The organism is Acinetobacter sp. ANC 4204 (genome assembly GCF_002135205.1).
In the GTDB taxonomy this organism is placed as follows: Bacteria; Pseudomonadota; Gammaproteobacteria; order Pseudomonadales; family Moraxellaceae; genus Acinetobacter.
In genome coordinates this window covers 1-57,671 of the sequence record NZ_NEFZ01000001.1, presented here as the reverse complement: position 1 = coordinate 57,671, position 57,671 = coordinate 1, and the positions used below count along the sequence as shown (strand labels likewise).

At 40.3% G+C, this 57,671-nt stretch carries 54 protein-coding genes, 1 other RNA gene and 1 pseudogene (1 of these 56 running past the window's edge); 27 read left to right on the top strand and 29 right to left on the bottom strand.

Translation table 11 applies throughout. From position 1 onward, the window contains the following. On the bottom strand, positions 1 to 500 hold the 5' portion of the coding sequence (locus tag B9T36_RS00285) for a tetratricopeptide repeat protein (RefSeq protein WP_086207611.1). The gene continues 355 nt to the left of window position 1, outside the view; only the first 500 of its 855 coding nucleotides appear in the window; it begins with the start codon at positions 498 to 500; its stop codon lies beyond the left edge, outside the window. A gap of 274 nt (positions 501 to 774) precedes the next feature. On the opposite strand from B9T36_RS00285, the gene ffs reads away from it, so the two are divergent. Then, an RNA gene (ffs, locus tag B9T36_RS00280) (signal recognition particle sRNA small type) lies at positions 775 to 871 on the top strand. Positions 872 to 1,372: 501 nt separating this feature from the next. On the opposite strand, the gene B9T36_RS00275 is transcribed toward ffs, so the two are convergent. The 5 genes from B9T36_RS00275 to B9T36_RS00255 all read right to left on the bottom strand — a co-directional run bounded on the left by B9T36_RS00275 (position 1,373) and on the right by B9T36_RS00255 (position 5,898). Then, a complete protein-coding gene (locus B9T36_RS00275) occupies positions 1,373 to 1,978 on the bottom strand; it encodes a regulatory protein RecX (protein WP_086207610.1) in 606 nt (201 codons plus the stop codon). 108 nt (positions 1,979 to 2,086) lie between these two features. Then, positions 2,087 to 3,130, bottom strand: coding sequence for a recombinase RecA (gene recA, locus B9T36_RS00270; RefSeq protein ID WP_086207609.1), 1,044 nt, complete (start codon positions 3,128 to 3,130; stop codon positions 2,087 to 2,089). Between the two features lie 114 nt (positions 3,131 to 3,244). After that, positions 3,245 to 3,688 (bottom strand): RNA-binding S4 domain-containing protein, encoded by a 444-nt coding sequence (locus B9T36_RS00265; protein WP_086207608.1) that lies wholly within the window; start codon positions 3,686 to 3,688, stop codon positions 3,245 to 3,247. After that, positions 3,681 to 4,355 (bottom strand): HAD-IA family hydrolase, encoded by a 675-nt coding sequence (locus B9T36_RS00260; RefSeq protein ID WP_086207607.1) that lies wholly within the window; start codon positions 4,353 to 4,355, stop codon positions 3,681 to 3,683. The genes B9T36_RS00265 and B9T36_RS00260 overlap by 8 nt, the downstream gene beginning before the upstream one ends. 463 nt (positions 4,356 to 4,818) lie before the next feature. Further along, positions 4,819 to 5,898: an SDR family oxidoreductase gene (locus B9T36_RS00255; protein WP_086207606.1), complete on the bottom strand. Its 1,080-nt coding sequence runs from the start codon at positions 5,896 to 5,898 to the stop codon at positions 4,819 to 4,821. Between the two features lie 95 nt (positions 5,899 to 5,993). Between B9T36_RS00255 and B9T36_RS00250 the strand changes: the two genes are divergently transcribed. Then, positions 5,994 to 6,371, top strand: a complete 378-nt coding sequence (locus B9T36_RS00250) for a MerR family transcriptional regulator (protein ID WP_086207605.1) — start codon at positions 5,994 to 5,996, stop codon at positions 6,369 to 6,371. 203 nt (positions 6,372 to 6,574) lie between these two features. Here B9T36_RS00250 and B9T36_RS00245 read toward each other — a convergent pair whose 3' ends face one another. Together B9T36_RS00245 and B9T36_RS00240 are read right to left on the bottom strand one after the other, a co-directional pair. Beyond that, positions 6,575 to 7,117, bottom strand: a complete 543-nt coding sequence (locus B9T36_RS00245) for a GNAT family N-acetyltransferase (protein ID WP_171264382.1) — start codon at positions 7,115 to 7,117, stop codon at positions 6,575 to 6,577. 171 nt (positions 7,118 to 7,288) lie between these two features. Continuing rightward, positions 7,289 to 7,817 (bottom strand): annotated as a pseudogene (locus B9T36_RS00240) (GNAT family N-acetyltransferase). Positions 7,818 to 8,966: 1,149 nt separating this feature from the next. On the opposite strand from B9T36_RS00240, the gene B9T36_RS00230 reads away from it, so the two are divergent. From B9T36_RS00230 to B9T36_RS00210, 5 genes are all read left to right on the top strand, one after another. Further along, complete coding sequence (locus B9T36_RS00230; RefSeq protein ID WP_086207602.1) at positions 8,967 to 9,560, top strand: LysE family translocator; 594 nt, start codon at positions 8,967 to 8,969, stop codon at positions 9,558 to 9,560. Between the two features lie 225 nt (positions 9,561 to 9,785). Then, entirely contained in the window at positions 9,786 to 10,031 is a 246-nt protein-coding gene (locus B9T36_RS00225) for a hypothetical protein (protein WP_086207601.1), read from the top strand. Between the two features lie 309 nt (positions 10,032 to 10,340). Further along, positions 10,341 to 10,577 carry a hypothetical protein gene (locus tag B9T36_RS00220; protein ID WP_086207600.1) on the top strand — a complete coding sequence of 79 codons (237 nt, stop codon included), beginning with the start codon at positions 10,341 to 10,343 and terminating at the stop codon, positions 10,575 to 10,577. 416 nt (positions 10,578 to 10,993) lie between these two features. Continuing rightward, positions 10,994 to 11,848, top strand: a complete 855-nt coding sequence (locus tag B9T36_RS00215; protein WP_086207599.1) for a 3'(2'),5'-bisphosphate nucleotidase CysQ family protein — start codon at positions 10,994 to 10,996, stop codon at positions 11,846 to 11,848. 54 nt (positions 11,849 to 11,902) lie between these two features. After that, the gene (locus tag B9T36_RS00210; protein WP_086207598.1) at positions 11,903 to 12,634 is read left to right on the top strand and encodes a histidine phosphatase family protein; all 732 of its coding nucleotides are present in this window, start codon (positions 11,903 to 11,905) and stop codon (positions 12,632 to 12,634) included. A gap of 149 nt (positions 12,635 to 12,783) precedes the next feature. Here the strand turns inward: B9T36_RS00210 and B9T36_RS00205 are convergent, their stop codons facing one another. Continuing rightward, complete coding sequence (locus B9T36_RS00205; protein ID WP_086208226.1) at positions 12,784 to 13,224, bottom strand: hypothetical protein; 441 nt, start codon at positions 13,222 to 13,224, stop codon at positions 12,784 to 12,786. Between the two features lie 388 nt (positions 13,225 to 13,612). On the opposite strand from B9T36_RS00205, the gene B9T36_RS00200 reads away from it, so the two are divergent. Continuing rightward, a complete protein-coding gene (locus B9T36_RS00200) occupies positions 13,613 to 16,324 on the top strand; it encodes a M66 family metalloprotease (protein WP_171264396.1) in 2,712 nt (903 codons plus the stop codon). A 237-nt stretch (positions 16,325 to 16,561) separates the two neighbouring features. Here B9T36_RS00200 and rpsT read toward each other — a convergent pair whose 3' ends face one another. Further along, positions 16,562 to 16,828 (bottom strand): 30S ribosomal protein S20, encoded by a 267-nt coding sequence (gene rpsT, locus B9T36_RS00195; protein ID WP_086207597.1) that lies wholly within the window; start codon positions 16,826 to 16,828, stop codon positions 16,562 to 16,564. A 213-nt stretch (positions 16,829 to 17,041) separates the two neighbouring features. Between rpsT and B9T36_RS00190 the strand changes: the two genes are divergently transcribed. The 3 genes from B9T36_RS00190 to B9T36_RS00180 are packed head-to-tail and all read left to right on the top strand — an operon-like array spanning position 17,042 to position 19,052. Next, positions 17,042 to 17,707, top strand: coding sequence for a nucleoside-diphosphate sugar epimerase (locus tag B9T36_RS00190; RefSeq protein WP_086207596.1), 666 nt, complete (start codon positions 17,042 to 17,044; stop codon positions 17,705 to 17,707). A gap of 8 nt (positions 17,708 to 17,715) precedes the next feature. Beyond that, entirely contained in the window at positions 17,716 to 18,228 is a 513-nt protein-coding gene (rraA, locus tag B9T36_RS00185) for a ribonuclease E activity regulator RraA (RefSeq protein ID WP_086207595.1), read from the top strand. A gap of 44 nt (positions 18,229 to 18,272) precedes the next feature. Then, complete coding sequence (locus tag B9T36_RS00180; RefSeq protein ID WP_086207594.1) at positions 18,273 to 19,052, top strand: glutathione S-transferase N-terminal domain-containing protein; 780 nt, start codon at positions 18,273 to 18,275, stop codon at positions 19,050 to 19,052. Between the two features lie 151 nt (positions 19,053 to 19,203). Here B9T36_RS00180 and B9T36_RS00175 read toward each other — a convergent pair whose 3' ends face one another. Together B9T36_RS00175 and B9T36_RS00170 are read right to left on the bottom strand one after the other, a co-directional pair. Beyond that, positions 19,204 to 20,115 carry an alpha/beta fold hydrolase gene (locus B9T36_RS00175; RefSeq protein WP_086207593.1) on the bottom strand — a complete coding sequence of 304 codons (912 nt, stop codon included), beginning with the start codon at positions 20,113 to 20,115 and terminating at the stop codon, positions 19,204 to 19,206. A gap of 22 nt (positions 20,116 to 20,137) precedes the next feature. Next, entirely contained in the window at positions 20,138 to 20,677 is a 540-nt protein-coding gene (locus B9T36_RS00170) for a PadR family transcriptional regulator (RefSeq protein ID WP_086208224.1), read from the bottom strand. Positions 20,678 to 20,846: 169 nt separating this feature from the next. Here B9T36_RS00170 and B9T36_RS00165 point away from each other — a divergent pair, with 169 nt between their 5' ends. The 3 genes from B9T36_RS00165 to B9T36_RS00155 all read left to right on the top strand — a co-directional run bounded on the left by B9T36_RS00165 (position 20,847) and on the right by B9T36_RS00155 (position 24,639). Continuing rightward, positions 20,847 to 22,871, top strand: coding sequence for an NADPH-dependent 2,4-dienoyl-CoA reductase (locus B9T36_RS00165; RefSeq protein WP_086207592.1), 2,025 nt, complete (start codon positions 20,847 to 20,849; stop codon positions 22,869 to 22,871). A 177-nt stretch (positions 22,872 to 23,048) separates the two neighbouring features. Then, entirely contained in the window at positions 23,049 to 23,462 is a 414-nt protein-coding gene (locus tag B9T36_RS00160; protein ID WP_086207591.1) for a nuclear transport factor 2 family protein, read from the top strand. A 79-nt stretch (positions 23,463 to 23,541) separates the two neighbouring features. Next, positions 23,542 to 24,639, top strand: a complete 1,098-nt coding sequence (locus B9T36_RS00155) for a YheT family hydrolase (protein ID WP_086207590.1) — start codon at positions 23,542 to 23,544, stop codon at positions 24,637 to 24,639. 57 nt (positions 24,640 to 24,696) lie between these two features. Here the strand turns inward: B9T36_RS00155 and B9T36_RS00150 are convergent, their stop codons facing one another. Beyond that, positions 24,697 to 25,866 (bottom strand): MFS transporter, encoded by a 1,170-nt coding sequence (locus B9T36_RS00150; RefSeq protein ID WP_086207589.1) that lies wholly within the window; start codon positions 25,864 to 25,866, stop codon positions 24,697 to 24,699. 8 nt (positions 25,867 to 25,874) lie between these two features. Beyond that, the gene (gene dkgB, locus B9T36_RS00145) at positions 25,875 to 26,681 is read right to left on the bottom strand and encodes a 2,5-didehydrogluconate reductase DkgB (RefSeq protein WP_086207588.1); all 807 of its coding nucleotides are present in this window, start codon (positions 26,679 to 26,681) and stop codon (positions 25,875 to 25,877) included. 110 nt (positions 26,682 to 26,791) lie between these two features. Here dkgB and B9T36_RS00140 point away from each other — a divergent pair, with 110 nt between their 5' ends. Further along, complete coding sequence (locus tag B9T36_RS00140) at positions 26,792 to 27,682, top strand: LysR family transcriptional regulator (RefSeq protein WP_086207587.1); 891 nt, start codon at positions 26,792 to 26,794, stop codon at positions 27,680 to 27,682. A 69-nt stretch (positions 27,683 to 27,751) separates the two neighbouring features. Here the strand turns inward: B9T36_RS00140 and B9T36_RS00135 are convergent, their stop codons facing one another. Next, complete coding sequence (locus tag B9T36_RS00135) at positions 27,752 to 28,150, bottom strand: hypothetical protein (RefSeq protein ID WP_010326968.1); 399 nt, start codon at positions 28,148 to 28,150, stop codon at positions 27,752 to 27,754. Positions 28,151 to 28,376: 226 nt separating this feature from the next. Here B9T36_RS00135 and B9T36_RS00130 point away from each other — a divergent pair, with 226 nt between their 5' ends. From B9T36_RS00130 to rodA, 6 genes are all read left to right on the top strand, one after another. Beyond that, on the top strand, positions 28,377 to 30,017 hold the full coding sequence (locus B9T36_RS00130) for a CTP synthase (protein ID WP_086208223.1): 1,641 nt from the start codon (positions 28,377 to 28,379) through the stop codon (positions 30,015 to 30,017). 31 nt (positions 30,018 to 30,048) lie between these two features. Beyond that, complete coding sequence (gene kdsA / locus B9T36_RS00125; protein ID WP_086207586.1) at positions 30,049 to 30,906, top strand: 3-deoxy-8-phosphooctulonate synthase; 858 nt, start codon at positions 30,049 to 30,051, stop codon at positions 30,904 to 30,906. A 60-nt stretch (positions 30,907 to 30,966) separates the two neighbouring features. After that, a complete protein-coding gene (gene eno, locus B9T36_RS00120; protein ID WP_086207585.1) occupies positions 30,967 to 32,256 on the top strand; it encodes a phosphopyruvate hydratase in 1,290 nt (429 codons plus the stop codon). A gap of 7 nt (positions 32,257 to 32,263) precedes the next feature. Next, entirely contained in the window at positions 32,264 to 32,665 is a 402-nt protein-coding gene (locus B9T36_RS00115; protein ID WP_086207584.1) for a septum formation initiator family protein, read from the top strand. After that, positions 32,634 to 33,344, top strand: coding sequence for a 2-C-methyl-D-erythritol 4-phosphate cytidylyltransferase (gene ispD, locus B9T36_RS00110; protein WP_416202551.1), 711 nt, complete (start codon positions 32,634 to 32,636; stop codon positions 33,342 to 33,344). Before B9T36_RS00115 ends, ispD begins: the two co-directional genes overlap by 32 nt. A 114-nt stretch (positions 33,345 to 33,458) precedes the next feature. Further along, a complete protein-coding gene (gene rodA / locus B9T36_RS00105) occupies positions 33,459 to 34,595 on the top strand; it encodes a rod shape-determining protein RodA (protein ID WP_086207582.1) in 1,137 nt (378 codons plus the stop codon). Between the two features lie 91 nt (positions 34,596 to 34,686). On the opposite strand, the gene B9T36_RS00100 is transcribed toward rodA, so the two are convergent. The 6 genes from B9T36_RS00100 to betI all read right to left on the bottom strand — a co-directional run bounded on the left by B9T36_RS00100 (position 34,687) and on the right by betI (position 42,580). Continuing rightward, positions 34,687 to 35,172 carry a hypothetical protein gene (locus tag B9T36_RS00100; RefSeq protein ID WP_086207581.1) on the bottom strand — a complete coding sequence of 162 codons (486 nt, stop codon included), beginning with the start codon at positions 35,170 to 35,172 and terminating at the stop codon, positions 34,687 to 34,689. Positions 35,173 to 35,228: 56 nt separating this feature from the next. Continuing rightward, a complete protein-coding gene (locus B9T36_RS00095) occupies positions 35,229 to 36,503 on the bottom strand; it encodes an MFS transporter (RefSeq protein WP_086207580.1) in 1,275 nt (424 codons plus the stop codon). Positions 36,504 to 36,576: 73 nt separating this feature from the next. Then, complete coding sequence (gene mqo / locus B9T36_RS00090) at positions 36,577 to 38,211, bottom strand: malate dehydrogenase (quinone) (RefSeq protein WP_086207579.1); 1,635 nt, start codon at positions 38,209 to 38,211, stop codon at positions 36,577 to 36,579. 492 nt (positions 38,212 to 38,703) lie between these two features. Then, entirely contained in the window at positions 38,704 to 40,368 is a 1,665-nt protein-coding gene (betA, locus tag B9T36_RS00085) for a choline dehydrogenase (RefSeq protein ID WP_086207578.1), read from the bottom strand. Between the two features lie 120 nt (positions 40,369 to 40,488). Next, on the bottom strand, positions 40,489 to 41,961 hold the full coding sequence (gene betB / locus B9T36_RS00080) for a betaine-aldehyde dehydrogenase (RefSeq protein WP_086207577.1): 1,473 nt from the start codon (positions 41,959 to 41,961) through the stop codon (positions 40,489 to 40,491). After that, positions 41,954 to 42,580, bottom strand: coding sequence for a transcriptional regulator BetI (gene betI / locus B9T36_RS00075; RefSeq protein ID WP_086207576.1), 627 nt, complete (start codon positions 42,578 to 42,580; stop codon positions 41,954 to 41,956). The genes betB and betI overlap by 8 nt, the downstream gene beginning before the upstream one ends. A gap of 536 nt (positions 42,581 to 43,116) precedes the next feature. Between betI and B9T36_RS00070 the strand changes: the two genes are divergently transcribed. Beyond that, positions 43,117 to 45,177 (top strand): choline transporter, encoded by a 2,061-nt coding sequence (locus B9T36_RS00070; protein WP_086207575.1) that lies wholly within the window; start codon positions 43,117 to 43,119, stop codon positions 45,175 to 45,177. A gap of 12 nt (positions 45,178 to 45,189) precedes the next feature. Then, a complete protein-coding gene (locus B9T36_RS00065; RefSeq protein ID WP_086207574.1) occupies positions 45,190 to 45,804 on the top strand; it encodes a MarC family protein in 615 nt (204 codons plus the stop codon). A 48-nt stretch (positions 45,805 to 45,852) separates the two neighbouring features. Here B9T36_RS00065 and B9T36_RS00060 read toward each other — a convergent pair whose 3' ends face one another. The 8 genes from B9T36_RS00060 to B9T36_RS00025 all read right to left on the bottom strand — a co-directional run bounded on the left by B9T36_RS00060 (position 45,853) and on the right by B9T36_RS00025 (position 51,711). Next, the gene (locus tag B9T36_RS00060) at positions 45,853 to 46,155 is read right to left on the bottom strand and encodes a cyd operon YbgE family protein (protein WP_086207573.1); all 303 of its coding nucleotides are present in this window, start codon (positions 46,153 to 46,155) and stop codon (positions 45,853 to 45,855) included. Between the two features lie 3 nt (positions 46,156 to 46,158). Beyond that, complete coding sequence (cydX, locus tag B9T36_RS00055) at positions 46,159 to 46,260, bottom strand: cytochrome bd-I oxidase subunit CydX (protein ID WP_002120988.1); 102 nt, start codon at positions 46,258 to 46,260, stop codon at positions 46,159 to 46,161. Positions 46,261 to 46,284: 24 nt separating this feature from the next. Further along, positions 46,285 to 47,430: a cytochrome d ubiquinol oxidase subunit II gene (gene cydB, locus B9T36_RS00050; RefSeq protein ID WP_086207572.1), complete on the bottom strand. Its 1,146-nt coding sequence runs from the start codon at positions 47,428 to 47,430 to the stop codon at positions 46,285 to 46,287. After that, the gene (locus B9T36_RS00045; protein WP_086207571.1) at positions 47,427 to 49,007 is read right to left on the bottom strand and encodes a cytochrome ubiquinol oxidase subunit I; all 1,581 of its coding nucleotides are present in this window, start codon (positions 49,005 to 49,007) and stop codon (positions 47,427 to 47,429) included. Before B9T36_RS00045 ends, cydB begins: the two co-directional genes overlap by 4 nt. Next, positions 49,007 to 49,198 carry a cytochrome oxidase putative small subunit CydP gene (gene cydP, locus B9T36_RS00040; RefSeq protein ID WP_086207570.1) on the bottom strand — a complete coding sequence of 64 codons (192 nt, stop codon included), beginning with the start codon at positions 49,196 to 49,198 and terminating at the stop codon, positions 49,007 to 49,009. Before cydP ends, B9T36_RS00045 begins: the two co-directional genes overlap by 1 nt. Positions 49,199 to 49,744: 546 nt before the next feature. Beyond that, on the bottom strand, positions 49,745 to 50,362 hold the full coding sequence (locus tag B9T36_RS00035; RefSeq protein WP_086207569.1) for an OB-fold-containig protein: 618 nt from the start codon (positions 50,360 to 50,362) through the stop codon (positions 49,745 to 49,747). An 18-nt stretch (positions 50,363 to 50,380) separates the two neighbouring features. Next, positions 50,381 to 50,692 (bottom strand): Rieske (2Fe-2S) protein, encoded by a 312-nt coding sequence (locus B9T36_RS00030; RefSeq protein WP_171264395.1) that lies wholly within the window; start codon positions 50,690 to 50,692, stop codon positions 50,381 to 50,383. 14 nt (positions 50,693 to 50,706) lie between these two features. Then, positions 50,707 to 51,711, bottom strand: coding sequence for an adenosine kinase (locus tag B9T36_RS00025; RefSeq protein WP_086207567.1), 1,005 nt, complete (start codon positions 51,709 to 51,711; stop codon positions 50,707 to 50,709). 138 nt (positions 51,712 to 51,849) lie between these two features. Between B9T36_RS00025 and B9T36_RS00020 the strand changes: the two genes are divergently transcribed. The 4 genes from B9T36_RS00020 to B9T36_RS00005 all read left to right on the top strand — a co-directional run bounded on the left by B9T36_RS00020 (position 51,850) and on the right by B9T36_RS00005 (position 57,542). After that, positions 51,850 to 52,302, top strand: a complete 453-nt coding sequence (locus B9T36_RS00020; protein WP_086207566.1) for a GNAT family N-acetyltransferase — start codon at positions 51,850 to 51,852, stop codon at positions 52,300 to 52,302. A 178-nt stretch (positions 52,303 to 52,480) separates the two neighbouring features. After that, on the top strand, positions 52,481 to 53,272 hold the full coding sequence (locus tag B9T36_RS00015; protein WP_086207565.1) for a hypothetical protein: 792 nt from the start codon (positions 52,481 to 52,483) through the stop codon (positions 53,270 to 53,272). A 173-nt stretch (positions 53,273 to 53,445) separates the two neighbouring features. After that, complete coding sequence (locus tag B9T36_RS00010) at positions 53,446 to 56,385, top strand: insulinase family protein (RefSeq protein WP_086207564.1); 2,940 nt, start codon at positions 53,446 to 53,448, stop codon at positions 56,383 to 56,385. Between the two features lie 17 nt (positions 56,386 to 56,402). Continuing rightward, positions 56,403 to 57,542, top strand: a complete 1,140-nt coding sequence (locus B9T36_RS00005) for a phospholipase A (RefSeq protein ID WP_086207563.1) — start codon at positions 56,403 to 56,405, stop codon at positions 57,540 to 57,542. Positions 57,543 to 57,671: the final 129 nt, after the last annotated feature.

The window sequence follows — 57,671 nt, the reverse complement described above, 5'->3', positions numbered from 1 at the left end:
TTTTCTAGTTCCGATGGTTCAGACGTATTCTGTGTGTTGACAACCACAGGTGGCTTATTTGCTGGGTTTACTGGGGGGGCTGTGTTGTTCCCGGAGCTTGTGTTGGTTGTGTTGGTGCTGGGAGTAATATCCTGTTGATTATCCTCCGCTGTATTACTTGCTTCAGGGTCTAGTTTTTGTTGAAGTAATTCTAAACGCTGATCTAGGTCAGCGTAGCGGTTTTCTAATTCATGTTTAAGCTGAGCAATTTCATTATCTTGTTCTTCCATCTTGCCACGCAAGATACGCAAATCATTTTCTAGTTGCTGGTTTTTTTGCATGATTTGCCAATTGATATTGGTTGCAGTGGCTCCTGCACCCGTATCTACAGCTAAGCTAGTTGAGCTGACACTGTTATTGCTGGCTTGACTTAAGCCTAGTGATTCAATTGGAACGTTGGCGAAAACAGACGTTGTGCAAAGTAGGGTGAGGGCACATAGGCTATGCTTCTTTAGCATCATGAAATATCCGTGTTGTCATGCTTTTGATGTAGACACATCAAACAAAATTTATTTACCCCATTAAAAACGGCAATGTTCTGAAATGCAATAAGCTTTTACATTGTTGTCGTGTATTTAGGTAAAGGATTGTAGTACCGATGTTGTTCAAAATAGAATGTCTTTTTCTCAGTTTGTTTTATAAATAATCAATTGAATGAAATGCTTACTTAAAAAGCATTTATAGGCTTGCAACTTGGGAGAAAATCTCTATACTCTGTTCTTGCAATGGTAGCCCTGCCGGTTACTTCGCAATTGTACTCTACGAACCCCGCCAGGACCGGAAGGTAGCAACGGTAGTAGAAATATGATGTGCCGAAGGCTTGCTGGTAGGGTTGCCACCAGTTTTATAAATATAAAAGAATAAAAATGAAAGATTATTACGGCATTGATGCTAGTTTAGTTCTTACTATTGAATCCTCTAAAAAATTAAAAGTGTCTTACTTTTTATTTTCTTTTTTGTAATTACCATTATTTTTATCTATTTCTCGATTTTATATTTTATTTCAAATGGCTTTTTAAATTATATCTCCATAGGTATGGTTATATTTTATCTATGTGTATTATTTCGCATTATTATTTAGATGTTCGTATGCCTAATGGCGAGATCCAGAGGATCGAGGCTAGATCGGGTGACTACTATAATACAAGCATTGATGGTGCTTATAAGATGACACTACATAAAAGTAATTTAGGCATTACTGGGTCTAGTTATGAATTGCAGTAAGTTGAGGGTTTTATCTGTATTTAAAGTCCCAAAGACTTCTTCGTATGCTCAAGTTTTAGTGATGTATCTCAGCCTTAAATTCCTTATGATATGAGTGTTAAATGACGATTCAATCTTCCATTTTTCTCGAAATGGCTTTCATAATCGCATCCATTTCAAAGCCACGATACATTAAAAAACGGATTTGTTTGGCTTTGAGTTTTGGATCTGTTGCGACCTCAGTTCCATACTTTTTAATTTTGAGTTGATAGGCTTGTTCGACCCAATCTGTTTCTTTCAGTTCTTCTAAAATTAGGCCAGTGTCAATCTTTTTAGTTTTTAACGCCATTTTGATACGGTTAGGGCCTTTGCCCTTACGTTTTTGGCTCGATAGCATAATTTCGGCAACGCGTTGATCACTTTGGTAGTTTTGTGCGGAAAGCTCTTCAACCAGTGTAATCACTTCTTCACGGTATATTGCCCATGTGACTAATTTTTCAATCAATTCTGCTTTTGAATACTCTTTACGTGTCAGTACCGCAAATGCATAAGAACGTAGACGGGAACCTGTTAAACCTGTGGGTTTGGGCTGATTCTCTTCATCAAAATCTAGGGTATCAACCGTTTCTTGTGTTGCCTGCGTGTGGCTGTATTGAGTAGCAGGGGATTCTTCCTCACCAAATTTTTGTTTGAGAGCATCATAGTCAAGAAGTTTGGGGAATTTTGAATTAGGCATAATCGGCTATGAAATAGATCTGAATAAACAAAACGCCCCGTAGGGCGTTTCTTAGTGTAAGCCTAAATGTTGTGTAATCACATTTATTCTTTAGAAAGATGCTTTAAATTAAGCATCTAAAAAGTCTGGCTCTTCTTCATTCTCTTCTACGGGTGCAGCATTTGAAGTGGTAAGCAGTTGATCACGGATGATTTTCTCAATGGTTTCAGCCAACTGAGGATTTTCTTCAAGGTGACGAATCACGTTGTTTTTACCTTGACCGATTTTGTCGCCTTGGTATGAATACCAAGCGCCGGCTTTTTGTACGATTTCTTGCTGAACAGCCAAGTCTACAAGCTCACCTAAGTGGTTCACACCTTTACCATAGAGGATTTGGAAGAGTGCTTCGCGGAATGGCGGTGCCATTTTGTTTTTAACAACTTTGACTTTGGTCTCAGAACCAACAATTTCATCGCCTTCTTTGACCTGACCTACACGGCGGATGTCTAAACGAACAGAAGCATAGAACTTCAGCGCATTACCACCAGTTGTGGTTTCAGGGCTACCAAACATCACACCAATTTTCATACGAATTTGGTTAATGAAGATCACCATACAGTTTGAACGTTTTGCATTACCTGTAATTTTACGTAATGCTTGGCTCATCAAACGTGCTTGTAGGCCCATGTGAGAGTCGCCCATTTCACCTTCAATTTCTGCACGTGGTGTTAATGCAGCTACTGAGTCGACAACGATCAGGTCAATCGCTCCAGAGCGAACTAACATATCTGCAATTTCAAGAGCTTGTTCACCATTATCTGGTTGTGAAACCAGTAGGTTATCAATGTCTACACCTAGTTTGCGAGCATATTGAGGATCTAAAGCGTGTTCGGCGTCAATAAATGCACAAGTGCCACCTGCTTTTTGACATTCTGCAATCGCTTGCAAAGTCATCGTTGTTTTACCTGAAGATTCAGGACCATAAATTTCAACGATACGACCTTTGGGTAAGCCGCCAATACCAAGCGCAATATCAAGTGTTAAAGAACCCGTCGATACCGCTTCAACAGCTTGTACGGTGTTATCGCCAAGGCGCATTACTGTGTTTTTGCCAAACTGTTTTTCAATTTGACTTAGCGCAGCATTAAGCGCCTTGCTTTTATTATCATCCATCTTACAACCTCAAAACGATGTCACGGATAGTTACTGAATATGATCACTATAGTGACAGATTTAGTCCGTATCTTCTATAAAAGTCATATCGTGTACGACACAATATGACGCATGTCATTCATCATCATTATAAGACCAGTATTGGTCAAATTGTTGATCATTTTCTTGTCTAAACTTGCTGATATCTCGTCGATCTTTTTTACTCGGGCGATGATCAGGTCGAGCTAGATTATGCAACTTTCTTTGGGTTGCAATCAATTCCCGTCGTGTAATACTGACTTCAGTTTCTTCATAAAGCTTTTGTGCGACTGGTGCAGGACCGCGAACATCAGAGAGCTCTTTGATTACCACGGTTTTCTTATCAATACCTTGTTGAATCGTGAGTTCCATACCAATACGGACTTCACGTGATACTTTGACACGTTCGCCATTGTGGTGGACTTTACCCCCCTCGATGGCATTTTTGGCAATCGAGCGCGTTTTAAAAAAACGTGCTGCCCATAACCATTTATCAATACGCATGCCTACAGCACCTTCAGCTAAAGCGGATTTACGCATATTTTGTAGTGACCTCAGCTTGCTCTAAATAATGAATTAAATCGGTGAGTTGATTTAATATGGGATAAGAGCTCGATACTTTAGATTGTCCCAGTGATGAGGGCTGAGCAATGGTAAATAAGTTTTGAATTCCAAAACTTTCAGCACCTTTAAGCACTTTCTCTGTGTCGTCGATAAAATAGCAGTGTGATGGGTTAAAAGGATGGTGCTTATGAAGATGTTGCCAAAACTCGGTAAATTCTTTGGCATGACCAAGTGTTTCACTGCTGATGATGACATCAAAATATGAGGCCAGTTCAGTGTGTTCAAGCTTAAATTTTAAGCCTTCGCAATCCGCATTGGTTGCAAGCCAACAAGGATAACCATTGGTTTTCAAGTAGTCGAGAAGTTGAATACAACCTTCGCGGAGGCTGACTTTATGCTTAAACTCGTGCTGTAAAGCCAGTGTATCTACACCAACTTTTGCTGTCCAAAAGCGGGTTGAATACCAATTTAAAGTGTGATTATGGGTTTGATAGAACTGAAACAAAGCCTGTCGACTTTGCTCTAAAGAACACTGGTGCTGTTCCGCATAACGAATTGGAAGTTGATGATTCCAAATAAAATCATCGTAAGCAAGATCCAGTAATGTACCGTCCATATCAAAAATAATAAGCGGTTTTTCCATTTAAAAATCTCCAATGTTTTTTCAAGTTCAACAAAGTTTATAGAAAAACCTTTCAAGAAAAATGATGTACATATCTGTGTACATATTTTCTATCTGTACATAGCAACATTAGAGTATAAAACAACTAGCTTGAAAAAAACGAATGGCATTAAGTGATAGTTGGCTTAAATCTAACAACAGAAAACTTTGAGATAAGAAGTTGATGGCTACGGATCGGAAGGTTTTTTTATTAGGGTTTTACCTAAGGGTAAGATTATTTTCCAATTTTGTATTCTTTTACTCCCAATAACTCAATAGATGGATTTATGCACTTACCCATTACTTGGATTAACAACAGATGCTTGTTCACAAGTATGCAAATATAAATCAGAACTGAATAAGTGAATAAATCCATGACTGCTAAAACTTAGAGAGGAGGGTCCCCATCTTGAGTAACTCAATATTGCCCATGCTTAGTGTTGTTTTATTTTGATTGCTTAATCACCCATCCTGCAGTCTTTTCTATGGTTTCTAGTAGTACGGTCGGTGGAATTTCCCACTTTTGATTGAGTTGGTTGAATAAGCTTAGGTCAATCTGTTCAGTTCTAATAAAATTTAGCATTTCTCCAGACATATCTAATTTTTTTGCCAACCAATGCCATTTTAAAATCCATTTTAAAAAGTAGAGTGATACAAAATGATGTGGAGCTTTGACCTGTATAGCATTAGCAATAATGCTGACCAAAGTCTGTAAGGATAATTGTTCAGGGGTGGCTACTAAAATTTCTTGTTTTAGAGTTTGGGTATCTTTGCCTGCATGGAAAATAGCATTCACAAGCATTGTTACGGATACTAGAGGCAGTGAATGCTGAGGTGTCCCGGGCAGTGCCTTCATTTTTCTTTGTTTGAGCTGTTGAATTAGGGTGGCAATCGGCTGGTTTGCAGGAATTTCTCCACTCATTTCATCACCTATTACTGTGGCCGGGTGAATGACTGTCCATGGGATATTGAGAGTGTCAGCCTGCTTGATCCAGTTAAAATGCCCTTGGATCTTTGAGGCTTCATAAGCACCCAATCTGTCATAAATTTTGGGCCAATCCGTTTTTTCAATATTCTTTCTATAGATGCCTGCTGCCTGTAAATGCTTGTCTAGAGTTAGCATATAGCCAGACAAGTGTATTGCACGTTCTAAATGACAATGCTTGCATACACTATGTAACAGGTTGGTCAGCCCATCAACATTTACTGCTTTAGCTTGCTCCATGGAGAGATTCCATTTAAACAATGCACTCGTATTGTAGAGATAGTTAACTTCTTTTAATGTTTCCCAATCCTGAGGTGATAGACCTAAATGGGGAAGGGTAACATCACCTTGAATGAAACTAAGTTGGCGATAGTCAATTCCCTGTTGTGTTAGCCAAGATCTTAGTTTATGCGGTTGCTCATTTATATTACGGCAGAGAGCAAAGACCCGTGCATTATCACGGAGCAGACGAGCGACAAGGAATTTACCAATAAATCCAGTTGAGCCGACTATTAAGGCGGTTTGGGGTGATGTAAACATAGAACTAACTCCTATTCATTAGTCATTGCTTACGCTAAAGCATGGAGTATACTCCATGGTCAAGAGGGTTTTAAAAATATGCATGGAAATGAGATATGTTGATCGGTGAACTATCACAACAGATGAATTTGAGTCGAGATACCATCCGTTTTTATGAAAAAATGGAGTTAATTCAACCTTTAGTCCGTAATAATGGTTATAAGGATTATCCTGAACAGACGCTGCAACAATTGAAACTCATCCAGACGGCTAAAAATCTAGGTTTTACACTGGCTGAGATAAGGCAAATCACTCAATTAATCAATGAGAATGAAATTCCGGCTACACAATTTCGTTCGATTTTGTCGGAAAAACTAGGGGTGATACAGGAGAAAATATTTCAATTGCTACAGATGCAGAGCATGCTTGAAAACTTATTGGATGGTGAGCCTTGCCCTTTAAGGAGTGGGTGTGAAATAGGGGATATTGGGTAATCAATCCGCCCAACTAAATTAAAAATTTCACGTTGCTTTAAACGGTCTGTGTGAAATTGTTATTTGTAACGCAGACTCGCTTTCCAGAAACGCTCATATCACTGTCTGTCTTAAGAGTGTGAATTGAAAATCCTCTGGGTAGATGCGATTTTTTTAATTGGTTTGCAGACGAAAATTTAAACTGGAACTTTATTTGGTTAATATTAGGTGTCATTAATATAGCTGGTCAAAATATGATCTTTCCATACACCATTGAGTAAAAGATACTTTCTGGCATAGCCTTCTCGCTCAAATCCTAACTGACGAAGTAGTTTTCCACTACGAAGGTTTTCAGGAACGTAATTAGCCATTACACGATTTAGGTTGAGGTCTTTAATTATATAGCTTAAACAAAACTGTAAAGCTTTAGTCATTATGCCTTTTCCTTGATAATCTTGGTCTAACAAGTATCCAAGATAACAAGAACGAAAGGCACCATAGCAAATTTGATCAAATGTAATGGTTCCAATCACCTGCTCATGTTTGAGTAAAACAAATTTAATCGCACACTTTTCTTTAAATAATTGAGCATAATCAGCAATCTGCTCGTCCCAGTAGTGAGACTGATAAAAAGATTCATCTCTAAGGGGCATTGCATCGGCTAAATGAGTTTTATTTTTTATATAAAAATGAACTAAATTTTCCGACTTGCAATGTTGTAAACCTACAATCTGTATATCATCAATTTGAGACTCAGGGTGGTTCATTAACTTACTCTCTATACGCCTAATTTTATTTAGTAAAATAATACATTTCTCAAGTATTTGAAAAATCATATTCACTTTTTTGACTTTGTATAAGTCAGTCATTTTTGATGTTTTAAACATATAGACTTGTAGGGAAGTGCCCTGATATACCATTGAACCTACAAGTAAGCTTTATGCAAATTTGGGTATCACTCTGTCTAATTCGACACATTCCATTTTTTGATTTCTTGGGCGAGCATTTATAGATGAGTTTTCCCAGTCGGCTATACATGAAAAACCGTGCCTAGAGTAAAGATTTATTGCCCGAATATTATCTTGAGAAACACTCAGGGCTATTCTAAAATGCCCTTTAGAAATTGCTAATTTCTTTATAGCATTGATCAGCATATCTGCTATACCATTACCGCGAAACTCTGGATTGACCCACATGGCGATCAAGCCAAACTCTAGTTCAGTACTTTGTTTTCCACCAATTATACCAATAGCGCGTTGCCCATTTAGAGCTAAGATATAGTGATATTGAGTTTTATGTGCTGCCCGATCACGCCATTGCAATTCACTATACAGCTCAGTGGTAGAGTATGTTGCAAGAAAATGCATTAGGACTCTCTAAGAGAGATTCTAAGCGCACAGTTTTTAATATTTCCCAATCTTCTTCGGTGGTCGAACGAATACTTAACTTATCAATATGTATTCTCACTTTAAAGACACCTTATGATTTTGATAAATTTGCATAATACATAAACTAATATAAGCCTTCATCAAGCTCTTTCAATCAGCAATAGTTATCGGTGTAATTACTATGGTTGAACTTTTTTCTCAATTAGTAATGTCAGCCAATCAAGAAACGGGTTGCTATTCAAACTAACTCATATAAAACAAAATTGTAGAGCTGATGAGTAGAGCCAGAGCAATAATTGCGAGGACGCTTGCTTGTTTATTTAATTTGTCGCCGTCTATTTCACTACTGAAAAATTTTGAGAGAGGACGATTCTTAACTTGTAATTGACTCCATGGATACCAAAAGCATAGAAAACCTAAACTTCTCAGGATGCTTTGTAAACTCACAGATTCAAATAACGCTATTATGCTCATTACAACGCAGAACAATCCTAAAAGAAATCCAAACCACGATTTGATGGGGCGGTTATCGTTAAAATTTGTTGATGAATCATGCATATTATATTTTATAAAGTGTAATCAATAATCATTATTAATCATACCAGATCTGCATTGAAAATTAATGATGATGTAAAAGGCATGCGATGTATCAAGCTCTCAGCGCACATGCGTTTACTACAATATTTTGTGCGACTGTCTCTGCGTCCTGTATGAATTGGGGGTGTTATTTGAGATAGTGCGTATGTTGCTGTTTAGTGAAGATTGGTGAGTAGAAAAAACCATTTTTATCTTTAGCTACTGGTGAATATTGAAAGCAAACAGGTTGTTGCAGTTTTAGCAGCGTGAGTCTCGGTAAGTGTTTGATGACCTGTTTACCGCCACTAAAGCTAAACAGATCGACATGTGTATTCTGGAAAGTATATATTGGTTGATTACTATCTGACCGACCAAGAAAAGGAGTTGGCTTTAGACGTCTGAGTCAAGTATGACTTTTAAGAGTATGGCGCTGCATTTCAAATGTTAATCTAAATTATAAGAATTTTAGTGAACAAAAAAGGTCATTTTGAGTCAGTCAAGGTACATGCTGAAAGCAAGATGAATTGAATATTAAGTAATTACTTTTTTTAGTATTTATTTTTGTATTAAATTTTTTCTTACATTTAAAATGTCGACAAATAAAACGAAATATTGAAAGATTTGGCCAAATTTACAAGGAAAAGGATAGTGAATGTTTTCATGGCTTTTTATAAGTTTGGTCATTACCATCCTCTTAACACCTGGACCAACGAATACACTTTTAGCGTCTTCAGGTATTGAAACTGGTGTCAAAAAATCCCTTAAATTGATTCCTGCTGAAGTGATAGGCTACTTTATTGCAATCACCGTATGGGGCGTTTTAATTGACTCAATTGCTGAATCTCTCCCTATTTTACCGCCAGTACTGAAACTTTGCAGTGCAGCTTATATTATTTATTTAGCCTTTAAATTATGGAAAACTTCTACAGTTGATGCAGATTTAAACCAACCCTCAATTACAGCCAAGTCACTTTTCTGCGCGACAATGCTCAATCCGAAAGCTCTGTTGTTTGCTTCAGCCGTTTTTCCAATTGCCGCATGGTCAAGTCTTCAATCATATACGGTGCACATGGGATTATTTTTATGTCTAATTACTCCAATTGCGTTATTTTGGATATTTATTGGTTCTGTATTGGTTGCTAATAGAATTTCATGGCTAAATCAAAAAAACTTGCAGCGTACAGCTTCTTTAGTTTTGGTTAGTTTTTCAATTCCGCTGAGTTATTCTGCAGTTATGTCTATGTAATGTGATTTTCATCAGATTTTCATTTTGCATTGTTAAAATCAAAGTCACCTTTAAGGTGGCTTTTGTATATGTGTAGCAAAAGTAGATGAAAATTGGCTGACTTATACTAAGAAAATGATGTTGGTGATCTATCCGAATGATTAATAAATAAAGATGTTGCACTGGTTATTTAACTTAGAATCAGGTAAAACATGGATCGAATGACAATAAAATAGAGATGAATAAATGAGTGAACTCAGTTTAGATTTTTTAGATGAAACCCTAGATAAATATGAGGCAAAAGGAAAGAAAAAAGCAATTAAGAAGATTCGTATCGGTTATATGTTATATGCAAAATTTATGTCGAATCCGAAATTTGCAGATAACGTCATCAATTCTTCGCTAGACCCGAAAAAGCGGACCTATCGGAATACTAAGATTAAAATTACCCATGATGAATACGAGCTCACATTTTTAAGAAATGACGATTGAGTCGGCATGGTTTTATAAAAGCAATTTAGCTTCATCAATTTGAAATATTTAAGCTGTAGTATCTGTGTCATAAATATAAATGCTAAATGATTAAATGCGGTGTGTGTAGTTTAAGCCTGTTTATTTGGAGAGAGATAAACAGGCTTTTTGTTAAATAAAATAATTTTATGGTCTGATTTTTAGACAAAAGCCCTATCTATTTTTGTGGTGATCGGGCTTTATTTTTAATTTATATTTTTCAAAATATTGTTTTGACATCATTTCATCATATTGTTCATAGATACTCTTTTTTATTTTGAGTTGATTTATATGCCAATTGTTACTGCAAATGAACTAGACGACATTCTGAACGCATTAATTTCCAAAAATAAAAAACCCGAAAAAATTTTGATTGGATATAAAGCTTATAGTGAACTAATGAATGATCGGAAGTTCTTATCTGAAGTCGCGGGTTCTGCGATGGATCCGAATAAAAGAAAATATCAAAAAATTAAAATTAAAGTGACACAGGATGAGTATCAGCTTGAAGTAAAGTGCGCAGATTAATAGTAAATAACAGCGGTCTGTACAAAATGCATAAAAATGTGTCGGATTTTGCATTTTTAATTGATGTATTCAAAATATAGGTTTATACTGTGTCACGAAATTAAAGTGCTGTAGCTTTTCTCGTTTTATATCCCACGCTTCCATGCGTGGGATTTTTTTTGCTCAAAATTTTTGTCATCAGTGATCATGTAAACATTTGCCCATGAGATGTGCTTGATGAAATGATCATGTCATGTAGTGGCCCCAAGTAGAGATTGGTTTAGGCTGCACAATCGTTTTACATTTTTCTAGTATCATCAGCGTATAATGTTTTTTGAAAAGATACTCTAAGATCTAGAGCGTCTTTATGGGTATGTATCGGCATTTAAGTGTTGAAAATTTTTTGAGTTGCTTGATTCAATAAAAAAGGGTATCGCATGTTCAGAACAATCATTGCACCGCAAGATGCTTTAATTCAGCAACTTGTACCTATTGTGACTCAGGCATGTGAAATTTTGCGTGCAGAATACCAAGCGTATGTTGCAGGCGATGATTTTAGCATTGAAAAAAAGACAGATGATTCGCCTGTGACGCAAGCGGACTATCGTGTTAATCAATACATTACAGAGGCTTTAGAAAAAATATTCCCTCAAATGCCTATTTTGTCTGAAGAAGGGAAGCATACACATAGACAGCACTGGACGTCTTTTTGGATGCTTGATCCTTTAGACGGTACTAAAGAGTTCTTACATCAGCGTCCCGAATTTACTATCAATTTGAGTTTGATTGATGGAGCACACACAAGTTTTGCCGTGCTTGCAATTCCATGTGAGCAACAAATTTACTTCTGCCCAAAGCAAGGTCAGCCTTTAAAATACGCTATTGAAAAAGATGTATGGTCTGAATATTATTTATCGGAACAGCAACACACCGTACAAGTCGGTTTAAGCCAAAGTAGCCAGAGCAAGCCTCAATATCAACTTTATTTAGATCAATTAGAAAAGCTGACTGAAATTACAGAATACCGTGCAGGAAGCGCTTACAAGTTTTGTATGATGCTTGAAGATCGTGTAGACATTTATCCACGGTTCCACCCAACGTCTGAATGGGATACCAGTGCAGGTCAATGCTTGTTGGAGCGCATCGGTGGTGGCTTGATTGATTTTCAGGGACGGCCATTCGTATATAACCAAAGAGCGAGTTTATTAAATGGCGGTTTTATTGCTTATCGAAATAACGATATGAAAAAACTCGCATTACAAGCACTTGAACTAATGCCTTCATTGGCTTGAGCTAAAAATTAAGCGTGCTATAGTGTTTTTTGAATTATTGAGTTGTTGTTGATTATGGCCTTAGACTTGCTCCCGCCTAGTATGCTGAAAGCCATCGACTTATTGCCCGATGCAAAAACGCCAGTGACGTTATTTACACGTCATTCTATTCGCGAAGTTGTCACTGGTCAGGGTCTTGCAGGCTATGATTTACAATTGACCCATCAAGGGCGTGATTTGGCTGAAGCTTGGGGCTCATATTTAATTGATAATACTGACCGAGTTATTCAACACTGTATTTCTAGCCCAATTCAGCGTTGTATTGATACTGCTGCGTTAATGATTCAGGGGGCAGATGCGCAAACGCTTGAACCGAATACTCACCGCATAGAAATTATTGAGCAGGGTTTATTGGTTGAACCCGGAAGTTTTGTGTTAGACATTAAACAAGCAGGTCCTTATTTTCAGCGGCAAGGCGCATTGGGTTTTATTAATAGTTTTGTTAATAATGCCTTGCCAGGTATGAAGCATCCGATTCATGGTGTGGTTGATGTCTTGGAACTCATATATAACACTCATCCGAGCAACCCTTATGGTTTGAGCCTTGCTGTTAGCCACGATACGATCTTAGCTGCAATTTTGGCAGTGATTTCGGGGCGTACTATAGTAACCAAAGAAGATTGGCCAAAAATGATGGAAGGTCTATTTGTCTGGTTTGAGGGCGATGTGTTTTTGGAATCTAAATTAAAATGGATTTGGCGCGGTGAAATTCATGAGCTGAATATTCAAGAGTTTCAGCAGCTTTAAGTTTAGGGTTTAAAAATATAGATATTTTTGTTGTTTCTTCATGGCATCTCATTGATTTTATTGTTTTTAATAAATTTAATATTGAAAATAATCAACGAGATGGCAAGGTATTATGATGCTAATCAAAGCATGTACTGTCGTGTAAAAAACTAAATTTTTGCTTTCAGTCGGTTAGGGAAGTCATGTAAGTCGATACTTAGTCCTTCATCATTCAACGGCCATAAAGAAGTATTAACTGCCACAGTTTGCTGATGCATTCGACTGTATTTATCTGCAGCAATGAGTGTTGCAATTTCATGATTGGCAAGCGTGTATGCATTCACAACATCGACAGGGTATTGTGTACGCGCATAAAATTCAGCTTCAGTCTCGCCTTGGTGCAAAGCAAAAATACGTTCAATGGCTGGTAAATACACACCATAACCTAGCCATGCATCGACCCCTTGTGAGGCTTGAATTTCAGCAGTACCACGCATATTTGAAATTACTTTGGCGAGAACATCTTTTTCACCTTTGGTATTAAAATAGTCAATATATTGTTGTTCTGTAGGTTGAAACTTTTCGAGTGTTGGCAGAAATTTGCTGATCATTTTATTCCCCCAGGTGCAGGTTTTATCTGGTTTCATTGTAGGAAAACAGAATACCATATTATTTTTATGGAATTATGTTTTTAATCGCTACGAATCTGAAAATGAGAGCGACAAGTCAGGCTGCTAAAAAAAGATTCAAATTTTTAAAATTGATTGATAAAAACTTTCTACTAAATTGCTGAGAATCTAGCTGTAACGTTCAGCATTCTTTTTTATAAATTTAAGCTGTATCACATAATTTATATTTTTCGGACTTGCATTTTCCAGAGTTGAAAATATTCGTCACTATGTAACAGATGATGTGAATTGAATATAAACGCCAAATCAGGTTTAATAATTAAGTTTTTGATTTATATGTTTAAATTTTAAAAATTAAAGTTTTTTTGTGATGATTTTGGGGAAAGTTGTGAAAAGTGCGAATGGGTTTATATATTGTAAGTTAAGCCTCTGTGTTGTGACGCTGATGCTCGTAGCATGTGGTGGTGGCGGTGGTCATGATGATGGGGATAAAGGAGTTGAAGATTCCACAGCACCTGTCGTAACACCTTATGCTGAGCCTACACATGATGTTTCAGACTCAAATACCTTGGGTTATTTTGATTACGATGCAAACGCGAATACACGCGTAATCCGTAACGATTTAACTGGTAGTTTTGAGGCTATGTTGCAATTCGGTCAGAGTCATGTGGTTGATCCAAATGGCAATGAAAGTAAAAAAATGCCACGTCTAACGATGGAAAAAGAAGCGTTGTTGTTAGTTACGCCAAATGATGCTATGGGGAAAATTGAGAGTCTGAAAGCAGATATTTATATGAATAACCAATGGTTAAGAACCATTGAGCTGGATGACCCAACACAGATTCCTGCATCGGATCAGACCAATACTGATGATCGGGCTCGAGTGCAATATAGTCAGCGTGCATGGAGTGCGCGACTCAATTGGGATGAAATTCGTCCAGGGTTGAGTATTCAGCTGAAAGACTCTACTGGCCGTCAAGGACAAATTACGCAAGATAAAATTGATTTTGCCTCTCCAGGAGAGTTGGTCTTAAACAATATTCGTATCGGGATGCTAACTGCACCGCCTGTCGCTACAGGGCACTATATGTTGAATGATCCAGTACGTGCAGGTTCAGATTACTTCCAAACAATCCCTGCTGCTGAAATGACTATTGCAAAATATGATGATATTCAGCTTGATCGGGTCATGATTGCGGATGGAACTATTTACGATACAGCAAGTGCGGATCAAGGTGGTGTGTATGAAGGTGACATGCGTGAAAATGTTGGTAAATCGACTTTTAGTGTAGGAATCAACTTGGCGAATTGGGGTGTCACCAGTGCCTCAATGGCTAGCCAAAGTCAGCCTCAGTTAACTCAAACGGTGGTTGCACATCATAGTCGTGGGAAATATGCCAATGGTGAAAGTACTCATGGTTTAAGTGGGGGGAATGGCATGCTGACCTTATATGATTCGGTTGGCAACGAATTTAGCCATGAAATAGGGCATCATTATGGACTTGGACATTATCCAGGGCAGGAAGGTGAGAATCAGTTTTGGACTTCTCATCATGCTGACAGTGGCTGGGGCTATATTCCGTATCGGAATATGATGCGGGGTAATTTGATTTGGAATAGCAAGGATTTATGGGCGGCTTCCACAGGAATTGCGAACTTCTTGGCTTTATATCCACATAGCCGAGATGCCATGTCTGGTGGTTATGCATCAAGCTCAGTTTCACGCTATACCCACTATACGGGTTATAGTACCTACTTGAAAATTCAACCACACTTTAACCGTTATGTTTGGGATAAGAGCTCGCCTACAGGTTATAAAAAGTGGAATGAAGTCACACGTCAGATGGACGTGGCACAGCCAATCATGCCAGATTCTACTGCCCCTGTTTGGTATCAGCCAAAGCAAAACTATCTACGTCCACGAATCTTTGGCGAACCTGTATTGACCATTTTAGGTGGTTACGATCCGGTAGCTCAAGTTGGATTATTATATCCAGCAGCACGCTCAAACTGGGGTAATGTCTATGATTTACCTGTAGCCAACAAGGCGTTGGGTCAGGCTGCATGTTGGTTAAATGTACAGTATCCAAAGACAGTGACCAATATCGCTCTAGCCCCGACACGCTTAGGCAGTAATGCCAATAAATTGCATGTCAACTTAGCGCTTGCGGAGCAGCCGCAAAAAGTTGATTTATACTGTAAGCAAGCCAATGCGGAGGCAAAATTATTATCAACCATTGTGATTCCACAATATGCTACGGTGATTACGCCTGCGGTAAAAATTGGAAAGGCTCAAGGCTATAAAGCCTTACGTGATTTAGAGTTGCCACTACTTGAACAAGAGCTACTTAACCAAGCGACAAACAATATGATTATTTTACCTCCAAATGGTTTAATGCTTTATCAAGCTTATAAGTCTTATAAGAATGAAATGAGCGCAGCTGCTCAACAGCAATTGGTGCGTTATGAAGAGCAAGAAAACAAATTGATGCGTTTAAACCGTTGGATAAATGTCTACTATGACGATTTAACCAAAGAGCTATCTGCAGCTGTTGATGCAATGAATACTTTTGTTGTGAAATTAGGCTTGCAACAAGATAGCCCGCTTGAGCAAAGTGCATTATTGAAAAACAATAAAAACTGCTTAAAAACCGAGTTGACATCCGGCCAGAATATAGATGTTTATATTAGTGGGCCATCGGGCTGTGTGGATGATGATACGGAACAATGGGTTTATGATGGCTTAGGTCGTATTCATAATAAGGCTATAATCGGGCAGTGTTTAACAGGCAATGGAGGGAGTGCAAAAGTAACTCTCACGGAGTGTGTGAAGAATAACTCAGCACAAGTGTGGTCAATGGATGTATCGACTTCTGCCATTAAGCAAGCTGGACAATGCCTAGATTTGAATACTGGTAATTTGGTGAATAATCGTCAAATTGCAATTCGATACAGTTGCTCTGGTAATAATAATCAAAGGTGGACGATGCTGAACCAAAATATAAGTTTGATTTTGGCTGGAGCAAGCTCAAAAAACATTGGTATTTTAGTGAAACACTTAAAAACTGGATCTGTGAATTAAGTACGTTATTAAGTGAGTAATGTATTTTAAAGTGAAATTAAAAGAGAGCTCTCGGCAGGGGGCTTTTTTTTGTAAGTTAATATTTGGATGGGTTTGAATAACTGTGATGTTCTATTTCTATATAACAAATAGACAGGTTTATGTATCAGATACATGCATCAAAAGTGATATGAGCGACCGTAGGGAAAATTAGATACAAAAAAAGCCCTTTAAAAAGGGCTTTTTTTAATGCATAAATTAGTTAGCTAAAGCTTTAACTTGTGCATTTAAACGGCTCTTATGACGAGCAGCTTTGTTCTTATGGATGATACCTTTATCAGCCATACGATCAATTACTGGTACAGCAGTTTTGTATGCTTCAGAAGCAACTGCATGATCACCAGCAGCGATAGCAGCTACTGTACGTTTGATGTATGTACGAACCATAGAACGTAAGCTAGCGTTGTGTTTGCGTGCTTTAACGTTTTGACGAGCACGTTTTTTAGCTTGAGCAGAGTTTGCCACTCGTGCACTCCTTGAATTAAATTGGTCTGGGCGGGCTGAAATTCAAACTGAAAACCACATCAGAAGAACAATCACCAGCCCGTAAACAAGTGCCATATTTTGATTAATATACGCCATGAAGTCAAGTCTTGACATGCCTTGACCATATTTAAGATACATAAAAATTTTAAAGAAACGTTAAGATTAGCCATCTACATGGGAGTTTGTATAAAAATGACACAAAATATAGAACAAGCGATTGGGATTGGAGCAACAGGTTTAGTGGGTTTAAACCTGATTCAACAATTACAGCAACTCGAAGATTGTAGCAAAATTTTAGCGGTAGTTAGAAGACATAATGTTGAGCTCGATCGGTACGATAAAGTACAGCAACTTGAGCTGGATGACTTTCTCTTGCTAAACCATGAAGATGTACAAGGCTTTACTCATGCTTTTAGTTGTTTGGGCACAACACTGAAAAAAGCAGGCTCTAAAGAAAATTTCTATGCCATAGACTATGTAGTGAATGCGCATTTTGCTGAATTATTTGTTTTAACCAAAACGCATTATTTGTTGATCAGTGCTTTAGGTGCACAAGCAAATTCAAAACTGTTCTATAACCGAGTCAAAGGCGAGCTTGAAGATACGATTCGGGGGCTTGGGCTAGATAAAGTAAGTATATTACAACCGTCTTTATTGATTGGCCAACGTAGTGAAAATCGTTTACTTGAAGATATTTTCCAAAAAGGCTATTTGAAACTTTCGCACTTTATACCGAATCATTTTAAATATAAGCCAGTGACAGCAGAGCAAGTGGCTCATACTATGGTGGAGGCTGCTCAAACGCAGACCAATAAATTTGAAATCTATGATAATTTACGCATACAAAAGACAAAATGAGGGGAAGTGTGGTGACGACAGCATTTGTGACATGTGATTTATTGGATGATCATCCTGAGCTTGATTTACAAGTGGTAACGCCATCCATGGATGGTAAGTTCTTTCAAAGTTATGGCGCACGCAAAACCTTTGCGGGTCAGGTCGTGACAGTGAAATGCTTTGAAGATAACTCTCGTGTGAAAGAGCTTCTCGCAACTGAGGGGGCAGGTAAGGTGTTGGTTGTTGATGGTGGAGCTTCGATGCGCTGCGCATTGATGGGGGACTTAATTGCTGAATCGGCTGTGAAAAATCATTGGAATGGTGTGGTGATTTATGGTTGTGTGCGTGATGTTGACGCCATTGCTGAATTAGACTTGGGTGTACATGCCTTAGCTGCTATCCCGCAAAAAAGTCAGCGTAAAGGTGTAGGTGAGGTAGATATTGACTTGCATTTTGGTGGAGTCAGCATTCAATCAGGTGACTATATCTATGCAGATAATAACGGTATTGTGATTTCAAAAGAAAAATTAGTAGAAGTATAAAAACTTTTTCATGGTGACCTGAATACAACATAGGGACGTACATTATGGTGAAGCATCAAATTAAAGTGATTCAAGCTCTTTTTTCGGGACTGACTCAAGGTGGGCGTGGTGTAACGGGAACTCCGTATCCTAACCAACCAGAGCAAGCTTTAAAGCTCTATGAATTTGAAGGTTCGCCATACTGTCGCCGTGTGCGTGAAGTGTTGACTTTGCTCAATTTGGATTATGAAGTCTATCCATGTCCTAAGGGTGGTACTAAATATCGTCCCCTAGTGAAACAGTTAGGTGGTAAGACTCAGTTTCCATTCTTGGTGGATGAAAATACAGATACCAAGTTGTACGAGTCAGAAGACATAATTCACTATTTATTTGCACAGTATGGTCGAAGTGGTAACACGCCGAAAAAGTATGCACATTATCCTAAAACACCTTATGTCGCTTATGTGGGCACGTTGGTAAATGGCGCGCGTGGTGTTTGGTTGAATAAAAAAATTAAAAATCGTGCCGCACCTGAACAATTGCTTCAACTGTGGGGATTTGAAGCCAGTCCATATACACGTGTTGTACGGGGGTTGCTGACTGAACTGGAGTTAGCATTTAAGTTTAATAATGTGCCGAAAGAACGTTGGCAAGATCAAGGGCCTGCCGTACTACGCTTAAAGCCAGGCAAATATGTCCCACTTGCAGGTGGAAAGCGTGAGCAAGTTGTGCAAGTGATGGGGCGTGATATTCAAGTGCCTTATCTCGTCGATCCGAATACAGGCACGGCATTGTTTGAGTCAGCGGATATTGTTGCTTATCTCAAGCAGACCTATGCAGCATAAAAAGAGGCATCTCAAAGAGATGCCTCTTTTGATTTCTAAGCATTGATGTTTTTATCAGTCTTATTTTTGTCATTACAATGGAATGATAAATTGTATTTATCTTCAGCTGTTATAAAAATATTCATCATTTGGCTGATAATACGATATACATTTAAACATCCGCAGCTTTGAGGAAACTTATAATTTCTTTGGAAAATTTGAGCGGTTCGCTTAACAGCGGTGTGTGCCCTGACTTTTTGAAGATCACTGTTTTGGCATAAGGTACGCTTGATGCAATCAGTTTTTGTCCTTGCGAAGGATAGAGCTTAGACATCTCCCCTATAAAGAATGTGGTGGGACGGTCAATCTGACTCAGCGCGAGACGATAATCTTCTTGATGGTAAAGATAATTATGGATGTACCAAGCCATATAGTCTAAACGCTGAATAGGAAGCATAAACTTCTGTAAGCGTGGCTGTTGAAAAGCTTTTTGAAATAAAACTGTGCTTCGAGATGGCTTGGCTTGCAGTTGCATAAACGCGAACCAGTAGTCGACCAGTTGTGTGCGAGTCGTTGGCTTTAGTTCAGACACCAAATTGTACTGAGTATTTTGTGCCAAAAGTTCCGCAATGTTTTGTAAGATGGTTTTAAAATCTTTATGTTTTTCTGCAAATAGACCATGTGACCATTCTGCATCTACGCAAATTTTAGGGGTTTGGTCAATGTGTAGATAACTATATACATGTTTTTGAAAGTGACCGTATTGCAGGCCATGCATAGCTGTGGTGGCCCCCATAGAATAGGCAATAACACGAAATTGATGATGTGTTTGCTGTTCTAAAAAACAATTTAAATCTTGCCAATGGCTAGAGATAGCGTCTAGTTTTGGAATTCGACACTGTGCTGAACCACCAAAGCCACGCCAATCGGGAATATAAAAACGATATTTTTTCCGATGTTGAAATAAAAAAGGGAGCCATTGCCAGCTTTGCATGCCTAAACCAGAAAGTACGAGTACAGGCTCGCCTTGTCCAAATTCGCGAACATAGAGTTTTTCACCATCGGGCATCGTATAGTGTGGCATGGTCAATCCTTTGCGTGGTTTATTATTTTTCAAATGTTTTAAGCGTGGGAATAATGGTTTCTAACCATTCAATCCAGCCGACCTCTAAATTGATCCCAAGTTGTAAGATCATTTTATGAATATACAAGGTTCGATCATGAGGATCTGCCTGTCCAAAATCTTTAGCAAAAATCGTTTGGTAAATCTGTAATTTTTCTTTATGTAGAGCTAAATGGCGTTCCAGCTCAGGTAAGACAGCGTTACCACCTAACTGAGCTTCAACACGAAGTCTCACCATGACTTCTTCTCTTAGTTGAGCAGGTGGACTTTGTTTTACCAACCAATCTGCCAATTCTGTGCGTCCAAGTTGTTCAACTTGATAGGTTTTTTTTCTAGACGTTGCACCATCTTCTTCTATGGTTGAGATCCAGCCTTTGCTCTGCATAGCGCTGAGTTCTCTATAAATTTGTTGATGTGTTGCATTCCAAAAGAAGCCCATTGAACGGTCAAAGCGACGTGCTAACTCAATGCCTGTACTTGGTTTTTCAATCAAACTGGTCAATAAAACATGAGCTAATGACATTTTGGTAATATTTCGCAAATAAAATGGACGTAGAGTCATTATGCAACATGTTGCATAAAAAACAAATCTCGATTATAAAGATAAAAAGTATGCAACTTGTTGCATTAAATAGTTTGATTTAACCTTGTATTTAAAATACCAGCCAGCGAAAGCACGCCAAGGAGTATATATGTCTAATTATCCGCATTTACTTGCGCCTTTAGATTTAGGCTTTACCACATTAAAAAACCGTGTACTCATGGGATCTATGCATATTGGATTAGAGGAAGCACCAAACGGTTATAATCGTATGGCCGCATTCTATGCAGAGCGTGCAGCAGGTGGTGTAGGACTGATCGTAACAGGTGGTATTTCACCGAATGATGCAGGTTTGACTTTTGCAGGTGGTGCAAAGTTAGATAGCCGTGAAGAAGCTGACAAACATAAAGTGATCACGGAAGCTGTGCATGCGGCTGGTGGTAAAATTGCAATGCAAATTTTACATACAGGCCGCTATTCTTATCAGCCAGAGTTGGTTGCACCTTCTGCAATTCAAGCACCTATTAATCCTACTAAGCCACATGCTTTAACGTCTGCTGAGGTGAATCAGACCATTGCAGATTTTGCTCATTGTGCAAAGTTGGCACAGTATGCAGGCTATGATGGCGTCGAAATCATGGGTTCAGAAGGATACTTAATTAATGAATTCATTGCAGCACGTACCAATCATCGTGATGATGAATGGGGTGGAAGTTATGAAAACCGTATTCGTTTCCCAATAGAAATTGTCAAACGTACACGTGAAGAGGTGGGTGAAAACTTCATTATTATCTATCGTTTATCCATGTTGGATTTGGTCGAAGGTGGTTCAAGCTTAGAAGAAGTAATTCAGCTTGCTAAAGAAATCGAAAAAGCGGGCGCAACAATTATTAATACAGGGATTGGTTGGCATGAAGCACGTATTCCGACCATTGCAACCAAAGTCCCACGTGCTGCATTTACATGGGTAACTGAAAAATTAAAAGGCATTGTCAAAGTGCCATTGATTACGTCAAACCGTATCAATACTCCTGAAATGGCTGAGCATGTATTGGCGTCAGGTCACGCAGACATGATCTCTATGGCACGACCAATGCTAGCTGATTCAGAGTTTGTCCTTAAGGCAGAGCAGGGTCGTAGTGATGAAATCAATACCTGTATCGGCTGTAACCAAGCGTGTTTAGATCATATTTTCTCGATGAAAATTGCGACATGCTTGGTCAACCCGCGTGCATGCTATGAAACTGAACTGATTTTTAAAGAAAGTGCAGAAAAGAAAAATATCGCAGTGATTGGTGCTGGCCCTGCAGGTTTAAGCTTTGCTACTTATGCTGCTGAGCGTGGGCATAAAGTGACAGTGTTTGATGCAGCCAATCAAATTGGTGGACAGTTTAATATTGCAAAAACGGTTCCGGGCAAAGAAGAGTTCTACGAAACTATTCGTTATTTTAAACGTAAAATAGAGTTGCAACCTAATATCCGTTTGGTTCTTAATCATTTAGTAACTTATGAAGAACTACAAGATGCAGATTATGACGATATCGTTGTTGCGACAGGGGTGACGCCGCGTGAATTGAACATTCCGGGTGTGGATCATCCAAAAGTGCTAACGTACATCCAAGCACTTAAAGAGCGTTTACCTGTTGGGCGCCGTGTAGCCATTATTGGTGCAGGTGGGATTGGTTTTGATACAGCAGAATATTTAAGCCATGAAGGTGAAAGCGGTAGTCTAAACCCTGAAAAATTCTATGATGAATGGGGTATTGATACCAGTTATGCACATGTCGGCGGTTTAAAACAGCCTAGCGTTGAGCAGTCTGAGCGTGAAATTTACTTATTGCAGCGTAAGTCGAATGCGGTAGGTGCAGGCTTGGGTAAAACGACAGGTTGGATTCACCGTACTGGTTTGAAGCATCGTGATGTAAAAATGATTGCAGGTGCAAGTTACGACAAGATTGATGATCAAGGACTACACATTACCGTCAATGATCAGCCAACAGTATTAGAAGTGGATAATGTCATTATTTGCGCAGGTCAAGAGTCTTACACAGCTATGTATGATCAGTTAAAAGCAGATGGTAAGAATGTGCATTTAATTGGTGGTGCAAAAGAAGCGGGTGAGTTAGATGCAAAGCGTGCAATTCGTCAAGGCGCTGAATTAGCTGCAACTATTTAAAGCATCATCATTTTTGAATCAGTTGAATAAATTGTAAACAAGTCCCTTTCCTTTAAGGAGGGGGATGAGAGGTGTTGTCAGAAATATGAGTATTTTTCCTCACCTCTACCTTTTCTAGAAGGTCAAACTGTCTTCATTTGCTTTATTAAAAGCATTCAAATTCATAGGGATAGAATAATGAGCATAGCAATAACAAAACAAGCACTGCAACGTTGGCATGAGATGATCAACAACCGTGATATGAGTACTTTAAGTGAGCTCTTGGGCGAAGATGTCGTGTTTCGCTCTCCTGTGGCTTTTAATCCTTACTCAGGGAAGCAAGTTGTTTTTTTTATTTTAAGTAATGTGATTCAGGTTTTTGAAAATTTTACTTACCACCGTGAATTTTTTACAGAAGATGGTTTAAGTGTCGTCCTTGAGTTTTCAGCCAATGTCGGCGAAAAAAAGCTCAAAGGGATTGACATGATTCGTTTTAATGAGCAAGGTCAAATTGTAGATTTTGAAGTGATGATCCGTCCTAAGTCGGGGCTAGAGACCTTAGCTGTACAAATGGGACAGCGAATGGCAGCGTTTGCACCTCAAGCTGGATGATAAAGGTGTGACTTGTTATTTATAGTTAGGCACGAAAATTGATGCATCGCTAAGAAAGATAGGAAAAGAAGGTATTGATATGAATGCTGTGTTCAGTTTGCTAAATCAATTACGTCAAACGGCATTGGATCGAGTAACTGGTGCGGAACACCCGAAACTTTTTCTTAATCCGCAAGGTGAAATTCAAGAGACGATAGGTGCACTACCACAGCTTCAACAAAAGTACCGACCGACGCCGTGGTTATCCAACACACATGCCCATCTTTTGTATTTTGATGTGATTCGCAAGCGTCGGATTCAATTGGAATATGATCATTTTGATCAATTAGAGATGCAAGACGGTGGGGTCACAGGCATTATGTGGTTCGGTTATGACTTACCTGAAGCGACGCCAACGGTTGTGGTCATGCATACGATTACAGGTTCGCCTGAAAGTATGCGTGAGGTGGTACGTGACTTAAATCGCTATACAGGTTGGCGCATTGCACTCTGTTTACGCCGTGGTCATGCAGACCTCCCAATGCCTGTACCGAAAATGAATCTTTTCGGTTCAACTGATGATTTACGTGAACAAATTGCCTTTATTCAAAGCACATTTCCAACTTCAACTCTTTTTGCCGTAGGTTCTTCTGCGGGCACGGGGCTTTTAGTGCGTTACTTAGGTGAAGAAGGGAGTCAAACCCCTTTTAAAGCGGCCTTTGCCTTATGTCCAGGCTATAATACGGAGTTGGGTTTTGTAAATGTGCATCCCTTTTACAGTAAAGTCATGACCAAGAAACTGTTTAAGAAATTTATTTTTCCTTACCAACAAACGTGGCAACAAACAGCTTCTGTATCTCAAGTCTTAATGACCAAAACCTTGGCCGAATTTGAGTCGAGTTATTATGAAATGGCGGGTTATGTAGACTATGACAGTTATAACCAAGCCACAAATCCAATCTATGTATTTGAAAATGTCGCCATTCCATTGCTGATTTTAAATGCAGAGGATGATCCTGTCTGTCACATTAAGAACTTTGAACCGTATAAAGATATGATTCAAAAAATGCCGAATATTGCTGTAGTGACGACGAAAAAGGGCAGTCATTGTGGTTTCTATGAAGGGGCGCTCAATACCGAGTCTTGGGCAACCAAGTTGATTGCGGACTTTTTGAAACTGGAACAACAAAAACACTAAATATAAAAAGACCTACAGCAGTGTAGGTCTTTTTGATTGGTTCAGCAGTGTAATGGCTTAAAGGGCTTCACAGGTTTTCTTGCTGAGACCGAACCTCATCTGTAGCAAAACCAAGATCAAGGCCATAAAGCTGAGCGCGGCACCTGTATATGAAACTGCTGCATAGCTGAGTTGCAGACTCAGTACCGTTGCACCTGCAAAGGCACCTAAGGCATTACCTAAGTTAAACGCACCAATGTTGACTGAAGAGGCGAGTCCAGGCGCATCTTCTGCGACCGACATGACGCGCATTTGCAGTGGCGGTACAACCGCAAATGCCGCCGCACCCCAAATCACCAAGCCAATCGCTGCACCAGTAGTTGTTTGCGCTAGTACAGGGAAAATAAGCATCATCAGCATTAACAGGACAAGGAAGCCTATCAGGGTTTTCTCTAAGGATAGATCGGCAAACTTTCCGCCAAAATGGTTACCAATCGAGAAACCGATCCCGATTAAAACCAACATCAATGTGATGGTTTGTGGTGATGCATGCATAAATACGTGTAGGCTCGGAGCAATGTAGGTATACAACGCAAACATGGCGCCCGCGCTCATGACCGTGGTTAGTAAGGCAAGTAGAACAGGCGCACGCGTTAAAACACGCAATTCTTTTGCCACATTCGGTTTAACCACATCGTGATCTTGTGGAAGCGCTTTCCATAGTGCCAACATGGTCATGATGCCTAAGATTGAAATTGCAGTAAAAGCCACGCGCCAACTGGTATTTTGACTGAGCCACGTTGCAAGTGGGACACCGCCAATATTGGCAATGGTGAGGCCCATAAACATCATAGCGACCGCACTGGCTTGTTTGTCTTTAGGCACTACACTTGAGGCTACGACTGAACCTAAACCGAAGAATGCGCCATGGTTTAAACTGGTCATTAAACGTGCTCCCATCAGGCTTATATAATCAGGCGCAACGGTTGCCAACACATTTCCGATCGTAAAAATTGCCATCAATAGGATTAAAGCTGTTTTCTTAGGAAAGCGGGCCAGCCATAAGGTCATGAGCGGAGCCCCAATCATGACGCCTACTGCATAGGCACTAATCAGCAGTCCAGCTTGTGGAATTGACACGGACAAATCATTGGCAATTTCAGGCAAAAAGCCCATGGGTGAAAACTCGGTGGTTCCAATGGCAAAAGCACCCACTGCAAGTGCCAAAAGTGGAAAATTAATTTTCATAGCGATGCTCAATCCCAAATGGGAGCTAATCCTTCAGGATTCACTTCACGTTGATTTTGGTCTAATTGCGTAATTGCCATCATTTCCTCAGTCGACAGTTGAATCTCTTGCGCCTTTAAATTGGACATCAAGTGTTCGCGCTTGGTTGAAGAGGGTATGACTGCAAAACCACGTTGTAATGCCCAAGCTAAGCTAATTTGTGCAGTGGATACCTGATGTTGCTGCGCGATCTGCATTAGAATTGGATCATGCAAAACCTTACCGTAAGCCAGTGTCATATATGAAGTGACATCAATGTTTTGGGCTTGGAGGAAATCAACTAACTTATGGTTTTGTAGATAGGGGCTGAGCTCAATTTGGTTGGTTGCGATATTTTCTAACCCAATACTCTCTATTGCCTGTTGAGTCAGCTCAATATTGAAGTTAGAAATACCAATGTGTTCGGTCAAACCTTGTTGTTTTGCTTCCAATAAATTCTGCATGAGTTCTGCAATATTTACACCTGTACTTGGGGCAGGCCAGTGGATCAAGGTTAGATTTACTGCATCGGTTTTTAATTTATTCAAACTTTCTTTTAAACTTGGAATTAATTTTTCGGCTGAATAATTTTCCGTCCAAATTTTTGTGGTGAGAAAAAGATCTTGACGATTGATACCACTCAGCGCAATAGCTTGACCAACTTCGGCTTCATTACCATAGATTTGTGCAGTATCGACTGCGCGATAACCGACTTCTAGTGCAGTTTTCACAGACTGAATGACGGTATCACCTGTTAAACGGAAAGTGCCTACGCCGAATTGAGGAACGATATTCATTTTTTACTCGATAACTTGTTTCATGGAATGAGGCTATTTTGTAGAAAAAGGTCTTGCTTAAAAACTGGGTAATTTGCAAAATATTATTGACTAATAATCAATAATTGAATATGAAATCAACCATAGAAGAATTAACGGCTTTTGTGAGCATTGTTGATAGTGGTTCTATTGTCAAAGCTGCGCAGCAGTTGGATCAAACCACATCGGGTGTTAGCCGTGCCTTGCAACGTTTAGAGTCGAAGTTGAATGTGACTTTGCTGGAGCGAACGACACGGAAGCTCAAGCTGACTTATGAAGGGCAGCAGTTCCTGCTAAAGGCGCGTAAGATTTTACTCGATCTGACCGAAGCTGAAGAGAGTTTGCAAAATACTGATGTGGAGGCGTCTGGTTTAATTCGGATTGATTCAGCAACGCCTTTTGTACTGCATGTGATTGTGCCGCTGATTGAGGAGTTTATGCAGCGCCATCCAAAAATTGACATAGAAATTACCAATCATGATCAGGTCATAGACTTACTTGAACATAAAACCGATGTCGCGATTCGGTTTGGTGAGTTGGCAGATTCAAGCTTACATGCCAAGCTGCTTTGTAAAAGTCGTTTATATATAGTGGCAAGCCTTGAATATATCCAAAAACAAGGAATGCCGAAAAAGACCGTAGAATTAAGCTCACATACTTTGCTTGGTTTTAGCCAACCTGCACATTTAAATACGTGGCCTATTCAGCTTGAGGATGAGCCGTTGACCATTCAGGCGAAAATAAAATGTTCCAATGGTGAAACAGTCCGTCAGTTGGCACTAGAGGGTGTGGGTATTGCCTGTTTATCACGTTTTATGGTTGAAAAAGATATTCAGGAAGGGCGTTTTGTCGCTTTATTTGAAAATGAAATAAAAATACATGAACAAAAAATACATGCAGTTTATTATCAGCAAAATTATGTCCCCAAACGTATTCGGTTGTTTATCGACTTTCTTGCAGAAAAATTAAAAGACTATTTATAAGTTATCAGGTAACAATAAAAAAAACCCGATTGAGATCGGGTTTTTTTATGATCATCAATATTGAGATGATTAGTTTTCTAAAGCTGGCGTCGCTGCTGCAATGGCAGCTGCAACTGCATCATCTTCAGTTTGTGTATTTGGGTTTGTATTGCTTGGGCGCGCTTGCGTTGGTTTTTCTTCAGCCTTTGGTGCCTCTGCTTTAGGTGCAGGCTCTGCTGCTGGAGCAGGTGCTGGTGTTTCACGACGTATTTCAGTGGTGGTATTCGGCGTTTCTTCGCGAATCACTTCAACTTGTGCTGGAATCTCAGGTTCTGATGCTTCTAAGGGTTGAAGTTCAACAGGTTGTTGTTGCTCTGTTGTTACTTCAACTTGTTCTTGTTCATCTTCTTTAGGTGCTTCTTTCTTTACACATGCTGTTAATAGTAAACCTGCTGCAATTGCACCACAAATTAAAAGTTTTTTATTCATAATTACACAAAATTGAGTGTTTGAGGGATTTCACTAGTATAACAGCAAAATGCAAGATGAAAATCCTATGAACTTAGCTTAATTTTATCTGCCAAATGCTGATAGAATATCCAATTGTTTATTGTTCTATGAATTGATGCGGATTGACTTTGCTTTATTGGTGCAAGGTAAAGTAAAATTGCGCAACATTGCAGGCCGAATTAGGCTCGATTGTACGAGAAACCCAATGACCCATTTTATTTTCGTGACTGGTGGTGTAGTTTCATCACTAGGTAAAGGTATTTCAGCTGCTTCAGTTGCTGCGCTTTTAGAAGCCCGTGGATTAAAAGTAACCATGGTAAAAATGGATCCATACATTAATGTCGATCCAGGGACTATGAGCCCATTCCAACATGGTGAAGTTTTTGTCACAGAGGATGGTGCAGAAACCGATTTAGACTTGGGTTATTACGAACGTTTCTTGCGTCGTGCGAAAATGACCAAGTTAAATAACTTTACTTCTGGTCGCGTATACCAAGACGTTTTAAATAAAGAACGCCGTGGTGACTACCTTGGTGGAACTGTTCAAGTTATTCCACACATTACAGACAACATCAAAGAGCGTGTACTTCGTGCCGGCGAAGGTTATGACGTTGCGATTGTTGAAATTGGCGGCACAGTAGGTGACATCGAATCTCTCCCATTCATGGAATCTGTACGTCAACTGATGGTTGAGCTAGGTCATAAGCGCACCATGCTTATGCACTTAACTTTGCTTCCATATATCAAATCTGCGGCAGAGTTGAAAACAAAACCAACGCAGCACTCGGTAAAAGAACTGCTATCAATTGGTATTCAACCCGACATTTTAATCTGTCGTACTGAACACGATGTTGATGCAGACACGACCCGTAAAATTGCTTTGTTTACCAACGTTGAAGCACGTGCAGTTGTGGTGTGTAAAGATGCGCGTAGCATTTACCAAATTCCACGTACCTTCTACGAACAAAATGTTGATGATTTAATTTGTGAACGTTTTGGTTTTAACGACTTGCCTGAAGCTGACTTGACGGACTGGGACAATGTCGTAGAGGCATTACTTAACCCTGAATACACTGTACGTGTTGCAATGGTGGGTAAATATGTTGAACTGCCAGATGCTTATAAGTCTGTCAATGAAGCACTATTACATGCAGGCATTCAGAATCGCGTTAAAGTGCAAATTGACTATGTCAATGCTGAAGAACTTGAAAGCCAAGATGTAAGCGAAGTATTAAAAGATATGGATGCAATCTTGGTGCCAGGTGGTTTTGGTGAGCGTGGTACTGAAGGGAAAATGCAAGCGATTAGATTCGCACGTGAAAACGGTGTTCCATTCTTAGGTATCTGTTTAGGTATGCAGTTGGCTGTGATTGAATATGCGCGCAATGTTGCTGGCATTAGTGATGCAACGTCTACTGAATTTAACCGTTCAACAAAATCTCCATTAATTGGTCTTATTACTGAATGGTTAGATGAGCGTGGCGAAGTTCAACAGCGTAATGTTGATTCTGACCTTGGTGGTACGATGCGTTTGGGTGCTCAAAAATCAGAATTGGTTGAAGGCACAAAAACCCGTGAAGTGTATGGTTCAGCAGACATTATTGAGCGTCACCGTCACCGCTATGAGATGAATAACCGTTTTATTCCTGCGCTTGAAGAGGCTGGGATGAAAGTTTCTGGTTACTCACCAGTGCAGCACTTGGTAGAAACAGTTGAAATTCCTCAACATCCTTGGTTTATTGCTGTACAATTCCACCCAGAATTTACAAGTTCACCACGTGATGGACACCCATTATTTGCTAGTTTTATTGACGCTGCTAAAACACAGCATAAAAAAGCAAAGTAATCTGGGTTAATAAATAAACTAGGAAGTTTAAATGTCACAATTAAAACCACAAGAAATTGTACGTTTAGGTGATATACAAATGGCAAACCACTTGCCATTTGTACTATTCGGCGGCATGAATGTACTTGAGTCTAAAGACTTGGCTTTTGAAATTGCAGAGACTTATGTCGATATCTGTAAGCGTTTGGAGATTCCTTACGTATTTAAAGCGAGCTTTGATAAAGCCAACCGTTCGAGCTTGAACTCGTTTCGAGGTCCAGGCCTAGAAAAAGGAATTGAGTGGTTAGCTGACATTAAAAAACACTTCAATGTGCCTATCATTACAGATGTACATGAGCCTTACCAAGCTGCACCTGTAGCTGAAGTTGCAGACATTATCCAACTTCCTGCTTTTTTGAGTCGTCAGACTGATTTGGTTGAAGCGATGGCAAAAACAGATGCCATTATCAACATTAAAAAAGCACAATTTCTTGCACCACACGAAATGCGTCATATCTTGCATAAGTGTTTAGAGGCAGGAAATGACAAACTCATTATTTGTGAACGTGGTTCAGCATTTGGCTATAACAATTTGGTTGTAGACATGTTGGGCTTTGACATCATGAAAGAAATGAATGTCCCTGTGTTTTTTGATGTGACTCATGCGCTTCAAACACCAGGTGGTCGCTCGGATTCTGCGGGTGGTCGTCGTGCGCAAATCACGACGCTCGCTCGTGCAGGTATGGCAACAGGTTTAGCTGGTCTATTCTTGGAAGCACATCCAGATCCAGAAAAAGCCAAGTGTGATGGTCCATGTGCATTACGTATGTCTCAGCTTGAGCCATTCTTAGCACAACTCAAAGAATTGGATACCTTGGTTAAAGGTTTCAAAAAGTTAGATACACACTAAATTATAAACTCATTGGTGCTATCTAAAGCATCTCGTTATTAATCTACTGAGGAATTGTTCATGAGCCAAATCGTTGACATCCGTGCACGTGAAATTTTGGACTCTCGTGGTAACCCAACCATCGAAGCAGACGTAATCTTAGCATCTGGCGTAGTTGGCCGTGCATGTGCACCATCTGGTGCTTCAACTGGTTCTCGTGAAGCTTTAGAACTTCGTGATGGCGACAAAGCACGCTATTTGGGTAAGGGTGTTAAAAATGCGGTTAATAACGTAAACACTTTGATCCGTGATGCTCTAGTGGGTAAATCAGTATTTGAACAAAAAGACATCGACAACACGATGATCACACTTGATGGTACTGAAAACAAAGAAAAATTGGGTGCAAATGCAACTTTAGCGGTATCGCTAGCTGCTGCACGTGCTGCTGCTGATGAAAAGAAAATTCCTCTTTTTCAATACATCGCAGACTTACGCGGTCAAACTACTTTGACTATGCCTGTACCAATGATGAACATCATCAATGGTGGTTCGCATGCAGATAACAACGTAGACATCCAAGAGTTCATGATTGAGCCTGTAGGTTTTACTTCATTCTCTGAAGCGCTTCGTGCGGGTGCAGAAATCTTCCATTCTCTAAAATCAGTTTTAAACAAAAAAGGTTTAAACACTGCTGTAGGCGATGAAGGTGGTTTTGCACCGAACTTACGTTCAAACGAAGAAGCGATCACTGTTATTCTTGAAGCGATTGGTCAAACTGGTTACAAAGCAGGTTCTGATATTATGCTTGCGCTTGACTGTGCATCTTCAGAATTTTACAAAAATGGTCAGTACATCCTTGCTGGTGAAGGCAATAAAGCATTCACAAGCAACCAGTTCTCTGACTATTTAGCGGGCCTTGTAAACCAATATCCAATTATCTCTATTGAAGATGGTTTAGATGAGTCAGATTGGGAAGGTTGGTCTTACTTGACATCTATCCTTGGTGATAAAATCCAGTTGGTGGGTGATGACTTGTTCGTTACAAACCCAAAAATCCTTCAACGTGGTATTAATGAGAAAGTAGGTAACTCTATTCTAATCAAATACAACCAAATCGGTACGTTGACTGAAACTCTAGATGCGATCTATCTTGCGAAAGCAAATGGTTATAGCACTGTTATTTCACATCGTTCAGGTGAAACTGAAGATTCTACTATTGCGGATCTTGCGGTAGGTACTGCTGCTGGTCAAATCAAGACAGGTTCACTTTGCCGTTCTGACCGCGTAGCGAAATACAACCAATTGCTTCGTATTGAAGAATTGACAAATGCTGCTTACCGCGGTAAAGCTGAGTTTAAAGGTTTAAACTAAGCGACTGATGTCAATGTTCAATGTATTCGACTCGTTGATGAGTAAAGTACTACTAGGCCTTGCGATCATTTTGATCGCAGGGTTTCAGTATTTATACTGGTTTGGTGAGGGTGGTTATCAAGACCATTTACAACTCACACAAAAAATCCAACAACAAACTGAAATTAATAACGACTTAAAAGAACGTAATCGTGTCTTGGCGGCAGAAGTGTATGATTTGAAGAATGGTATTGAGGCCATTGAAGAGCATGCGCGCTTAGACTTGGGTTTAATTAAACCGCGAGAAACGTTTATTCAAATGAGTACCATCAGTACTCAATATAAACCTGTTTATATTAATCCGAACGCCCAAATTGATTTGCGGACCAATGAAGACGATGAGCCTGAACTCCCTCCAGCTACCCCATAAATTGTGGGCGATTATTCCTGCTGCAGGTTCTGGAAGTCGTTTCTCTAAATCAGAACTGAAACAATACCAAATGATTGGTCAAAAAACTGTGCTTGAGCATACGGTTTCTCGTCTAAATCATTTACCTTTACAAGGCTATGTTTTGGCGATTGGTTCAGATGATGATGTCGCTCAAAGTTTGCCTTTTACCAATATGGAAAAAGTGCATTTCTGTGAAGGTGGTGCCGAGCGTGTAGACTCAGTGCTCAATGCACTACGTTCTCTTTCAGCAATTGCTGATGCTGAAGACTGGGTTTTAGTTCATGATGCTGCACGTCCTTGTGTGACGCAGGATTGTCTATGGCAACTGGTTGATACTGCTATTCAGTTCAATACAGGGGCGATTTTAGCGATTCCTGTTAGGGATACTTTAAAGCGCGTGGTCTCAGCGCAAAATATTCAAGAAACGATTGATCGTTCAGAGCTTTGGCAGGCACAAACCCCGCAGATTGCTAAACTGGGTGTTTTGAAGTCAGCCATTGAGCATGCACTTGCAGCAAATGCAGTCATTACCGACGAAGCTAGTGCTTTGGAGTTTGTAGGTCAACCCGTTCAGGTCGTACAAGGCCGTTCTGATAATATTAAAATTACCTATCCTGATGACCTAGAGCTTGCACGACTTATTTTAGCGGCACAATAAAAAAATAATTGGATTTATTGGGCGAAAACTACAGAAATATGGGTTTGAATGATGTTATCTAAAACACTTTAAACTTATAATTTGCCCTGTCTTTAGCTCATTCAAATTACGCAAATGATACCATCACAACAGTATCGTTTTTTACGTCAGTCTTTACGTGACGGCAGAAGCATTAAACATGACTCATCTCGTTGGGCTAAACTACATTTAGATCCATGGCTTTTATGTTTTCTTATTTTAAATGCCATTTTGGGCTTGCTGGTAATCTATAGTGCCTCAGCACAAGATATGGGGATGGTATTTCGCCAAGCCACCAGTTTTGCTGTAGGCTTCATTGTGATGATTATCTGTGCGCAAATTCCACCCAAAGTCTATCAGGCCATTAGTCCTTATTTTTTCATCTTCGCAGTGATTTTGATGGTACTGGTCTTGGTTGTGGGTGAAACTCGAATGGGAGCAAGGCGCTGGATCAGTCTGCCGGGTATAGGCAGTATGCAGCCTTCTGAGTTTATGAAGTTTGCCATGCCTTTAATGATGGCGTGGTACTTCGCAGGTCGTGCTTTTCCACCGAAGTTTATGCACATTGTGATTTCGTTGGGCATCATGATGTTGCCGTTTTTATTGGCGGCTTTGCAACCTGACTTGAACTTAGGTCTCTTGATTCCTGGGGTGTGTGTCATTTTCCTCAGTGGTATTTCTTGGCGTCTGATTGCTTTGGCCTGTGGTGCTTTGGCTGTTGCTACACCTTTGCTGTGGATGTTCTTTTTACAAGAATATCAGAAAAAGCGAGTGCTAACTTTATTTGATCCTGAGTCAGATGCATTGGGTGCGGGTTGGAATATTATCCAATCCAAGATTGCCATTGGTTCAGGTGGCTTAATGGGTAAGGGCTTCACTGAAGGTACACAGTCACATTTGGGATATTTGCCAGAGCATCATACCGATTTCATTATGTCGACCTATGCAGAAGAGTTTGGTTTTATTGGGGTATTCTTACTGTTTAGTTTGTTTGCAGCCATTATCATTCGTTGTTTGATTATTGGGATGAATAGCTTTCATAATTTTGGTCGTTTATATGCGGGTGCTGTGGGCTTAACGTTCTTTTTCTTCGTATTGTTAAACTCGGGGATGGTGAGCGGAATTTTACCAGTAACAGGTGATCCTTTACCGTTGATGAGTTATGGTGGAACGGCGGTGATTACTATGTTGGCTAGTATGGGCATTGTAATGTCAATCCATACCCATCGCTAAAGTCTAAAAGAATCAAGCCAGCACTATTGCTGGCTTTTTTTGTATTTAAAACTTATGTCATGTTGAGAAAACTAGGCTGTATTTTTAGGTTTTATAAAGCACCATACTGTTGCCATGTTTCGCCTGTATGCAAGCTATTATAGTAGTTTTGTAGAGTGTTCAAGTCATGGTGTTGCGTATAAGCCAGTACTAACAGCCCAAAAATTAAAGCCACCTTCAATAGATTTAAACGTAAATGTTGCTGTGAAAAATAGCCTAAGCTAAGTAGGGTGAGTATGACTGAGGGAAGAATCGCAATACTTTCATGCTGAAAAAGAAATGCCCAATGATGTAAATAAACCAGACATAAAATAAGTCCAATCAATCCCAAAACGTTATAGATCTTTTTATTTAATGATGCCTTAAAAACAAGGATGGTTTGAAAAATTAAAACCAGACCACTAAAAAGGTATGCGCTTTTTCCACCAATAATCACACTATAGATTGCATTAAATAGGCAATAAGCCAGCAACACGGAGAGTAAGAAAGAATAGAGTCTGGCATAGAGAGTGTGTGAAAAGGGGAGAATCTGTTTCATAATTTGCTCTATTGAAAACTCACATCGTATTAAAAGAGGATTTGAAGCTTAACATGCTATTCGCTTCTTGTGGCGGTGGCATGCTTTTTCCGTGTTGGAGATACTCTGAGTAAATGTCGCGTACGAGTTGAACTTAGACCACAAACCATTAAGCATAGTGTCCCACCAATAAGGACGGTTGGCACCACAGAAAAATAACGCGTCATCAGGCTCATGTGTAGTGCACCCAGCTGATTGCCTGAAGTCACTAAGATGCCATTTAAAGCTGCTACACGCCCTAATAGTGCTTTCGGTGGGAGCTGTTGTAATAAGGTTTGGCGAATGACCATGCTGATGCTATCAAAGGCGCCGATCAAGACAAGGAAGAAGACTGAGAGCCAAAGATGGGAGAATAGTGCGAAAGCTAAAGTGCACAAAGCAATTGCAAAACTACTATAGAGCATATTTCTCCATGCATTTTGCATTGGAGAATAACAGGTCAGCACCAACATCATGATACAGGCGCCAATTGCAGGTGCTGCTCTGAGTATACCTAAGCCTTCAACGCCTAAATGCAGGATATCGTGTGCAAAAATAGGTAGTAAGATAATGACACTACAAAAAAGCATGGCGCTGAGATCCAGCAACATGCTCCAAAACATCAGTGGATGTTTAAAGATAAACACATAGGCCTCTTTTAAGCTTTTGCTTAAATGCTGTTTATGCGGGCTAGGGAATTGACGAGAGCTTAATCTGAATAAGCAGATGCTACCCATGCAACATAAGAAAAAAACAATAAAGAGGGTTTTTTCAAGCCCAAGTTGGCCGAGTAAAAGTCCTGCACATAAGGGTGCTAAAATTCCGCCCATTTGCCAAATGAGAGCCGTCCAAGTGGCTGCATTGCTATAGGCTGGCTCTGGGGTGAGAAAAGGGCGTAATGAATTAAATGATGGGCTGTAAATGCCTCTAAGTATGCCTAAGCAAAAGATGAGGCTATAAATGCCACATAAAAGTGTATTTTGTTGAATGTGTTGTTGTTGGTACTGAGAAAAAAGAACAATAAATAGTAAGGGAATTAGAGTGCTACAGCTAAAACTCCACTGCACAATTTTTTGTCGGTTATAGCGGTCAGCCCAGTCACCACTAATCAGGGAGAGGCAAATGAACGGAAATAACTCAATTAAGGCAATCATGCCAAGGCTCAGTGGATTCTGAGTGAGTTGGTAAACGCTATAGGCAATGACGACTTCTTGAATCATGATGGCTAGAATTAAGCACAACTGATTGACACTCAGAAGTGAAAAATCACGTGAACGAAAAGCCAAAAAAGCGTCGGAATGGAAAAGCGACATAAACAGAATAATTTTAAATATGAATTAAAAAAAGGATGGCGCAAAGTCCATCCTTTTTAGGGTTTAAAGCAGATTACTGTGCTTTTGCTACCGCAGCAGTTTCGTCATTTGCAGCTTTAGCCATAGGTGTGTATTTCAAACCTAGGGTTGTGCTGGTGTATTGGCGAACTTGGTCAAGAAGCACAGGATTGGTGCTGAGCTCTTGTTGGTACGATTTTACAATTTCATGTAATTTCGGATTCCATTTACCTGCTACTTGCTGAGGGAATGCTTTTTCAAGCAAGCTCAACATAATATAAGGAGAGGTCGAAGCACCAGGAGACGCACCTAATAGGGCAGTCACAGCACCATCTTGTGAGGCAAAAATCTCGGTACCAAATTGCAAGCTTGCAGGTTTGCCTGGTTCTTTCTTAATGATTTGAACACGTTGACCACCTTGATTCATGCGCCAGTCTTCTGGTTTTGCATCAGGATAGTATTTTCTTAATTCATTAAAACGGTCTTCATCGGTCATCATGACTTGGCTAACTAAGTATTTCACCAAATCAAGATTTTCCATACCCACAGCAGTCATGGGTAAAACGTTGTTCTTAGTGGTTGATTTCAATAAATCAAGCTGAGAACCTTGTTTTAAGAACTTGTTTGAATAAGTCGCAAATGGACCAAACAACACATATTTTTTACCGTCGATATAACGTGTATCAATATGTGGAACAGACATTGGAGGTGCGCCTAATTCAGCACGACCATAAACTTTTGCAGTATGGCCTTCGGTGACTTTCGGGTTGTCGGTCATTAAGAACACGCCACCTACAGGGAAGCCAGCATATTGCTTCGCTTCTGGTAAGCCTGTCATTTGTAAAAGTTTAACCGCTGCACCGCCTGCACCAATAAAGACAAAGCGCGTTTTTACGTGATCTGTTTTACCTGTAGTGAGGTTTTTAAATGCAACAGTCCACGTTTTATCATCGTTTTGGCTAATGCCAGTCACTTCAGTCGATGTTTGTAGCTGGAAGTTAGATTGTTTTTTAAGGTGATCGACCAATTGAGTGGTGATCGAACCATAGTTCACATCCGAACCTACATCCATGCGTGTTGCAGCTACTTTCTGTGCAGCATCACGGCCATTCATCACCAAAGGTGCCCATTGTTTAATTTCAGCAGGATTTTCAGAGAATTTCATGCCATAAAACATTGGGTTTTTAACCATTGCAGCGTAACGTTTTTCGAGGAAATTCACGTTATCGCCCCAAACGAAAGCAATGTGCGGTACAGGGTTGATGAAACTATTTGGTTGTCCCAAAACACCTTCTTTGACTTGATAAGACCAGAACTGTTTTGCAACTTCAAATTGTTCAGCCACTTTTACAGCTTTGGTAATGTCCATTTTCCCATCTTTTTCAGAGGTATAGTTCATTTCCATAAAGCCAGAGTGACCTGTGCCTGCATTGTTGAAGCCATTAGAGCTTTCTTGTGCAACTTTGTCTAGGCGTTCATACATGCGAATTTGCCAGTTTGGCTCAAGTTCACTAAGGTATGTGCCTAGGGTTGCACTCATGATGCCACCACCAACTAAGACTACGTCAACAACAGGCTCGTTGCTGGTGGTTTGAATTTTTTTAGACGTGACGGGTCTAAATAAGAAAATTACGACTGCAATAATAAGCAGTACGATCAATACCAAAAGGTATTTTAAAAATTTGTTCATGCGATTATGACCTTGGGGACAGGTTTTGGATCGCTTTATAGCGAAGAGAAAATAACAATTATGGTGATAGAGATGCTTGTAAAAAATTAGCTTGGCAGAATTGAAGTAATACTTAAAAGCTCAAGCAGCCAAAGATTAACTTTTTAAGCTATCACGCATTTTTGATTTATGGCTATTTTAGACTAAATATGTATTGACTTAGTAATTTTTATTGTAAATGAGTTCGGTTAAATTATAAATATCAGTGATGTTTGTTTTTATTCATTGTTTTTATTGGGTTTTATTTAGGTGTAATTTCTGTATTTAAAATACAGATGTTGAATATCTATACAAGAGTCCAATTTTTTTAACGTTTAAATGTATAAGTTGAGTTGGAAAGTAAGTCCTAAAAATAAAGTAAGTTGTGATTATGTTGTTTTAGAAAATATGAATAATTGCCTGACCTTATTATCCTAAAGTTAAATAAAAGGTCAGGTTTTACGCCATTAAGATTTATGCGATTTCGGCGCGATAAAATGGAGCAGTTGAACGTGGTAAAGCTTGGTGACCACGTATTTGATCCGCGATTTTTTCAGCCATCATAATGGTGGTTGCATTTAAGTTACCTGTGATAATGAGCGGCATAATCGACGCATCAACAACACGTAAATTTTGCATCCCATGTACACGACCTTGTCCATCGACTACCGCCATATCATCTTCCCCCATTTTACAACTACAGGATGGATGATAAGCCGTTTCAGCATGATTACGTACAAACTCGTCCAATTCAGCGTCGGTTTGTATCTCTTTTCCAGGGCTGATTTCTTCGCCTCGATAAGGATCAAGCGCAGGTTGTTGCATGATTTCTCGAGTAATACGGATGGCATCACGAAATTCCTGCCAGTCTTGTTCGGTCGACATGTAGTTAAATAAAATACTTGGATGGTCGAAAGGATTCTTAGAGGTCACATGTACTCGACCGCGTGAAGGTGAGCGCATCGAACCGACATGGGCTTGGAAGCCATGTTCTTTGACAGCATTGCTACCATTATAGTTAATTGCAACAGGTAAAAAGTGATATTGAATATTTGGCCAAGCAAACTCTTTAGATGATCGAATAAAACCGCCTGCTTCAAACTGGTTGCTTGCTCCAATCCCAGTACCGTTAAATAGCCACTCTGCACCAACCGCAGGTTGGTTTTGCCATTTTAAAGCAGGGTAGAGAGAAACGGGTTGCGTGCACTTATATTGTAAGTACATTTCTAAATGATCTTGCAAATTTTCACCTACACCCGGTAAGTCGTGTACAACTGGAATGTCGAGAGATTGAAGTAAGGTGCTTGAACCCACACCTGAACGTTGCAAAATTTGCGGTGATGCAATCGCACCGGCACAAAGTAGAACTTCCTTATTGGCATAGACCTGAAGCAAGTTGTTTTGATTCGCTCCTTGAATATATTCAACACCAATCGCTTGTTTGCCATTAAACAAAATTTGATTGGTCATGGCATGGGTAGTAATAGTTAGATTCGCGCGACCTTTGGCCATATCCAAATAGCCACGTGCGGTGCTTGAACGTCGACCTTTGGGGGTTACGGTTCGATCCATTGGGCCGAAACCTTCTTGTTGATAACCATTTAAATCATCGGTGCGTGGATAGCCTGCTTGCACACCCGCTTCAACCATGGCGTGGAATAAAACGTTATTGTCTGCTTTAGGTGTGGCAACAGAAACAGGGCCAGCATCACCATGATAGTCATTGCCACCAATATCACGGGTTTCAGCCTTTTTGTAGTAAGGAAGACAGTCCGCATAGCTCCAGTCTTCAAGACCTTTAAGGGTTGACCACTGTTCTAAATCCATGGCATTTCCACGGATATAACACATGCCATTAATCAGGGATGAACCGCCTAAGCCTTTACCGCGTCCACATTCCATACGACGGTTGTTCATGTGGGGTTCTGGGTCGGTTAAATATGCCCAGTTATAACGACGCCCTTGCAAAGGATAAGCCAAAGCAGCGGGCATTTGGGTGCGAAAGTCGAGACGATAATCAGGCCCACCCGCTTCGAGTAAGAGCACCGAAACATCTGGGTCTTCGGTTAAGCGAGCAGCCAGTACATTACCTGCAGAACCTGCGCCAATAATAATATAATCGTAGTGTTGAGAATGCATAATGATCCTTTTTCTATGGCAGGGCCACGTTGCATGAGAACGTGACCACATGTTGAGTTGAGGATGAAAAAAGAATAAATAAAAAAGGAAGTAAGGATTTAGATAGTTAAAATTCAGACTTTAAAAAATACTTTGGTATTCGCCTAGTTCAACTTGAACCGATTTGATGCGGGTATAGTGTTCAAGTGTGGTGATGCCATTTTCACGTCCAATGCCCGACTGTTTATAACCACCTACAGGCATTTCAGCAGGGGATTCGCCCCAAGTATTGATCCAGCAAATACCTGCCTCAAGTTGATGAATAATTCGATGCGCTTGGGAAATATCTTGTGTTACGACACCTGCGGCTAAACCATAACTGGTGTTGTTGGCACGCTGAATGGCTTCTTCAATACTGTCATAGCTTAAAATGCTCATGACTGGGCCAAAGATTTCATCCTGCACGATGTGCATGTCGTCGTGACAGTCGGTAAACACGGTCGGTAATACATACGCACCTTGAGCAAGTGCTGCTTCGGTGGCACGTTGTCCTCCCATCAATAAGGTTGCACCTTGTTGTTTGCCTGACTCAATATAAGACAAGACTTTTTCCATATGGGGAAAGCTGACTAAAGGCCCAAAGTTGGTTTCAGCTTGCATGGGATCACCCATACGGATGCGTTTGACACGTGCAATCACAGCTTGTTCAAATGCAGTCTTGAGGGTTTGCGGTACAAACACACGGGTGCCATTGGTACACACTTGACCTGAACTAAAGAAGTTCGCCATCACCGCAATATCGGCTGCGCGGTCAAGGTTGGCGTCGGCACAAATAATCAGAGGTGATTTGCCACCGAGCTCCATGGTGACTTCTTTGAGACTAGAAGCCGCAGCACTGGCCATGACCTTTTTACCCGTTGCCAGACCGCCTGTGAACGAAATTTTTTGAATGTCTGGGTGTCCAGTCAACCATTGACCGACGTCAGTACCAAAGCCTTGTACAACGTTGAAAACTCCAGCGGGTACGCCTGCTTCAGTATAAATCTCTGCTAGTTTTAAGGCTGTAAGCGGTGTCACTTCGCTGGGTTTAAAAATCATGGCATTCCCCGCAGCGAGGGCAGGAGCTGATTTCCAAAGTGCAATTTGAATGGGATAATTCCAAGCGCCAATGCCTGCCACTACACCTAAAGGTTCACGGCGCGTGTAGAAAAAACTACTTTCACGTAATGGCACTTGCTCACCTTGAATCGCAGTTGCAAGTCCCGCGTAGTATTCTAAAACGTCTGCACCAGTGACAATATCGACAGTAGAGGTTTCACTGAATGCTTTACCTGTATCGAGTGTTTCTAGGCGAGCTAACTCGTCATTACGAGCGCGTAAAATATCGACTGCACGACGTAAAATACGGGCACGTTCGACCGCAGTTTTGGCAGCCCATTCACGCTGTCCTTGTACAGCACTTTGCACGGCTGCATCGACATCAGCTTTGGATGCTTGTTGAATGGTGGCAATGACTTCACCTGTAGCAGGGTTGATACTGTCAAAGCTTTGACCACTGGTGGCATTGAAATATTGTCCGTGAATATAAAGCGAGTGAAGCTGTACATTACTCATTTTGTTGTTCCTGCCGTATCTGTTGAATTAAGCGAAGTTGCATATCGACATAGTCGTATGCAATAGAACGTGCCAAATCACGATCAAATGCTTGATGACCACTTAAACTTCCACGTAACCATAATCCATCAATCAGTGCTGCTAACCCTTTAGCTGCTTGGCTTGCCTGTGGTCTCGGCATGAGTTGCAAGAAATGAAACTTCAAATTTGAATAAAGACGTTGATCATTTATTCGTTGCAGGCGACCTAAGTCGGCTTGATGCATACTGGCAGACCAAAAATCTAGCCAAACCCGCATAGCAGTGTTGTTGACCTGACTGATGTCAAAGTTGGCATCAATAATGGCTTTGAGCAAATGTTCTGGATTGGGTTGCACGACCTTTGCCTTATAGCTTGCCGTGGTCTCGGCTAAGACATTGAGCATTTGGCGCATGCAGCTGTGAATAAGACCTTGTTTATCGCCAAAATAATGGCTCACAATGCCCGTAGAAAGCTGTGCTTTTTTCGCAATTTGAGCAATGGTGGTGTTGGATAAGCCTACTTCGTGAATGACTGCATAGGCAGCATTGATAATTTCTTCACGACGCTCATGCTCAGGTTTTACTCTACGTTTATTCATGACAATCCAGAACAATTTGCCTTAAATTTAAAGGCGTTAGATTCAATAACTTACATGGAAAGTATCATAGCATTTTTTTATGATACTTATTATTGATTGAACGTTCAATCAATAATAAGTACACTGGTGCTTAAATTCACAGCAAGCGTCAGCAATTTGGCGGTTTGGTTTTTAGCTAAATTTATATTTATCAGGTAGATAAATGGTATGAATAGCTGTAGTTTTATTTTGTGTAAATTTTAAGCAAATTACGGTTTTATACTTTTTAAGGATGGCAAAAGCTCATATAGTCATTTTGTGGGGAGAAAGATACAAGTTTCCTATTGGGATATAGATGAAAAGGGAACGGGTTTACATATTTTAATATGTACCAATAAACCGACCCAATAAATGATTTAGACCTGTGGGTTTAAAAGAGATAGCATTTTTATTGCATATAAAAATACTGTCGTTTTCGTTAGTCGATTTTTAAGCTCTCGACCACGAGAAGTTTAAAAATTGGCTTTTGTCTTTTTATTTACTTTCTTGAGGATTGTATGGCAACAGATAATCCAAGAGCAGTTGATGATCAAACATTAGCGCCTAAAGACCGTTTAAATGGTGTGGTCTTTTATATTTCAGCTCTCATTATTTTAATTTTTTCTCTTACCACCATTTTGTTTAATGACTTTGCCAATCGAACTTTAAATACGGTCTTGGCTTGGGTGAGTTCTACCTTTAGTTGGTACTACTTACTCGCAGCGACCTTGTATATGGTCTTTGTCATTTTCATTGCCTGTTCTCGCTATGGCAACATTAAATTAGGCCCCAAACATTCTAAGCCCGAATTTAGCCTTTTAAGTTGGTCTGCAATGTTGTTCTCAGCTGGGATCGGCATCGACTTGATGTTCTTCTCGGTGGCGGAACCTTTATCTCACTATATGCATCCACCTGTGGGTGAGGGGCAGACCCTAGAAGCGGCACGTCAAGGTATGGTGTGGACGCTATTTCACTATGGCCTCACTGGATGGTGTATGTATGCCTTGATTGGCATGGCATTAGGGTATTTTAGTTATCGTTATAATTTACCCCTGACCATTCGCTCAGCACTCTATCCAATTTTTGGGAAAAAGATTCATGGCCCAATTGGTCACAGCGTCGATACCGCTGCGGTGATCGGGACTATTTTTGGTATTGCGACCACCTGCGGGATTGGGGTGGTACAGTTGAACTATGGTTTACATGTGCTGTTTGACTTACCTGAGAACCTCTGGATGCAAGCGGCATTAATTGGGGTGGCGGTTGTCATGACCATTATCTCAGTGACGTCAGGAGTCAATAAAGGACTGCGTGTTCTCTCCGAGATCAATATTTATGTCTCTGTCGGCTTAATGTTGTTTATTTTGTTTTTAGGCAATACCGAATTTTTACTGAATGCTTTTGTGCAAAATATTGGGGATTACATTAACCGTTTTCCAAGTATGACATTGGAAAGTTTTGCCTTTCAACAACCCAAAGAATGGATGAACAGTTGGACCTTGTTTTTTTGGGCATGGTGGGTGGCTTGGTCTCCATTTGTAGGTTTGTTTTTAGCACGTATTTCGCGTGGGCGAACCATTCGTGAGTTTGTCAGCGGGACACTCATTATTCCTTTATTTTTCACACTCACGTGGTTATCAATATTTGGAAATAGTGCGCTACATAGTGTGATTTTTGATGGCAATTTAGCCCTTGCACAAAGTGTGATTGCGAATCCTGCACATGGTTTTTATGACTTGCTGGCACAGTATCCGTGGTTTCCGTTTATTGCAGGTGTAGCCACAATTACAGGCTTATTGTTTTATGTGACCTCGGCGGACTCTGGTGCACTGGTATTGGGTAATTTCACTACTCAATTTACCAATGTCGACCATGATGCACCACGCTGGTTGAGCGTATTCTGGGCTGTAGCCATTGGCTTATTGACCCTTGCCATGCTGATGGCTAATGGGATTACGGCACTGCAAAATGCCACTATCATTATGGGGTTGCCGTTCAGTTTTGTGATGTTCTTAGTGATGGCAGGTTTGTATAAATCACTGCGGTTAGAAGACTACCGACAAGCCAGTAGCAGTTTAAATGCCGCACCCGTGGTGGGCAATGTCGACATCCTTAACTGGAAAAAACGCTTGTCCCGAGTCATGCACCATCCAGGAACAACCGATACTCGGCGTATGCTTGATGATATTTGCCGGCCTGCGGTAATGGCGGTTGCAGAGGAAATGCAAAAACGTGGTATCGACATCAGTGTTCAAGAAAGTGCGCTAGAAGAAGACCCAAATCTATATCATTTAGATTTGATGATTCATTTGGAAGAAGAACAAAACTTTGTCTATCAAATTTGGCCAGTACGTTATATCGCGCCGACTTTTAGTGAACGCGGAAAACTGGGTAAACGCTTCTATTACCGTCTTGAAACCTATTTGTATGAAGGCTCTCAAGGCAACGACCTAGTCGGTTATACCAAAGAGCAGGTGATTAATGATGTGCTGGATCGCTATGAACGCCACATGACCTTCTTACATATCAATCGAATCAGTCCGGGGAATCGTCCCTTATTTCCAGATCCTCAAGGATAATTAGGAGGAACCATGTTGACCTCATATTTACATGCTTTTGCTTTGTTCTTCTCATTGCTGAATCCGTTTTTAATGAGTATTTACATGATTGGCATGATTCGGAACTCCGAAGCCAAAGTGTTTAATAAGGCTTTGATTCAGGGTTGTCTCATTGCCTTTGTGGTATTTATGCTGTTTGCATGGGGCGGAGAAGCGATCTTTAGTAAATATTTAAATGTACGCTTTGAAGCCTTTCAAATATTTGGTGGTTTGATCTTCTTGGTGATTGGTTATCGCTACGTGTTTCAGGGGGCAGATACCATTGGTGAAATGCGTGGTGCACCTGAGCATTTGGCAGGAACCATTGCGATGCCTTTTATGATTGGTCCAGGTACGATCAGTGCTGCTGTGGTGACAGGTATATCTTTACCGATTGGTGGCGCAGCCATGATTATTTTCTTAACTTTAACGTTAACCTGCGCATTGATGATTTTAATGAAATTTGCACATGATCATTTGCGCTATAAGCATGCTAAATATATCGACCGTTATGTTGATATTGTAGGGCGACTGTCGGCCTTACTGATTGGAACCATCGCGGTCGATATGATTATCAATGGTATTACAGGTGTGATTGCAGATATGTAATTGTCATATGCAAATAAAAAAGCCCTCAATAAATGAAGGCTTTTTTATTTAACTGAAGAACCAAGTGTAATAACCCCAGAGCATCAGTGGCCACGATAGAAACGGGCTAAACAGCCATTTCCAAATCCAGTGGCGTGGCACGAAGCCAACGCCGTGGATAAAGCCACCTGAAATACCAATCATGATATACATCAGTGCGCTGTGGCTGTAGTGACCATTGTCATCCAACATAGCAGCAGGATGAACTAACAACACCGCTGCAAGTGGAAAGGCCAACAGGCAGGAAATTAGCATCGCAATTTTGTTCGGCTTTTTATCTACAGTTTGGTTTTCCATAGCAACGTCTGTCATGGTTTATTCCTCATCAAGGTCTTGATGATGTTCAATATATAAAGCACTCAATACGCCAGCAAAGCAAGCCATTAAAATGCCGAGAATCCATGCAAAATACCACATAATTTGATCTCCTTAGACACAACCTTAGTAAAGGCTGTGTGAATTCTCTTTAATGTGAGTGTTGGTAATAACACCCCACATTTTGTAGTAACACCAAGTGGTATAACACAAAATAAGTGGGACAAAGATACAGGCTGCAACGGTCATTACAGTCAACGTCGTTTTACTTGAAACTGCATCCCACATGGTCAAGCTTGCAACAGGGTTGATGCTTGATGGCATAAGGAATGGGAATAGTGCAAAACCAGCAGTCAAAATTGCACCAATAACAGCTAAGCTTGAACCTAAGAAACTTAAGCCCGCTTTATTTTTGCTTGCAGCAAGAACGACGATTAGACCACCTAAGATGCCTGCAATAGGTGCAATCATCGTGATTGGGTAAGTTGAATAGTTATTCATCCAACCTGGATTGGCATTGGTCACCACTTCTTTGGCTAATGGGTTAGCAACACCGTTGGTATCAAATGGTGCCACTAGGGTATAACCTTCGATCCCACCAAAATACAACCAAGCACCAGCACCTAAGAAACAGATGAGATAAACAATACCCATCAGTTTGGTTGCTTGTGCTGAACGGTTACGTAAGTCACCGTCAGTACGGAGCATAAGCCATGCACCGCCGTGGGCACACAGCATAGATAAACTGACTAGGCCGCAGACCAAAGCAAATGGGTTGAGTAGAGCAAAGAAGCTACCTGTGTAAGTCGAGCGTACTGTTTCATCTAAATTGAATGGAACACCCAAGAACATATTGCCAAAGGCTACGCCAAAGACTAACGCAGGCACAGCACCACCAACTGCTAAACCCCAGTCCCATGATGTACGCCATTTGGTATTTTGTAGTTTGGAGCGGTAGTCAAAGCCTACTGGTCGCAAGAATAGGGCAAACAGAACTAAAAGTAGCGCCCAATACATGCCTGAGAATGCGGTTGCATAAACCATAGGCCATGCTGCAAATAATGCACCACCCGCAGTAATGAACCAAACTTGGTTACCATCCCAGTGCGGAGCAATCGTGTTGATGGCTGCGCGACGTTCTTCATCTGTTTTGCCTACAAATGGCATGATCGCCATAGAGCCCATATCGAAGCCATCGGTGAGGGCAAAGCCAATCAACAGGACGCCGACTAAAACCCACCAGATAATTTTGAGTAATTCATATTCGATCATGCTTGAGTCTCCTCATTGCGAGCTGCTTCAAGTTTTTCAAAATGGTATTTACCTGTGTGAAGCGAACTTGGACCAAGACGTGAGAATTTGATCATTAAATACATTTCAATAATCAAAAGTACAGTATAGAACGCAGCTAAGGCAGCGATAGAACCCCATACATCACCTGTGCTTAAGCTTGATGCTGACAAGTGTGTAGGTAAAACCTCACCAATCGTCCAAGGCTGACGACCTACTTCAGCAACGTACCAACCTGTTTGAGCAGCAACCCATGGTAGAGGCAGAGCGAAAAGTGCAAATTTTAGTAGCCATGGTTTGTTCTCTGCATTGCGTTTTGCAACAGCAAAGGTTGCTAGGGCAAATAACAACAGCATTAAGAAACCAGATGCCACCATGGCACGGAATGCCCAGAATAAGCTTGGTACATGCGGAATTGTATCTTTTGCGGCAGCTTTAATTTGATCTTCAGATGCGTCTACAACATTTGGTGTATATTTTTTCAAAAGTAGACCGTAGCCTAAATCTTTTTGAGAATGTTCGAAGGCTGCTTGAAGTTCGGGTGATGTGTCACCTGCACGAAGCTTTTCTAGTTGAGAATATGCAACCATACCATTACGAATACGGACTTCATGCTGTGCGATTAAGTCTTTAATGCCTGTTACTTGTTTGTCCAAGGAGCGTGTCGCAATAATGCCCATCACATATGGAATTTTCACGGCATAATCTGTGGTCATTGTTTCTTTATTTGGAATACCAAACAAAGTAATGGATGCAGGTGCAGGGTGTGTATCCCATTCTGCTTCAATGGCAGCAAGTTTAGTCTTTTGTACATCACCAATTTCATAGCCTGATTCATCACCGAGTAAAATGACAGATAAGGTTGATGCCAAGCCAAAGATGGCTGCAATAGCAAATGAACGACGGGCAAAAGGAACGTCTCGTTTTTTCAGTAAGTAATAACTGGAAATAGCGAGAACGAAAATCGAACCAGTTACATAACCTGCAGATACAGTATGTACAAATTTAACTTGAGCAACGGGGTTGAAAATGAGGGCACCAAAATCGACTAGTTCCATACGCATGGTTTCGTAGTTAAATTTAGAACCAACAGGGTTTTGCATCCAGCCGTTAGCAACCAAAATCCAGAGGGCTGACATATTGGAGCCAAGCGCAACCAACCATGTCACACCCAAATGCTGAACTTTGGAAAGACGATCCCAACCAAAGAAGAATAGGCCAATAAAAGTGGACTCTAAGAAGAAAGCCATCAGGCCTTCGATTGCCAATGGTGCGCCAAAAATGTCGCCTACATAATGTGAGTAGTACGCCCAGTTTGTACCAAACTGGAACTCCATTGTTAAACCTGTTGTTACCCCAAGTGCAAAGTTAATGCCGAAGAGTTTTCCCCAGAATTTGGTCATGTCTTTATAAATTTCTTTGCCAGAAATCACATAAGTGGTTTCCATAATGGCAAGAATAAAAGCCATACCAATAGTAAGTGGAACAAAAATAAAGTGATACATCGCGGTCATAGCGAACTGGAACCGCGAGAGATCGACCACGCTTTCAGAAATCATCAACGTGTCTCCTTGATTGGGGATGGATTGCCGGCAATACGCTCAGCAACTTGATTGTCAAAATTTTTAGGAATCGTTGGGGCGTCGAACCAAATGTTCTTAATGACCATTAAAATAATCACTTTAATGATTAAAATGGCAATAATCTCTCTGGTGACTTTTTGATTGAGATTTTTGGGGACTAAGCTCATTTCATAAAGCCTATTTTTTTAACTTGCTTTATATTATTAAACAAAAACATACAAAAAATAAATAGCCTTTAAACTTAAATAAAAAATATATTATTAATTTGTTTATATACAAATACTTAATGATGCTATGTGATGAAAAATAAACTAATATTTAAGCATTTTAAAGTTGACTAAAATACTTATATTTATATTTAAAAACCTGACTGAAATACTTGTATATATTTATTTTAAATCCGACTAAAACGCTTATATTTAAAAAAAATGTCATTTTATCGAGAATTCGTCTTAAAATTATAAAATTGATAGGTCTTTTAAATCATTGAAGAATAACTGGTCGAAGCGATAGCCCTTTTGCCTCGAAACTCTAGTGTAGCTTTGCTTTAGGCAGCAGCATTTTTGTAAGGTTGAGTGATACAAGGTTATATTTAAATATTGTTATTCTGTATTGATCTGAGAATATTACAATGATGGCGCAAGCAAAGCTGATACACTGAAAATGTGTAACAGACCAATAGTGGAGCTCAAGTGGATGTTTGAGAGCCGTATTTAGTTGCTGATCTCACCACTAAACAGTTGGTTAGATTTTGAAATTCTTTTGGCGATGTAATGTGATTTTTTTAGTCGAATCAGAATAATTTGCGACTGAAATTCGAGCTCGCCAAACTCAGGTTCAACTTGGACATAGTGTAATTGACCATACTCATCGCGCACACGTGCTTGAGCTGAAAAGCCAGGACGGGCATTGCCACTGGAAATAGTGGCAAGGCGACCCAATAAATTGGTTTGTCTTTTGATGGGTCTGGGTTTAATCACCTGATCTAAACAGTGAATCATAAAAACGGTGAAGAAGATTGCAATAATCAGGGCTGGAAGGATGAGGTAGTATGCGGAGGTAAAGGCTTGTTCCTTTGCATAAATACAAAATTGAAGGAAATAACCCGCGACACTGAAGTTCAGCAAAAGAAAAACCACAATCAGGGTTTTTGAAAATTTCACGTCTAATAATGGAGATTGTGTGAGCTTTTGTGGAGATAGTTTTTTGAGAAAGTGACTTGGGCGTGAATTAAAAAAATAGCCAAGGGTTTCCACCATGCTGAGTAAAAGCAAAGCCAATAAACTGAAATGAAAAATCATCAAATCAGGGTGGTGTAGCAGCTCATACATGGTGAAAGTCCAAATATATTATTCTTCTGTGAGGTAAATTCCACCATCAGAATGCACGGTAATCTGCACTTTTTCAAGTGCTTCACCTTGGCAAGGCCCCGAGATGCATTCACCTGTTTCAACTACAAATAATGCACCATGCGTTGAGCATTCAATAAATTCTTGGTCTCGATCTAAAAATTGATTTTCCAAAAACTCCAGTTCAACTTGGAGGTGAGGGCAGATATTTTGATAGGCAAAAAATGCACCGTCACGTTGGGTGATAAAAATTGTATCCCCATTGGGTGTCTCAAAGGAGCGTGCTTCACGTTCTGGGATGTCTTCCGTCATGCAGATTTTGTGCATTATGCGCATTCCTTTTGCAATTGTTGGAACAATTCAGTGTAATCCGCGATATCTAGGCGAGGACCAAATTGAGCGACCACTTCGCTTGAAATCAAAATAGCCAGTTGCGCTGCGGTATGTAAGCCTAAGCCTGCGTTCACAGCGTACAAGAAAGCACCTGCAAAGGCATCGCCAGCACCGTTTGCATCGACAGCATCAACTTTACGGCCTGCGACACTAAATGTTTCTTGCGCATTTGAAATAAGGGCACCTTCAGCGGAAAGGGTAATGACCACGTGTTGACTGAACGTTTTGAGTTTTGCCAAAGCTGCCTCAACCGTTACCGTTTCGGTGTACATCATGGCTTCTTGCTGGTTACAGAATAATAAGTCCACACCATCTGCAATCATTTCATCCAATCCATGACGTGCATATTGCACCATCGCTGGATCAGAGAGGGTTAATGCAATTTTAACACCATGTGCTTTGGCAATTTCACGCGCTTGTTTAACAGCTAAACGTGCACTATCGCTGGTTGAAAGATAACCTTCGATATAGAGCCATTTCGCTGTTTTTAAAGGTTCAAAATCAATCTGTTGTTCAGTCAACTCAGCGGTAATACCCAAATAAGTGTGCATCGTCCGTTCAGAGTCTTCACTGACCAAAACCATACACGTGCCTGTGACACCTTCGCTGATTGATTTCTCAGTGTTTTTAATCCCTGCTTCGTGCAAACCATTGAGGTAAATTTTACCCAATTCATCATTACCTACACGACACGCATAAAACGCTGAACCACCTAAGGCACTAAAGGCAACGGTAGTATTTGCTGCTGAACCACCTGATGCTTGACCTTTATAGCTTTGTGTTTCTTTTAATTTTTTATACAGATCTGCTTGTGTTTCACCATCAGTTAACTGCATAGTGCCTTTTTGCAAATTTTGTTGAATAAGGAAGTCGTCAGAGACTTTAAATTCTTGGTCGATTAGTGCATTACCAATTGCAAAAAGATCAACAGTTGCCATGTGTTTTTCGTCACGTATTGAAATTAAAGCGACATTTTACACTAATGCTCATAATTGCTGTAGTTTGTTGAGTAAAATTCATTTTATTTACATGGCAAATGTAGTGAAATGGCTGTGGTTATATTCAAGGAAGTTTAGATGGAAATTTTAATTCAAGCGGCAGAACAATTACCTCCTCAAATGCAAGCTTTGGCGCAACTGGCAGCAAAAGAAGGATATGAACCGTTGACCCGCTTGATCGAAGAATATCAAAGTGGGAAAAATCGTTTTAATCAAAAGGGTGAAGTGCTGTTGTTGGCTTATGATCAAGATCAGCTTATTGCCTGTGGTGGATTAAACCAGCAATGGGGTGAAAACGAAATCGAGGCACGTATTGGTCGTGTACGTCGTTTCTATGTGCATCCTAAATATCGTAAAAGTGGTGTGGGGCGTCAACTATTGGCACATTTGGAAAAATATGCACGTCCGAATTTCTCTGCGTTGTGTTTAAACACAGCAGATTTATCTGCTGTCAGTTTTTATCAAAAGCAAAATTATGTTTTTGTTGAAAATCATCCGAACTATAATTATTTCAAATACCTGATTGGTTAATCAGTATAGCGAACATTGTCTTCATGAACAGCTGTATTGTCGCCGCCTGTGATACAGCTGAATGCTTTGATGAGAGCTAAAATTATAATGGGCTATTACACGGATTAGGTCTTATTTTAATCTGATCTTAAGCCAATAAGCTGACAATGGGCATCTGTTGTTTATTGGGGTGTTAATAATGCCTATTGATGTGAATTCCTCCGCAAGTGTACAAGATGTACATCAGGTATTAATGAAAGTGCCACAAATCACGGCTCTTTTTTGGATAACTAAAATTTTTGCAACGACATTTGGTGAAACGGCGGGTGATGCTGTTTCAATGTCGATGAACTTGGGTTATTTACTCAGTACTTTTATCTTTTCACTCGTTTTTATTGTTGCTGTATTTTTTCAAATCAGATCGAAGAGTTATCATCCCTTTTTATATTGGTTCGCCATTATTGCCAGTACAACTGTGGGGACAACTTTAGCTGACTTTGTTGATCGCTCATTAGGCATTGGTTACGTGGGTGGGAGCGCATTATTATTAAGTTTGGTCGGGATTTCGCTTTTTATTTGGCATAAATCTGAAGGCAGTATTTCACCGCATGTGGTGAATCAGCCACGAGTTGAGCTTTTCTATTGGTTAACGCTGACATTTTCCCAAACTTTAGGTACTGCTTTAGGTGATTGGTCTGCAGACACAGCAGGTTTAGGTTATAGCGGTGGGATTGCACTATTTAGTGGACTGATTTTATTTATTTTACTTTTGTATAAGTTGAGCCACCTTTCGAGGACTTTTCTGTTTTGGTCCGCTTTTATTTTAACGCGTCCTTTAGGGGCGGTTGTTGGTGATTTCTTAGATAAACCTTTAAGTTCTGGTGGTTTAGATTTGAGTCGTTTTGGCGCATCTGCAGTGTTACTGATCGCAATAGTGCTTTGTGTATGGTGGGCAAAAAAAACCGAAAAACTGGTTAATGATCCTGTCTAATCGTTATTGATTCAGTATTTGCGGGTGGATTCAGTTGGGTATAGGTCCCATCAGTTCAACGCTTTTTAAAAGTTGACCAAGTTACTTGGAAAATTGTCAATGAATGAGTCTTGTTCTTGATTTTCAGGTTATACTTGAAACATTTAGAAAATGCTTTGAATTGAGGAGATCACATGACTGTAGATGTCACTGAAACCATTTCACAAACTGTACATCCTGCGTTTCAGTTGGTACGTCAACACCATGTTGAAGCTTTAGACATCTTAGTGTCTGAATATAAACATAAAATCACTGGGGCGGTGCATTATCACTTAGCCACCAATCACGATGAAAATGTATTTTTGGTTGCATTCCGTACTCAGCCTATGGATTCAAAAGGCGAAGCGCATATTTTAGAACATACTGCGCTTTGTGGTTCAGAAAAATTCCCTGTGCGTGATCCGTTCTTTTTAATGATTCGTCGTTCATTGAATACGTTTATGAACGCTTTTACAGCAGCGGATTGGACGGCTTATCCATTTGCGACGCAAAATAAAAAAGATTTCCAAAATTTATTGGAAGTGTATTTAGATGCGGCTTTTGCGGCTAATTTAAATCCGCTTGATTTTGCTCAAGAAGGTATTCGTATTGAGCTTGAAAATGGTGAACCTGTTTATAAGGGTGTGGTTTTCAACGAAATGAAAGGGGCGATGAGTTCGCCTTCAGACCAGTTGTATCATCAGCTTGCACATCACTTATTTCCAGAAACGACCTATCATTACAATTCAGGTGGCGACCCGAAAGATATTCCAGACTTGACTTATCCTGAGTTGGTGGATTTCTACAAGTCGCATTATCACCCAAGCAACGCAGTTTTCATGACCTTTGGTAATGAGCCTGCCTATAATTTGCAGGAGCAATTTGAAACTTTGGCTTTGGCTAAATTTTCTAAAGGTGAAACGCTTTATTCTAAAGAAGAACGTCGTTTAACAGCACCCGTAGAAGTGACTGAAACCTATGCGGTAGATGCAGAAGATTTAAAAGATAAAACTTATCACATTATTTCGTGGTTATTGCCTAAAGCTAGCAATATAAAGCTTCGTTTAGGTATGCGATTGGTTGAAGGTATACTTTTAGAAGACTCAGCTTCACCACTGCGTCATTATCTTGAGACTTGTGGTTATGCACAGTCTACAGGCCCGATTATGGGTGTAGATGATTCGAACTACGAAATGACCTTCTACTGCGGTGTACAGGGTTCAAACCCTGAACATGCGGCAGAGTTTAAAGCAGGTGTCTTTAAAATCTTAGAAGATGTGGCTGCAAAACCTGTCGATCAAAACATGGTCGATGCGATTTTACATCAGATTGAATTGCATCAACGTGAAATCAATGGCGACGGTATGCCTTATGGTCTAAGCCTGATTTTAAATGGTTTGGGTAGTGCGATCCACCACAGCGACCCAGTCACTGTTTGGGATGTAGACTCAGCTATTGCTGCGGTGAAAGAAGAATTAAAAGACCCGATGTGGTTATCCAATCTCATCAAGACGCATCTCATTGATAACTCACACCGTGTACAAATGACTTTGGTGCCAGATGCCAATAAATCTGCGGTGGAAGCCGCAGATGAGAAAGCACGTTTAGCTGCAATTGGTGCGCAACTTACAGAAACTCAAAAAGCAGAAATTGAAGCACAGACTGAGGCATTGAAAGTCCGTCAGGATACACCAGATGACTTAAATTTATTGCCAAAGGTGGGCTTGGAAGATGTGCCAGCTGAATTGCAAATTGTACAAGGTCAATTGCGGGAGATTATCTCTAATCGTACTGATTACCCGCTCAATCTCTATCATGCAGGCACGAACGGTATTTACTACAACCAAGTGCTGATTCAGATTCCACAAGATGTGGTGCAGTCACCATACTTTAACTTACTGTCTATTTTGATGGGTGAAGTGGGGGCAGGTCAGTACGATTATCTTGAGCTACAACAACTGCAAACTGCTGTAAGTGGTGGTTTAGGAATGGGTGCGTCGTTACGTTCTCACGTGAATGATAAAAACCAAATCAGTGCGTGGCTCACGCTGACTACAAAATCGCTGGTGAGTAGTTTAGAAAGTATTAACTTGTTGAAATTGGCGTTTGAGCAGTTACGTTTCGATGAAAAAGACCGCATTATTGAACTCTTGCAACAACGTAAAACACGTTGGGCATCACGTCTTTCAGGATCGGGTCATAGTTATGCTATGCAAATTGCAGGGCGTAACCACAGTGCTTTAGCTAATCGTGATTATCACAACACGGGTTTAGGTGCATTAAACTGGTTGGGTGAGTTGATTAGCCGTATTGAAAAAGATGAAGTTGCTTATGAAGATTTCATTCATGAATTAAAAGCCATTCATTTAAAACTTTTACAAGCACCGAAACAATTTTTGTTGGTGTGTGAAGAACACCAATCTGAGCGCTTGCTAGAAGAAGTTCAAAATGTCTGGGACAAACTAGAGGTTTCTGAGCAAGTTGTGAGTCTTAAAGCTGTGGAGCAGGAAAACACAGATACAGATGAAGCATGGTTAATTCAGGCCAATGTTCAATTCTGTTCATCGGCTTACCCAGCAGTTGAAGTTTCACATCCAGATGCAGCAGCACTGATGGTTCTTGCTGCTTACTTACGCAATGGATTCCTACACAGTGCGATTCGTGAAAAAGGCGGTGCGTATGGTGGCGGTGCAAGCTATGATGGCAATGCATGCTCATTCCGCTTCTATAGTTATCGTGATCCACGTTTAGCGGAAACTTTCAGTGACTTTGAAGGGAGTGTGCAATGGTTACTCAATACTGAGCAAAAACCACATCAGCTTGAGGAAGCGATTTTGGGTTTAATTGCAAGTATGGATAAGCCAGGTTCGCCAGCGGGTGAAGCCATTACTGCATGTTATGCACTATTACATGCCCGTACTCCAGCCTTCCGCAAGCAGTTGCGTAGCCGTCTTCTAGCAGTGAATTTTGAAGATTTAAAGCGTGTTGCGGTACAATATTTGCTTGAACAAAAACCAACGAAAGCAGTGGTTGCACCTATTGCGAAGCGTGATACCTTGATTGAGCTAGGTTTCAGTATTCAACAAGTTCAGTAAAATAATAAGAGGGTCGTATGGCGTTTAAACCATTTGAGCGTTCAACTTTAGCGCTGAGCGTAAGTTTGCTCAGTGCTTTGGCTGTCGCTAAAACGCATGCACAAGTTTCAGAGGTGCCTGCGGCTCCCGCAACAGCTGAGGCATGTGTAGCATTAGAGTCAAATGCAGACCGTTTGGCTTGTTATGATGCATTATTTAAAATTCCTCCAGTAGCAAAGCCGCATATTGTTTCTGAACAACGTGCAGCGATGGAAATCGCGCCAGCGCCTGAAAATATCTCAGGGAAGATCGCACAAGGCGTTAGCTCTGTTTTTGCCTCGGAAGGTCCTAAAATAACGCCCAATTTATCTCTTATGGATAGCCGTTGGGAGCTTTCTCCAGAAAGTAAACTCGGGACATGGAATATTCGTGCCTATCAGCCTGTGTATTTAATGCCGGGCTTTTGGACGACGGATAAAAATGAGTTTCCTCAAAGTCCAAACCCTTCCAATACGGTGGATGAAGATCAAAACTTAAATTCAATGGAAGCAAAATTCCAACTGTCTTTAAAAACGAAAGCTGTTGAAAATCTGTTTGGGGACAATGGCGATGTCTGGTTGGGGTATACCCAGTCTTCGCGTTGGCAAGTCTACAATGCGGATGAATCCCGTCCATTTCGTGAAACCAACTATGAGCCTGAAGCCAGTTTGGTCTTTAGAACCAATTATGAATTGTTTGGTTTAAATGGTCGCCTATTAGGGCTGACTTTAAACCATCAGTCCAATGGTCGCTCTGATCCGCTTTCTCGTAGCTGGAATCGTGTCATTTTAAATCTCGGATTTGAAAGAGATAACTTTGCTCTCATGCTGCGTCCATGGTATCGAATAGAAGAAGATGCAAAAGATGACAATAACCCAGACATTAAAGACTATATCGGACGTGGTGATTTAACGGCATTCTATCGTTGGAATGAGCATGATTTTTCGCTTATGTTACGACATAGTTTAAAAGGGGGAGATGACTCTCGTGGCGCGGCACAGTTTGATTGGGCTTTTCCTATCTCTGGCAAACTACGTGGGCATTTTCAACTGTTTGACGGTTATGGTGAAAGTTTGATTGATTATAATCACCGGGCAACTTATGTGGGCTTAGGTGTATCTTTAATGAATTGGTACTAAGCCTCTGTAAATCTTAGATTAGCATTTGAAGTGCAACACCATGTTGTTGCCATAATACCTGACTCGGACTTTTAAAGCTGAGTCTTTTTCTTGGGCGATGATTCAAACGTTGAGTGATTTCTGAGATAT

Coding starts and splice junctions, on each gene's coding strand:
- B9T36_RS00275 (WP_086207610.1), bottom strand. CDS start 1,978: ATGCCTAATTCAAAATTCCCCAAACTTCTTGACTATGATGCTCTCAAA.
- recA (WP_086207609.1), bottom strand. CDS start 3,130: ATGGATGATAATAAAAGCAAGGCGCTTAATGCTGCGCTAAGTCAAATT.
- B9T36_RS00265 (WP_086207608.1), bottom strand. CDS start 3,688: ATGCGTAAATCCGCTTTAGCTGAAGGTGCTGTAGGCATGCGTATTGAT.
- B9T36_RS00260 (WP_086207607.1), bottom strand. CDS start 4,355: ATGGAAAAACCGCTTATTATTTTTGATATGGACGGTACATTACTGGAT.
- B9T36_RS00255 (WP_086207606.1), bottom strand. CDS start 5,898: ATGTTTACATCACCCCAAACCGCCTTAATAGTCGGCTCAACTGGATTT.
- B9T36_RS00250 (WP_086207605.1), top strand. CDS start 5,994: ATGTTGATCGGTGAACTATCACAACAGATGAATTTGAGTCGAGATACC.
- B9T36_RS00245 (WP_171264382.1), bottom strand. CDS start 7,117: ATGAACCACCCTGAGTCTCAAATTGATGATATACAGATTGTAGGTTTA.
- B9T36_RS00230 (WP_086207602.1), top strand. CDS start 8,967: ATGTTTTCATGGCTTTTTATAAGTTTGGTCATTACCATCCTCTTAACA.
- B9T36_RS00225 (WP_086207601.1), top strand. CDS start 9,786: ATGAGTGAACTCAGTTTAGATTTTTTAGATGAAACCCTAGATAAATAT.
- B9T36_RS00220 (WP_086207600.1), top strand. CDS start 10,341: ATGCCAATTGTTACTGCAAATGAACTAGACGACATTCTGAACGCATTA.
- B9T36_RS00215 (WP_086207599.1), top strand. CDS start 10,994: ATGTTCAGAACAATCATTGCACCGCAAGATGCTTTAATTCAGCAACTT.
- B9T36_RS00210 (WP_086207598.1), top strand. CDS start 11,903: ATGGCCTTAGACTTGCTCCCGCCTAGTATGCTGAAAGCCATCGACTTA.
- B9T36_RS00205 (WP_086208226.1), bottom strand. CDS start 13,224: ATGATCAGCAAATTTCTGCCAACACTCGAAAAGTTTCAACCTACAGAA.
- B9T36_RS00200 (WP_171264396.1), top strand. CDS start 13,613: ATGATTTTGGGGAAAGTTGTGAAAAGTGCGAATGGGTTTATATATTGT.
- B9T36_RS00190 (WP_086207596.1), top strand. CDS start 17,042: ATGACACAAAATATAGAACAAGCGATTGGGATTGGAGCAACAGGTTTA.
- B9T36_RS00180 (WP_086207594.1), top strand. CDS start 18,273: ATGGTGAAGCATCAAATTAAAGTGATTCAAGCTCTTTTTTCGGGACTG.
- B9T36_RS00175 (WP_086207593.1), bottom strand. CDS start 20,115: ATGCCACACTATACGATGCCCGATGGTGAAAAACTCTATGTTCGCGAA.
- B9T36_RS00170 (WP_086208224.1), bottom strand. CDS start 20,677: ATGTCATTAGCTCATGTTTTATTGACCAGTTTGATTGAAAAACCAAGT.
- B9T36_RS00165 (WP_086207592.1), top strand. CDS start 20,847: ATGTCTAATTATCCGCATTTACTTGCGCCTTTAGATTTAGGCTTTACC.
- B9T36_RS00160 (WP_086207591.1), top strand. CDS start 23,049: ATGAGCATAGCAATAACAAAACAAGCACTGCAACGTTGGCATGAGATG.
- B9T36_RS00155 (WP_086207590.1), top strand. CDS start 23,542: ATGAATGCTGTGTTCAGTTTGCTAAATCAATTACGTCAAACGGCATTG.
- B9T36_RS00150 (WP_086207589.1), bottom strand. CDS start 25,866: ATGAAAATTAATTTTCCACTTTTGGCACTTGCAGTGGGTGCTTTTGCC.
- dkgB (WP_086207588.1), bottom strand. CDS start 26,681: ATGAATATCGTTCCTCAATTCGGCGTAGGCACTTTCCGTTTAACAGGT.
- B9T36_RS00140 (WP_086207587.1), top strand. CDS start 26,792: ATGAAATCAACCATAGAAGAATTAACGGCTTTTGTGAGCATTGTTGAT.
- B9T36_RS00135 (WP_010326968.1), bottom strand. CDS start 28,150: ATGAATAAAAAACTTTTAATTTGTGGTGCAATTGCAGCAGGTTTACTA.
- B9T36_RS00130 (WP_086208223.1), top strand. CDS start 28,377: ATGACCCATTTTATTTTCGTGACTGGTGGTGTAGTTTCATCACTAGGT.
- kdsA (WP_086207586.1), top strand. CDS start 30,049: ATGTCACAATTAAAACCACAAGAAATTGTACGTTTAGGTGATATACAA.
- eno (WP_086207585.1), top strand. CDS start 30,967: ATGAGCCAAATCGTTGACATCCGTGCACGTGAAATTTTGGACTCTCGT.
- B9T36_RS00115 (WP_086207584.1), top strand. CDS start 32,264: ATGTCAATGTTCAATGTATTCGACTCGTTGATGAGTAAAGTACTACTA.
- ispD (WP_416202551.1), top strand. CDS start 32,634: ATGAGCCTGAACTCCCTCCAGCTACCCCATAAATTGTGGGCGATTATT.
- rodA (WP_086207582.1), top strand. CDS start 33,459: ATGATACCATCACAACAGTATCGTTTTTTACGTCAGTCTTTACGTGAC.
- B9T36_RS00100 (WP_086207581.1), bottom strand. CDS start 35,172: ATGAAACAGATTCTCCCCTTTTCACACACTCTCTATGCCAGACTCTAT.
- B9T36_RS00095 (WP_086207580.1), bottom strand. CDS start 36,503: ATGTCGCTTTTCCATTCCGACGCTTTTTTGGCTTTTCGTTCACGTGAT.
- mqo (WP_086207579.1), bottom strand. CDS start 38,211: ATGAACAAATTTTTAAAATACCTTTTGGTATTGATCGTACTGCTTATT.
- betA (WP_086207578.1), bottom strand. CDS start 40,368: ATGCATTCTCAACACTACGATTATATTATTATTGGCGCAGGTTCTGCA.
- betB (WP_086207577.1), bottom strand. CDS start 41,961: ATGAGTAATGTACAGCTTCACTCGCTTTATATTCACGGACAATATTTC.
- betI (WP_086207576.1), bottom strand. CDS start 42,580: ATGAATAAACGTAGAGTAAAACCTGAGCATGAGCGTCGTGAAGAAATT.
- B9T36_RS00070 (WP_086207575.1), top strand. CDS start 43,117: ATGGCAACAGATAATCCAAGAGCAGTTGATGATCAAACATTAGCGCCT.
- B9T36_RS00065 (WP_086207574.1), top strand. CDS start 45,190: ATGTTGACCTCATATTTACATGCTTTTGCTTTGTTCTTCTCATTGCTG.
- B9T36_RS00060 (WP_086207573.1), bottom strand. CDS start 46,155: ATGACAGACGTTGCTATGGAAAACCAAACTGTAGATAAAAAGCCGAAC.
- cydX (WP_002120988.1), bottom strand. CDS start 46,260: ATGTGGTATTTTGCATGGATTCTCGGCATTTTAATGGCTTGCTTTGCT.
- cydB (WP_086207572.1), bottom strand. CDS start 47,430: ATGATCGAATATGAATTACTCAAAATTATCTGGTGGGTTTTAGTCGGC.
- B9T36_RS00045 (WP_086207571.1), bottom strand. CDS start 49,007: ATGATTTCTGAAAGCGTGGTCGATCTCTCGCGGTTCCAGTTCGCTATG.
- cydP (WP_086207570.1), bottom strand. CDS start 49,198: ATGAGCTTAGTCCCCAAAAATCTCAATCAAAAAGTCACCAGAGAGATT.
- B9T36_RS00035 (WP_086207569.1), bottom strand. CDS start 50,362: ATGTATGAGCTGCTACACCACCCTGATTTGATGATTTTTCATTTCAGT.
- B9T36_RS00030 (WP_171264395.1), bottom strand. CDS start 50,692: ATGACGGAAGACATCCCAGAACGTGAAGCACGCTCCTTTGAGACACCC.
- B9T36_RS00025 (WP_086207567.1), bottom strand. CDS start 51,711: ATGGCAACTGTTGATCTTTTTGCAATTGGTAATGCACTAATCGACCAA.
- B9T36_RS00020 (WP_086207566.1), top strand. CDS start 51,850: ATGGAAATTTTAATTCAAGCGGCAGAACAATTACCTCCTCAAATGCAA.
- B9T36_RS00015 (WP_086207565.1), top strand. CDS start 52,481: ATGCCTATTGATGTGAATTCCTCCGCAAGTGTACAAGATGTACATCAG.
- B9T36_RS00010 (WP_086207564.1), top strand. CDS start 53,446: ATGACTGTAGATGTCACTGAAACCATTTCACAAACTGTACATCCTGCG.
- B9T36_RS00005 (WP_086207563.1), top strand. CDS start 56,403: ATGGCGTTTAAACCATTTGAGCGTTCAACTTTAGCGCTGAGCGTAAGT.